54 protein-coding genes and 1 riboswitch (2 of these 55 running past the window's edge) are annotated in these 55539 nt (G+C 70.8%); of the genes, 18 read left to right on the top strand and 36 right to left on the bottom strand.

Annotation, left to right across the window (positions count from 1 at the left end; genetic code table 11):
- The 3 genes from ACZ67T_RS00495 to ACZ67T_RS00485 all read right to left on the bottom strand — a co-directional run.
- Positions 1-449 carry the 5' end (the start) of an APC family permease gene (locus ACZ67T_RS00495; protein WP_469980653.1) on the bottom strand. It extends 1600 nt beyond the left edge of the window, so 449 of the gene's 2049 nt are visible here — the first part of the coding sequence; its start codon is at positions 447-449; its stop codon lies beyond the left edge, outside the window.
- A gap of 153 nt (positions 450-602) precedes the next feature.
- Entirely contained in the window at positions 603-1001 is a 399-nt protein-coding gene (locus ACZ67T_RS00490; RefSeq protein ID WP_469980651.1) for a lytic transglycosylase domain-containing protein, read from the bottom strand.
- Positions 1002-1333: 332 nt separating this feature from the next.
- Positions 1334-1708: an ArsR/SmtB family transcription factor gene (locus tag ACZ67T_RS00485; RefSeq protein ID WP_469980649.1), complete on the bottom strand. Its 375-nt coding sequence runs from the start codon at positions 1706-1708 to the stop codon at positions 1334-1336.
- Here ACZ67T_RS00485 and ACZ67T_RS00480 point away from each other — a divergent pair.
- From ACZ67T_RS00480 to ACZ67T_RS00470, 3 genes are all read left to right on the top strand, one after another.
- Positions 1590-2396: an acyltransferase family protein gene (locus tag ACZ67T_RS00480; RefSeq protein WP_469980647.1), complete on the top strand. Its 807-nt coding sequence runs from the start codon at positions 1590-1592 to the stop codon at positions 2394-2396. The genes ACZ67T_RS00485 and ACZ67T_RS00480 overlap by 119 nt on opposite strands.
- A 169-nt stretch (positions 2397-2565) precedes the next feature.
- The gene (locus tag ACZ67T_RS00475; RefSeq protein WP_100591177.1) at positions 2566-3237 is read left to right on the top strand and encodes a potassium channel family protein; all 672 of its coding nucleotides are present in this window, start codon (positions 2566-2568) and stop codon (positions 3235-3237) included.
- Entirely contained in the window at positions 3237-3914 is a 678-nt protein-coding gene (locus tag ACZ67T_RS00470) for a potassium channel family protein (RefSeq protein ID WP_100591176.1), read from the top strand. Before ACZ67T_RS00475 ends, ACZ67T_RS00470 begins: the two co-directional genes overlap by 1 nt.
- 121 nt (positions 3915-4035) lie before the next feature.
- Here ACZ67T_RS00470 and ACZ67T_RS00465 read toward each other — a convergent pair whose 3' ends face one another.
- The 10 genes from ACZ67T_RS00465 to ACZ67T_RS00420 form a co-directional block, all read right to left on the bottom strand.
- Positions 4036-4788 carry a DUF3159 domain-containing protein gene (locus tag ACZ67T_RS00465; RefSeq protein ID WP_469980645.1) on the bottom strand — a complete coding sequence of 251 codons (753 nt, stop codon included), beginning with the start codon at positions 4786-4788 and terminating at the stop codon, positions 4036-4038.
- 3 nt (positions 4789-4791) lie between these two features.
- Positions 4792-5202, bottom strand: coding sequence for an OB-fold nucleic acid binding domain-containing protein (locus tag ACZ67T_RS00460; protein WP_469980643.1), 411 nt, complete (start codon positions 5200-5202; stop codon positions 4792-4794).
- A 41-nt stretch (positions 5203-5243) separates the two neighbouring features.
- On the bottom strand, positions 5244-5927 hold the full coding sequence (locus ACZ67T_RS00455; protein WP_100591173.1) for a response regulator: 684 nt from the start codon (positions 5925-5927) through the stop codon (positions 5244-5246).
- A complete protein-coding gene (locus ACZ67T_RS00450) occupies positions 5924-8479 on the bottom strand; it encodes an ATP-binding protein (protein WP_469980641.1) in 2556 nt (851 codons plus the stop codon). Before ACZ67T_RS00450 ends, ACZ67T_RS00455 begins: the two co-directional genes overlap by 4 nt.
- A gap of 138 nt (positions 8480-8617) precedes the next feature.
- Entirely contained in the window at positions 8618-9361 is a 744-nt protein-coding gene (locus ACZ67T_RS00445) for an ABC transporter ATP-binding protein (protein ID WP_469980640.1), read from the bottom strand.
- Positions 9362-9433: 72 nt separating this feature from the next.
- On the bottom strand, positions 9434-10660 hold the full coding sequence (locus tag ACZ67T_RS00440; protein ID WP_469980639.1) for an alginate lyase family protein: 1227 nt from the start codon (positions 10658-10660) through the stop codon (positions 9434-9436).
- 117 nt (positions 10661-10777) lie between these two features.
- Positions 10778-11197, bottom strand: coding sequence for a hypothetical protein (locus ACZ67T_RS00435; protein WP_469980637.1), 420 nt, complete (start codon positions 11195-11197; stop codon positions 10778-10780).
- A gap of 570 nt (positions 11198-11767) precedes the next feature.
- Positions 11768-12535 (bottom strand): DUF3710 domain-containing protein, encoded by a 768-nt coding sequence (locus ACZ67T_RS00430; RefSeq protein ID WP_469980635.1) that lies wholly within the window; start codon positions 12533-12535, stop codon positions 11768-11770.
- Between the two features lies 1 nt (position 12536).
- On the bottom strand, positions 12537-13064 hold the full coding sequence (gene dut, locus ACZ67T_RS00425; RefSeq protein ID WP_100591168.1) for a dUTP diphosphatase: 528 nt from the start codon (positions 13062-13064) through the stop codon (positions 12537-12539).
- Positions 13061-13645 carry a PaaI family thioesterase gene (locus ACZ67T_RS00420; protein WP_469980633.1) on the bottom strand — a complete coding sequence of 195 codons (585 nt, stop codon included), beginning with the start codon at positions 13643-13645 and terminating at the stop codon, positions 13061-13063. Before ACZ67T_RS00420 ends, dut begins: the two co-directional genes overlap by 4 nt.
- A 58-nt stretch (positions 13646-13703) precedes the next feature.
- Here ACZ67T_RS00420 and ACZ67T_RS00415 point away from each other — a divergent pair, with 58 nt between their 5' ends.
- A complete protein-coding gene (locus tag ACZ67T_RS00415) occupies positions 13704-14150 on the top strand; it encodes a DUF3093 domain-containing protein (protein ID WP_469980631.1) in 447 nt (148 codons plus the stop codon).
- A gap of 6 nt (positions 14151-14156) precedes the next feature.
- Here ACZ67T_RS00415 and ACZ67T_RS00410 read toward each other — a convergent pair whose 3' ends face one another.
- From ACZ67T_RS00410 to ACZ67T_RS00395, 4 genes are all read right to left on the bottom strand, one after another.
- The gene (locus ACZ67T_RS00410) at positions 14157-15122 is read right to left on the bottom strand and encodes a hypothetical protein (RefSeq protein ID WP_469980629.1); all 966 of its coding nucleotides are present in this window, start codon (positions 15120-15122) and stop codon (positions 14157-14159) included.
- 13 nt (positions 15123-15135) lie between these two features.
- Entirely contained in the window at positions 15136-15432 is a 297-nt protein-coding gene (locus ACZ67T_RS00405; protein ID WP_030357326.1) for a DUF4193 domain-containing protein, read from the bottom strand.
- A gap of 461 nt (positions 15433-15893) precedes the next feature.
- Positions 15894-17138, bottom strand: coding sequence for a sensor histidine kinase (locus tag ACZ67T_RS00400; RefSeq protein ID WP_469980628.1), 1245 nt, complete (start codon positions 17136-17138; stop codon positions 15894-15896).
- 6 nt (positions 17139-17144) lie between these two features.
- Positions 17145-17798: a response regulator transcription factor gene (locus ACZ67T_RS00395; protein ID WP_100591163.1), complete on the bottom strand. Its 654-nt coding sequence runs from the start codon at positions 17796-17798 to the stop codon at positions 17145-17147.
- Between the two features lie 322 nt (positions 17799-18120).
- On the opposite strand from ACZ67T_RS00395, the gene ACZ67T_RS00390 reads away from it, so the two are divergent.
- The gene (locus ACZ67T_RS00390; RefSeq protein WP_329569519.1) at positions 18121-18294 is read left to right on the top strand and encodes a hypothetical protein; all 174 of its coding nucleotides are present in this window, start codon (positions 18121-18123) and stop codon (positions 18292-18294) included.
- An 84-nt stretch (positions 18295-18378) separates the two neighbouring features.
- Here the strand turns inward: ACZ67T_RS00390 and ACZ67T_RS00385 are convergent, their stop codons facing one another.
- Together ACZ67T_RS00385 and ACZ67T_RS00380 are read right to left on the bottom strand one after the other, a co-directional pair.
- Entirely contained in the window at positions 18379-19176 is a 798-nt protein-coding gene (locus ACZ67T_RS00385; RefSeq protein WP_469980626.1) for an inositol monophosphatase family protein, read from the bottom strand.
- A 10-nt stretch (positions 19177-19186) separates the two neighbouring features.
- Complete coding sequence (locus ACZ67T_RS00380; RefSeq protein WP_469980624.1) at positions 19187-20323, bottom strand: ferrochelatase; 1137 nt, start codon at positions 20321-20323, stop codon at positions 19187-19189.
- Positions 20324-20429: 106 nt separating this feature from the next.
- Between ACZ67T_RS00380 and ACZ67T_RS00375 the strand changes: the two genes are divergently transcribed.
- Both ACZ67T_RS00375 and ACZ67T_RS00370 read left to right on the top strand, forming a co-directional pair.
- Entirely contained in the window at positions 20430-21701 is a 1272-nt protein-coding gene (locus ACZ67T_RS00375) for an MFS transporter (RefSeq protein WP_469980623.1), read from the top strand.
- The gene (locus ACZ67T_RS00370) at positions 21628-22989 is read left to right on the top strand and encodes a D-arabinono-1,4-lactone oxidase (RefSeq protein WP_469980621.1); all 1362 of its coding nucleotides are present in this window, start codon (positions 21628-21630) and stop codon (positions 22987-22989) included. The genes ACZ67T_RS00375 and ACZ67T_RS00370 overlap by 74 nt, the downstream gene beginning before the upstream one ends.
- A 6-nt stretch (positions 22990-22995) precedes the next feature.
- Here ACZ67T_RS00370 and ACZ67T_RS00365 read toward each other — a convergent pair whose 3' ends face one another.
- Positions 22996-24225: a hypothetical protein gene (locus ACZ67T_RS00365; RefSeq protein WP_469980620.1), complete on the bottom strand. Its 1230-nt coding sequence runs from the start codon at positions 24223-24225 to the stop codon at positions 22996-22998.
- A 463-nt stretch (positions 24226-24688) separates the two neighbouring features.
- Here ACZ67T_RS00365 and sepH point away from each other — a divergent pair, with 463 nt between their 5' ends.
- Complete coding sequence (gene sepH, locus ACZ67T_RS00360; protein WP_469980618.1) at positions 24689-25759, top strand: septation protein SepH; 1071 nt, start codon at positions 24689-24691, stop codon at positions 25757-25759.
- Positions 25760-25830: 71 nt separating this feature from the next.
- Here sepH and ACZ67T_RS00355 read toward each other — a convergent pair whose 3' ends face one another.
- The gene (locus ACZ67T_RS00355; RefSeq protein ID WP_469980616.1) at positions 25831-26685 is read right to left on the bottom strand and encodes a sulfurtransferase; all 855 of its coding nucleotides are present in this window, start codon (positions 26683-26685) and stop codon (positions 25831-25833) included.
- A 247-nt stretch (positions 26686-26932) separates the two neighbouring features.
- Here ACZ67T_RS00355 and ACZ67T_RS00350 point away from each other — a divergent pair, with 247 nt between their 5' ends.
- Positions 26933-27718: a VOC family protein gene (locus tag ACZ67T_RS00350; RefSeq protein ID WP_469980615.1), complete on the top strand. Its 786-nt coding sequence runs from the start codon at positions 26933-26935 to the stop codon at positions 27716-27718.
- Between the two features lie 27 nt (positions 27719-27745).
- On the opposite strand, the gene ACZ67T_RS00345 is transcribed toward ACZ67T_RS00350, so the two are convergent.
- The 4 genes from ACZ67T_RS00345 to ACZ67T_RS00330 all read right to left on the bottom strand — a co-directional run bounded on the left by ACZ67T_RS00345 (position 27746) and on the right by ACZ67T_RS00330 (position 33124).
- Positions 27746-28396 carry a thymidine kinase gene (locus ACZ67T_RS00345; protein WP_469980614.1) on the bottom strand — a complete coding sequence of 217 codons (651 nt, stop codon included), beginning with the start codon at positions 28394-28396 and terminating at the stop codon, positions 27746-27748.
- A gap of 37 nt (positions 28397-28433) precedes the next feature.
- On the bottom strand, positions 28434-29621 hold the full coding sequence (locus tag ACZ67T_RS00340) for an alkaline phosphatase family protein (RefSeq protein WP_469980612.1): 1188 nt from the start codon (positions 29619-29621) through the stop codon (positions 28434-28436).
- The gene (locus tag ACZ67T_RS00335; RefSeq protein ID WP_453777525.1) at positions 29621-30208 is read right to left on the bottom strand and encodes a DUF5998 family protein; all 588 of its coding nucleotides are present in this window, start codon (positions 30206-30208) and stop codon (positions 29621-29623) included. The genes ACZ67T_RS00340 and ACZ67T_RS00335 overlap by 1 nt, the downstream gene beginning before the upstream one ends.
- A gap of 93 nt (positions 30209-30301) precedes the next feature.
- A complete protein-coding gene (locus ACZ67T_RS00330; protein WP_469980611.1) occupies positions 30302-33124 on the bottom strand; it encodes a bifunctional acetate--CoA ligase family protein/GNAT family N-acetyltransferase in 2823 nt (940 codons plus the stop codon).
- Between the two features lie 177 nt (positions 33125-33301).
- Between ACZ67T_RS00330 and ACZ67T_RS00325 the strand changes: the two genes are divergently transcribed.
- Positions 33302-33583, top strand: a complete 282-nt coding sequence (locus ACZ67T_RS00325; protein WP_453777523.1) for an HPr family phosphocarrier protein — start codon at positions 33302-33304, stop codon at positions 33581-33583.
- Positions 33584-33776: 193 nt separating this feature from the next.
- On the opposite strand, the gene ACZ67T_RS00320 is transcribed toward ACZ67T_RS00325, so the two are convergent.
- From ACZ67T_RS00320 to ACZ67T_RS00305, 4 genes are all read right to left on the bottom strand, one after another.
- Positions 33777-34463 (bottom strand): GntR family transcriptional regulator, encoded by a 687-nt coding sequence (locus tag ACZ67T_RS00320; RefSeq protein WP_469980609.1) that lies wholly within the window; start codon positions 34461-34463, stop codon positions 33777-33779.
- A gap of 264 nt (positions 34464-34727) precedes the next feature.
- The gene (locus tag ACZ67T_RS00315; protein ID WP_469980607.1) at positions 34728-35513 is read right to left on the bottom strand and encodes a M23 family metallopeptidase; all 786 of its coding nucleotides are present in this window, start codon (positions 35511-35513) and stop codon (positions 34728-34730) included.
- A 13-nt stretch (positions 35514-35526) separates the two neighbouring features.
- Positions 35527-35681: riboswitch (cyclic di-AMP (ydaO/yuaA leader) on the bottom strand.
- 196 nt (positions 35682-35877) lie between these two features.
- Entirely contained in the window at positions 35878-37263 is a 1386-nt protein-coding gene (locus tag ACZ67T_RS00310) for a M16 family metallopeptidase (protein WP_469980605.1), read from the bottom strand.
- Positions 37260-38675 (bottom strand): M16 family metallopeptidase, encoded by a 1416-nt coding sequence (locus ACZ67T_RS00305; RefSeq protein ID WP_469980603.1) that lies wholly within the window; start codon positions 38673-38675, stop codon positions 37260-37262. The genes ACZ67T_RS00310 and ACZ67T_RS00305 overlap by 4 nt, the downstream gene beginning before the upstream one ends.
- Before the next feature lie 235 nt (positions 38676-38910).
- Here ACZ67T_RS00305 and ACZ67T_RS00300 point away from each other — a divergent pair, with 235 nt between their 5' ends.
- A complete protein-coding gene (locus ACZ67T_RS00300; protein WP_469980602.1) occupies positions 38911-41367 on the top strand; it encodes a DNA gyrase/topoisomerase IV subunit A in 2457 nt (818 codons plus the stop codon).
- On the opposite strand, the gene ACZ67T_RS00295 is transcribed toward ACZ67T_RS00300, so the two are convergent.
- Positions 41364-42479: a CobW family GTP-binding protein gene (locus tag ACZ67T_RS00295; RefSeq protein ID WP_469980601.1), complete on the bottom strand. Its 1116-nt coding sequence runs from the start codon at positions 42477-42479 to the stop codon at positions 41364-41366. The two genes, ACZ67T_RS00300 and ACZ67T_RS00295, sit on opposite strands and share 4 nt — an antisense overlap.
- A 331-nt stretch (positions 42480-42810) precedes the next feature.
- On the opposite strand from ACZ67T_RS00295, the gene ACZ67T_RS00290 reads away from it, so the two are divergent.
- Both ACZ67T_RS00290 and ACZ67T_RS00285 read left to right on the top strand, forming a co-directional pair.
- A complete protein-coding gene (locus ACZ67T_RS00290; RefSeq protein ID WP_469980599.1) occupies positions 42811-43359 on the top strand; it encodes a DUF6082 family protein in 549 nt (182 codons plus the stop codon).
- 196 nt (positions 43360-43555) lie between these two features.
- Complete coding sequence (locus ACZ67T_RS00285; protein ID WP_469981338.1) at positions 43556-43792, top strand: hypothetical protein; 237 nt, start codon at positions 43556-43558, stop codon at positions 43790-43792.
- 89 nt (positions 43793-43881) lie between these two features.
- Here ACZ67T_RS00285 and ACZ67T_RS00280 read toward each other — a convergent pair whose 3' ends face one another.
- Positions 43882-45048: a citrate synthase/methylcitrate synthase gene (locus ACZ67T_RS00280; RefSeq protein WP_469980597.1), complete on the bottom strand. Its 1167-nt coding sequence runs from the start codon at positions 45046-45048 to the stop codon at positions 43882-43884.
- A gap of 98 nt (positions 45049-45146) precedes the next feature.
- On the opposite strand from ACZ67T_RS00280, the gene ACZ67T_RS00275 reads away from it, so the two are divergent.
- From ACZ67T_RS00275 to ACZ67T_RS00260, 4 genes are all read left to right on the top strand, one after another.
- Complete coding sequence (locus tag ACZ67T_RS00275; RefSeq protein WP_469980596.1) at positions 45147-46427, top strand: citrate synthase; 1281 nt, start codon at positions 45147-45149, stop codon at positions 46425-46427.
- Between the two features lie 16 nt (positions 46428-46443).
- Positions 46444-47397 carry a sucrase ferredoxin gene (locus tag ACZ67T_RS00270; protein ID WP_469980594.1) on the top strand — a complete coding sequence of 318 codons (954 nt, stop codon included), beginning with the start codon at positions 46444-46446 and terminating at the stop codon, positions 47395-47397.
- 131 nt (positions 47398-47528) lie between these two features.
- Entirely contained in the window at positions 47529-49238 is a 1710-nt protein-coding gene (locus ACZ67T_RS00265; protein ID WP_469980592.1) for a sensor histidine kinase, read from the top strand.
- The gene (locus ACZ67T_RS00260) at positions 49235-49915 is read left to right on the top strand and encodes a response regulator (protein WP_469980590.1); all 681 of its coding nucleotides are present in this window, start codon (positions 49235-49237) and stop codon (positions 49913-49915) included. Before ACZ67T_RS00265 ends, ACZ67T_RS00260 begins: the two co-directional genes overlap by 4 nt.
- Positions 49916-49939: 24 nt before the next feature.
- On the opposite strand, the gene ACZ67T_RS00255 is transcribed toward ACZ67T_RS00260, so the two are convergent.
- From ACZ67T_RS00255 to ACZ67T_RS00245, 3 genes are all read right to left on the bottom strand, one after another.
- Positions 49940-50998, bottom strand: coding sequence for an ABC transporter substrate-binding protein (locus tag ACZ67T_RS00255; protein WP_469980588.1), 1059 nt, complete (start codon positions 50996-50998; stop codon positions 49940-49942).
- A 129-nt stretch (positions 50999-51127) separates the two neighbouring features.
- Positions 51128-51991 carry an ABC transporter permease gene (locus ACZ67T_RS00250; protein ID WP_469980586.1) on the bottom strand — a complete coding sequence of 288 codons (864 nt, stop codon included), beginning with the start codon at positions 51989-51991 and terminating at the stop codon, positions 51128-51130.
- Positions 51981-52796, bottom strand: coding sequence for an ABC transporter ATP-binding protein (locus ACZ67T_RS00245; RefSeq protein ID WP_469980584.1), 816 nt, complete (start codon positions 52794-52796; stop codon positions 51981-51983). The genes ACZ67T_RS00250 and ACZ67T_RS00245 overlap by 11 nt, the downstream gene beginning before the upstream one ends.
- A gap of 160 nt (positions 52797-52956) precedes the next feature.
- Between ACZ67T_RS00245 and ACZ67T_RS00240 the strand changes: the two genes are divergently transcribed.
- A complete protein-coding gene (locus ACZ67T_RS00240; RefSeq protein WP_469980582.1) occupies positions 52957-53649 on the top strand; it encodes a response regulator in 693 nt (230 codons plus the stop codon).
- 80 nt (positions 53650-53729) lie between these two features.
- On the opposite strand, the gene ACZ67T_RS00235 is transcribed toward ACZ67T_RS00240, so the two are convergent.
- Positions 53730-55322 carry a solute symporter family protein gene (locus tag ACZ67T_RS00235; RefSeq protein WP_469980580.1) on the bottom strand — a complete coding sequence of 531 codons (1593 nt, stop codon included), beginning with the start codon at positions 55320-55322 and terminating at the stop codon, positions 53730-53732.
- On the bottom strand, positions 55319-55539 hold the 3' end of the coding sequence (locus ACZ67T_RS00230) for a DUF485 domain-containing protein (RefSeq protein WP_469980578.1). 277 nt of this gene lie beyond the right edge of the window; 221 of the gene's 498 nt are visible here — the last part of the coding sequence; the start codon falls outside the window, past its right edge; its stop codon occupies positions 55319-55321. Before ACZ67T_RS00230 ends, ACZ67T_RS00235 begins: the two co-directional genes overlap by 4 nt.

Genomic DNA, 55539 nt, shown 5'->3' with positions numbered 1-55539 from the left:
CACAGGACCTTGTGCTCGACGACGAACGGGATCGCCGAGCCGAGGTTCTCGATGCCGGAGGCGATCGACACGGCGACGGTGAGGACGTAGTCGACGAGGAGGGCACTCGCCACGGTGAGGCCGGCCTTGGGGCCGAGGTTCGTGGTCGCGACCTCGTAGTCACCGCCACCGCTCGGGTACGCGTGGACGTTCTGGCGGTAGGAGGCGACCACCGTGAACATCAGCACCACGACCGCGACCGCGATCCAGGGGCTGAAGTGGTACGCCGACACGCCCGCGATGGACAGGACCAGCAGCACCTCTCCCGGCGCATAGGCCACGGAGGACAGCGGGTCGGAGGCGAAAACGGGGAGGGCGATGCGCTTCGGCAGGAGCGTTTCTCCGAGCCGGTCGCTGCGCAGAGCGCGCCCGATCAAGATCCGTTTGGGCACGTCGGTCAGTTTGGACACGCAGAGGATCGTAAGCGTTCGAACGGGGGGCCGCCCACCCACCACCCCCCAAGTGCACCGGAACCACACACCGGGCGCCTGACCGGGCAGTCCTGGCGGGGGCTCACGGCCTCAGTCGCCGCCGGTACGGGAGATGGATCGCCCCGCTTTGTCTCAGTTCGAACGCAGCCGGGCCAGATAGTCGGCGGCCTGGCTCCCGGGCTTCGCACCGCGCGCGAAGGCCTGCATGTTGCCCGCGCCCGTGTTGTAGCCGAGGGCGAGCAGCTCGTCCTTGTCGTACGGGCCCGAGGGGTGTGCCGGCAGTTGCCGCGCCAGGTCGTGGAGGTACCAGGCAGCCGCGCGCACGGCGAGGTCCCGGTCGTCGGGCAGCTCCTCCCACCGGCGCCCCGCGAAGGCCCGGCCCCGCTTGGTCTCGTCGAACGCGGCGCGGTGCATGTTGGCGATCCCGAAGGCGGCGCCCGGCTTGTAGCGCTGCCAGGCGCGCTCCAGGGCCGGGTCGTGCGGCTTGTACGCCTCGTTGTAGAGGATCGCCATGAGGAGTTGCGGGCTCACGCCGGCCTCGGCGGCGCGGGAGCGGACCTGCGGGGCGTAGGCCGCCGGGTCGTACTTGCCTGAGGTGCCTGAGGGGGTGGTGGGGCTGCTGAGGCTGGGCTTCGGGGTGTGGCTCGGAGTGGACGTGCGCGAGGGTTGGGCGGACGCATCCGGCTTCCCGCTGGTTCCCGTGGTCCCCCTGGCCCCACCGGTCCTGCCTGCCCCCGTATGCCCCGCACTCCCCGCATCCCCCGACCGTCCGCACGCCCAAGCCACGACCAGAACGAGCAGCACCGCACCCCAGAGCCAGGGCCTGCGCCTGGCCTGCCCGCCCTGTTCGGCCATCGCGCGGCCTAGGCCCCGGCCCCGCGGAGCCGGCGGGCCGGGGTCCGGTCGGCGCGTTCGGCGAGGCGGCCGATCAGCAGCCGCACCACGGCGACGATGTCCGGGTCGTCCACGAAGTAGACCTGGCGGCGGCCCTCGCGCCGGGACCGGACGAGCCCGGCGAGCTTCAGTTTGGTGAGGTGCTGGCTCACGGCCGGCAGCGCGCCGCCGACGCGTTCGGCGAGGCCTGTGACATCACTCTCACCCTGCGCGAGGGCCCACACGATGTGCAGCCGGGCCGAGGACGCGAGCAGTCCGAACGCGCCGGCCGCCTCCGCGATGACCTCGGCGGGCGGGTCGTCGAAGGCGGGCCGGTCATCGAAGTCGCGTACGCGCGTCACCACCGTCGTCGTCCTCTTCCACATCCGCTTCGGCTCACCGGGCCGAGGAGGACCCCAGTCTAGGTGGGGCACTGTGACGCCCGTAACGCCGCTGTGGCCCGGGTTTACGCGGAAGAGGAGGGGTGGTTGCGGTGCGGCTCGCCTCTTCGTGGTCGGCCTGGTCCTGAAGCCCGAGCACTTCCAGCTGGTGCGCCGGCGTGAGGTGCGGATCCTGTCCGTGCCGATCTTCGCGGCGGCCCTGGTGCTGGCCTACAGGGCCGCTCCGCGGATGACGTCGGCGTGGTTCTACCGACGCGACAGCGCGCAGGAACTCGGCGCCCCCGGCTGGTCGGGCGCCGTCATGACGCTCGCGATGTTCGGCTGCTCCGTCGTCCTCGTCGCGTGCTTCTTCGCCTGGGTCCCGCGCCGCAGGACGTGGTTCACCGCACTCGGCGCAGGCACCCTGTACGGCTATCTCCTGCACGGCTTCGTCGCCAAGGGCTCCCGCTTCTGGGACTGGTACGACCTGCGGTGGCTGCACACCCCGCTCGGCGAGATCACCGTCACGCTGGCAGCAGCCGCCCTCATCACCAGCCTGTGCACCCCGCCCGTGCAGCGCCTGTTCCGCTTCGCGATGGAGCCGGAGATGAAGTGGGCGTTCAGGCGGGACGCGGCCGGGATCGCGGGCAGGGGCAGCGCGCGGCGAAGCTGACCAAGCTTCCGGCTACGCGGATGCAGGCAACGGAGGCCATGCGGCTTAAGCTCGTCTCCTGGCAACGCGGCACGCGATTGCCTCTAGTTGCCCGGCAGACTGAGAGAGAAGAGTGAGCGAGATGTTTTCGCAGGTCATCGGGGCGACCAGGAGTGCGGGGTAGCGGCCGGTGCACATCGTCATCATGGGGTGCGGCCGGGTGGGTTCGGCCCTGGCCCAGACCCTTGAGCAACAGGGGCACACGGTCGCGGTCATCGACCAGGACCCCACGGCCTTCCGCCGCCTGGGTTCCGGCTTCGGCGGCCGCCGCGTCACCGGGGTCGGCTTCGACCAGGACACCCTGCGCGAGGCGGGGATCGAGGAGGCCGGCGCGTTCGCCGCGGTCTCCAGCGGTGACAACTCGAACATCATCGCCGCCCGCGTGGCCCGCGAGATGTTCGGCATCGAGAACGTCGCGGCCCGCATCTACGACCCGCGTCGCGCCGAGGTCTACCAGCGCCTCGGCATCCCGACCGTCGCGACCGTGCGGTGGACCGCGGACCAGATGCTGCGCAGGCTCCTGCCGTCCGGCGCCGAGCCGCTGTGGCGCGACCCCACCGGCGGCGTCCAGCTCGCCGAGGTACACGCCTCGGTGGCGTGGGTGGGCCACAAGATCAGCCGGCTCCAGGAGGAGACCGGCGTCCGGGTCGCGTTCGTCACCCGGCTCGGCGAGGCGATCCTGCCCACGTCGCAGACCGTCCTGCAGGAAGGCGATCTGGTGCACGTGATGATGCGCACCGACGACGTCGAGAAGGTCGAAGCGGCGTTCGCCGAGGGTCCCGAAGAGGAGGGCGGTCACTGATGAGGGTCGCCATTGCCGGAGCGGGCGCGGTGGGCCGTTCCATCGCCGGTGAGCTCCTGGAGAACGGGCACGAGGTCCTTCTCATCGACAAGGCGCCGACGGCCATCTCGGTCGAGCGCGTCCCGCAGGCGGAGTGGCTGCTCGCCGACGCCTGCGAGATCACGTCCCTGGACGAGGCGGCGCTCCAGCGCTGCAACGTGGTCATCGCGGCCACCGGCGACGACAAGGTCAACCTCGTCGTCTCGCTGCTCGCGAAGACCGAGTACGGGGTCCCGCGCGTCGTCGCCCGTGTGAACAACCCGAAGAACGAGTGGCTCTTCAACGAGTCGTGGGGCGTCGATGTCGCGGTCTCCACGCCGCGCCTGATGTCCGCACTCGTCGAGGAGGCGGTGAGCGTGGGCGATCTCGTCCGCCTGCTGCGCTTCAGCCACGGCGACGCGAACCTGGTGGAGCTGACGCTGCCGCCCGAGTCGGCCCTCGCCGGCACGCGCGTGGGCGACGTCCAGTGGCCCGAGGACACGTCCCTGGTGACGATCATCCGCGGGACCCGCGTTCTGGCCCCGTCCCAGGACGACTCCCTGGAGGCGGGCGACGAGCTGCTGTTCGTGGCGGCCCAGGCCCGCGAGGAACAGCTCGAGGACCTGCTGTCGGTGCGCCGCGAGGACGTCGCGGGCTGACGGTTTTCCGTAGCTACGAAGAGGGGCCCCGGAGTCGAAACTCCGGGGCCCCTCTTGTCGCTTCTAGGGGAGCGGGGAACTGCGCGACAAGCCCTCACTCACCCGCAGCCACCGACGCCGCTCAGACCTCACGGCGATGACGCGCAGGTCCCGACTCGTTGCGGGCAGCCTTCGCTTCCTTCTCGGCCTTCTCGGCCTTCTCCGCCGCCTCCATCTCCGCGAACACGTCGATGGGCGCGGGCGCCTTCGCCAGGAAGACCCAGGTCAGCCACACCGCGAGCAGGAACGGCGGGATCTTCAGGGCGATCAGGACCCAGCCGAACTTCGTGGTGTCGGCCCACCAGTACATCGGGAAGAGGATCGCGCACTTGGCGAGCAGGATCAGCCCCCAGGCCCAACTGGCCTTCGCGTAGGCCTTCTTGCGGCCGGGGTTGCGCGTGCGCCAGGAGAGGTTCTCCTTGAAGACCGGCCCGAGGATCAGGCCGATCAGCGGCACCCCGCACAGCGTGGTCACGATGTAGGCGAGGGCCAGGCCCAGCGTGTAGAGCATGCCGGGCAGGTAGAAGTCCTTGGCGTTGCCCGTCATCATCGCGAAGACGACGCCGAAGGCCACGCCGAAGACGCCGCTGAAGGCGTGCTTGACGGTGTCCTTCATGACCAGGCGGACCACGACCAGGATCAGGGACACCGCGAGGGCCGCGATGGCCGACATGTGCAGGTCCTTGTTGATCGTGAAGATGGTCACGAAGAGGAGACCGGGCACGACGGTCTCCACCATGCCCCGCACGCCGCCGAAGGCCTCGAAGAGGGCGGCCTCGGTCACCGCCTTCGAGTCGGAGTCCTGATCCGAGGTCGGCTTGTCGAGGGACGTCACCGGCTACTCCCGTCCGAGCGGTCTGAGTTCGTACTTCGGGTTGAAGAGCACCCTACGGCCCCGACTCATCGAGACCCGTCCGGAAGCGATCAGCTTGCGGCCCGGTTCGATGCCGACGATGGACCGGCGGCCGAGCCACACGACGTCCAGAGCCGCGGAGCCGTCGAACAGCTCCGCCTCCAGGGCCGGGACTCCGGCGCGTGGTCGGAGGGTGACCGTGCGCAAGGTACCAGTAACGGTGACTATCTGCCGGTCCAGGCAGTCCCCGATACGGGTACAGCCTGTGGTCTGCGAGTCCTCGCGCAGCTCCTCCGACTCCAGGTCCTCCTGGGAGGAGGACAGCCGGTCGAGCATGCGCCGGAAGCGGCCTGCCGGCTTCTCGGACGGCGTATCGGAACGAGGGACAGCACTCATAAATCAAGCGTACCGGGGGCCGGGGACAACGGATGAGCGGGTCAGCGCTCGAAGCGATACCCCATGCCCGGCTCGGTGATGAAGTGCCGCGGGTGGGAGGGGTCGGACTCCAGTTTGCGGCGGAGCTGGGCCATGTAGACGCGCAGATAGTTCGTCTCGGTGCCGTAGGAGGGGCCCCAGACCTCCTGGAGGAGCTGCTTCTGGCTGACGAGGCGGCCCGTGTTGCGGACCAGGACCTCCAGGAGGTGCCACTCGGTGGGGGTCAGGCGCACGTCGCGGCCGTCGCGGTTGACCTTCTTCGCGGCCAGGTCGACGGTGAAGTCGTCGGTCTCGACGATGCCCTCGTCCTCGCCGCCGCCGGTGGGCTCGGCCCGGCGGACCGCGGCGCGCAGCCGGGCCAGGAGCTCGTCCATGCCGAACGGCTTGGTGACGTAGTCGTCGGCGCCCGCGTCGAGCGCCTCGACCTTCTCGTCGGAGGAGTGCCGGGCGGAGAGCACCAGGATCGGTACGCGGGTCCAGCCGCGCAGGCCCCTGATCACCTCGACGCCGTCCATGTCGGGCAGGCCCAGGTCGAGCACGACCACGTCGGGGTGGAACGCGGCGGCGAGCTGGAGCGCGCCCGCGCCGTCGGCCGCGGCCTCCACCTCGTACTTGCGCGCCTTCAGGTTGATGACGAGGGCGCGCACGATCTGCGGCTCGTCGTCGACCACGAGCACCCGGGTCATGCGTACCTGCCTCTCTGAGCAATGGCTGAGCTGGTGGTGCCGGCCGGCCGGTGGCCCGGCGCGGCGGTGAGCGTGAGGACCATGGTCAGGCCTCCGCCGGGGGTGTCCTCCGCCGTGAGCGTGCCGTTCATCGCCTCGACGAAGCCGCGCGCGACGGCGAGGCCGAGGCCCACTCCGGCGCCGCGCGGTGCGTCACCGTAGCGCTGGAACGGGGCGAAGATCCGGTCCTTCGCGGTGTCGGGGACGCCCGGCCCGCGGTCCACGACGCGGACCTCCACGCGGTCGCCGAGCGTGCTGGCGGCGACGAGGACCGTCTCGTCCTCGGGGCTGTACTTGACGGCGTTCTCAACGATATTGGCGACGGCGCGCTCCAGGAGTCCCTTGTCCACGGTCACCATGGGCAGGCTCTCCGGAATGTCGAGGTCGACGCTGCCGTCGGGCACGCCCACCAGCGCCATCGGGACCACCTCATCGAGATCGATCTCGCGTATCAGCGGGGTGACGGTGCCGGTCTGGAGGCGGGACATGTCGAGGAGGTTGCCGACGAGATGGTCGAGGCGGTCGGCGCCCTCCTCGATGCCGGCGAGGAGTTCCGCCTGGTCCTCCTCGGACCAGGCGACGTCGTCGGAGCGCAGCGAGGAGACGGAGGCCTTGATGCCGGCGAGCGGGGTCCGCAGGTCGTGGCTGACGGCGGCGAGCAGGGCGGTGCGGATGCGGTTGCCCTCGGCGAGGGTGCGGGCCTGGTCCGCCTCGGACTGCAGGCGCTGACGGTCGAGGACGACGGCGGCCTGAGCCGCGAAGGCCGCGAGGACGCGGCGGTCCTCGGCGGGCAGCACGCGGCCGGACAGGGCGAGCGCCATGTGGTCGCCGACCGGCATGTCGACGTCCGCGTCCTCGGGCCGTTCCTGAGGGTGCGGGCCGACGCTGGCGGCGCAGGTCCACGGCTCCACGTCGTTCGCGCGCTCGAGGAGGGCCACGGAGTCCATGGCGAAGGTCTCGCGGACCCGGTCGAGCAGCGCGTCGAGGCTGTTCTCGCCGCGCAGGACGCTGCCGGCGAGGAAGGAGAGGATCTCGGACTCGGCCCGGAGCCTGGCGGCCTGGTGGGTGCGTCTTGCCGCCAGGTCGACGACGGAGGCGACCGACACGGCGACCCCTACGAAGATCACGATGGCGACGATGTTCTTGGGGTCGGCGACGGTGAACAGGTGCAGGGGTGGCGTGAAGTAGTAGTTCAGGAGGAGCGAGCCGACGGCGGCCGAGGCCAGGGCGGGCAGGAGGCCGCCGACGAGCGCGGCGGCCACTGTCACGGACAGGAAGAGGAGCATGTCGTTGGCGAGGCCGAGATCGGTGGCGACATGGGTGAGCGCGAGGGCCAGCAGGACGGGCCCGCCGACGCCGACGAGCCAGCCCCAGATGATCCGGGAGCGGCCGAGGCGGGCGCCGCGTGCGACGGGCAGGCCGCGGCCCTTGGCCACTTCCCCGTGCGTGACGATGTGCACGTCGAGGTCGGGGCCCGACTCCCGGGCGACGGTCATGCCGACGCCGGGACCGAAGATGTACTGCCATGTCTTGCGGCGCGAGGAGCCGAGGACGATCTGGGTCGCGTTGACACCGCGCGCGAACTCGAGGAGCGCGGCCGGTATGTCGTCGCCTATGACGTGGTGGAAGGTGCCGCCCAGGTCCTCGACGAGGGTGCGCTGGAGCGCCAGTTCCTTGGGGGACGCGGCGGTGAGGCCGTCGCTGCGGGCGATGTAGACGGCGAGGATCTCGCTGCCCGAGCCCTTGGCGGCCATCCGCGCCGCGCGCCTGACCAGGGTGCGGCCCTCGGGTCCGCCGGTCAGACCGACGACGATGCGCTCGCGGGCCTGCCAGGTGGAGCGGATGTTGTGTTCGCCGCGGTACTGCTGGAGGTACTCGTCGACGCGGTCGGCCACCCACAGGAGGGCCAGTTCGCGCAGGGCGGTGAGGTTGCCGGGGCGGAAGTAGTTGGAGAGGGACGCGTCGATGCGGTCGGGCTTGTAGATGTTGCCGTGGGCCATGCGGCGCCGCAGCGCTTCCGGCGACATGTCGACCAGTTCGATCTGGTCGGCGCGGCGCACGACCTCGTCGGGGACGGTCTCGCGCTGGCGCACGCCGGTGATCGACTCGACTACGTCGCCGAGTGACTCCAGGTGCTGGATGTTGACGGTGGACACGACGTCGATGCCGGCCGCGAGGAGTTCCTCGACGTCCTGCCAGCGCTTGGCGTTGCGCGAACCGGGCACGTTCGTGTGGGCGAGTTCGTCCACCAGGGCGACGTCGGGGCGGCGGGCCAGTACGGCGTCGACGTCCATCTCGGTGAAGACCGCACCGCGGTGGGTGAGCTCCTTGCGGGAGATCTGTTCGAGGCCGTGGAGCATCACCTCCGTACGGGGCCTGCCGTGGTGCTCGACGAAGCCGACGGCGCAGTCCGTGCCCCGCTCGATACGCCGGTGGCCCTCGGAGAGCATCGCGTAGGTCTTGCCGACGCCCGGTGCCGCACCGAGGTAGATCCGAAGCTTGCCGCGTCCCATGGCCCCATTGTCTTCCCGCTTCACGTGTTGTACGCAGCGTCGACCCTACGGCCACCAATTGCGGCAAATGGGGCGAGCGGGTCGCGGACGTGCGTCTTTGACGCAACTCTGATGCGCGCCGCGCCCGCGGGGTTGCGGTCAGCGCCCGCCGGGCGCCGTGATCTCCGTGATCTCTCCGTCGCGCAGTTCGAGCACCCGGTCGGCGAGGTCGAGCAGCGCCGCGTCGTGGGTGGCGACGAGCGCCGTGACGTGTTCGCTGCGGACGACGGCGCGCAGCAGCTCCATGACCGCGAGGCCGGTCTCGGCGTCGAGCTGGCCCGTGGGCTCGTCGGCGATGAGGAGTGCGGGCCGGTTGGCCAGCGCGCGGGCGATGGCGACGCGCTGCTGCTGACCGCCGGACAGCTCGCCGGGACGCTGCTTGGCGTGGCCGGCGAGGCCCACGAGGGCGAGGAGCAGCTCGACACGCTCCTCGCGTTCGCGCGGGTCGGCCTTGCGCAGCCGCATCGGCACCCCGACGTTCTCGGCGGCGGACAGGATCGGGATCAGTCCGAAGGACTGGAAGATGAAGCCGATGCGGTCCCTGCGCAGTTCCAGGAGCCCGTTCTCGCCGAGCCCGGAGAGGTCCTGTCCGTCGACGGTGATACGGCCGCCGTCGGGTTCGTCGAGCCCTCCGACGAGGTTCAGCAGGGTCGTCTTGCCGGATCCCGAGCGGCCCTTGAGAGCGACGAGTTCACCGCGCGGCACCTCGAAGGAGACACCGCGCAGGGCGTGCACGGCCGCGGCCCCGGTGCCGTAGGAGCGGTGCAGGTCCTCGATGACGACCATGGGGCCGGCGCCGTCCCTGTCGAGGACGGCCGCCCCCGCTTCCGTGCTCTCGCTCATGTGCGCTCCCCGTACGTTGTCCGGCCGGGCGCCAGTATGGTCACGCGGCGCCCGGCCGGGCAATGGCCGGGATCAGTTGGGGTTCTCGGCGTGGGTCAGGGTCTCCCAGGCGACGAACAGGTTGTTGGAGCCCGCCGGGCGGTTCTGCTCGGTGAGCTTCTGGGTGTTCGTCATGGCGTTGCCGAGGCGGGTGTGCATCGCGTTGTAGCCGACCTCGGTGACGGGGCCGAGCCCGCGCGTGACGGACCCGCCGCACAGCCAGCTCGGCGGCGCCTCGCCCAGCTCGTACTTGGCCTGGAAGCCGAGGGCCTGCTGGAGGCGCTGCCCGACGTCGGTGCCGTACAGGTCCTGGCCCTGGATACGGCTGGTCTCGGCGATGTGGGAGATGGCGGAGATGCCGTATCCGGTGTGCACGAAGTCGCGGCAGGTCTCCTGGGTGAGGCCGGTGACGAAGGTGGACTGCCCCTGCCAGTAGCTGACGATCTTGGCCTTGGTGTCGAGGTTCTGGCTCGGCACGGTCTTCGGCAGGTCGCCGTCGGAGGCGAGGTAGACGTAGGCGGCCGTGCGCGTACGGAACTTGGCCATGGCCTTGTCGTACGACGTCCTGTCCTCCAGGAAGACGGAGATGCCGACGGCGGCCTCCATCATCGACAGCTCCCAGTTGCCGTTGGAGTTCGATCCGTTGATGACCTTGGGGAGGTAGACGTCGCGCAGCATCGCCGCGAATCGGCCCTCGTTCGCCCAGCCGCCGGTGTACGTGTACTTGATGATCTCGGCGGCCTTGGGCCAGGAGGAGCCGGCCCAGCCGGTCTGGAGGGGCGCGTTGCTGTTGGTGTGCTCCTTGATGGTGGCCGACCAGGCGTCCATCAGCTCGATGGCCTTCTTCGCGTAGCGGTCGTCGCGCGTGATGTACCAGGCCAGCGCGTCGGTGTACGCGGCTATCGCGTCCTCGCGCTCGTCGGTGCAGCCGTAGTTGGGGTTGGAGTACGAGCCGCACTCGACGGTGGCGCGGGGCTTGGCGGTGCGCGTGAGGGAGGCGTACTTGCTCGCCAGCATCTGGTCGTACGCGCCCTTCCAGGGCTGGGCGCCCGCGTTGACCTTGTCGCGGGCGAAGTCCAGCTGCCCCTTGGAGACGGTGACGCCGGGGTGGGCGAAGGTGGCGGGCGCGGCGTCGGCGCGGTCGGCGCCGGGCCAGGCGAGGAGGGTGGCGACGAGTGCGGTGGTGGTCGTCGCGAGGGTGGCGAGGAGGGCGGTGCGTCGTCTGCGCCGGTGGCGAGCGGGGGCCGGTGTGTTCGGCATGTGGGGGGCCATCCGTTCTTCTATATGAACGTGAAGTACCTTTATGAACACGGGTGTTGGCCGGAGACCCTAGGTACGGACCAGCCCTCCGTCAAGAGGTGAAGAAAGAGCCGCAGCTCAGCTGTCGGTCCGGTCGTCGGGATCCGGCCATACGCCCACGTGGCCGGCCTCACCCGTGAGCCGAACCCGACCACGGAGCCCGTACCGCTCCACGTGGTCGCGCGGCAGCGGGAGCCGGCCCGTCCGGTCCAGAACCGTGAACTCCTCCCCCTCACCCTCGCGTTCGCGCAGCGCCTCCGTCGACGCGCGGCCGTCGCGGATGCGGACCGTGCGGCGCACCTGGCCGGACACGAGCGGATAGCGGGTGACGACGAGAGCGGTCACCCCCAGCTCCTCGTTGGCGCGGCGCTGGGCCGTGAACACGTCCTCCTCGCTCGCCGTGCCGAGCCCAGCGGTCGGCTCGTCGGCCGGCAGGACACGCGGCGCGTTCGCCGTGTCCACCGCGACCGCGACGCGCCGACGCTCGCCCCCGGACACGACGACGAGGCACCGGTCGCGTCAGTGCGCGATGCCCAGCACGTCGAGCAGGTCGCCGCCCCGCGCGGTCCACCTGTCGCGGGGCACGCGCGCGTATCTCATCAGCCGGGCGACGTCCTCCAGAGCCGTGAGGTGCGGCAGGAGGGTGCGCCGGGTCTACTGCCACACGAAGCCGACGGCGCGGCGGCGGTGGTCGAGGCGCTCCCTGCGGCCCATCGCGAGCAGGTCGTGCCCGGCGACTCCGGCGCGCTCGGCGGTAGGCAGGTCCGGGCCCGAAGCCGCATCCCGCCCTCGACAGCCTTCTCGGTGAGCGGGGCGAGCACCGTGGCCGCGAGCAGGACCACGAGCCCGGCGGCGCACGGAACCAGCCGTTGGCGCCCGCTCCCCCGCACCACGGCAGCAACCCGCCGTACGTCCACCGACCGGTCTCCCCGTGCGCGCGGCACATCAGGGGGTTGCGCGAAGGCCTCGCAATGGGCTGGACACCCTTCAACCGCCCGGCCGCGCAACGTCGATGGGCCGCGCACTCCCATGGAGTGCGCGGCCCATCGACGGCCGTACAGGTGCGGCTCAGCGCACCTCGGTGATCTCGGGGCCGCGCGCCAGCTGCCCCATGCCGCCCGCGAACCGGGAGCCTTCCTGCGGCTCCTGCTGCACGCCCTCGGCGACCATCTGCGCGTCGTCCGGCAGCTTCAGGACGATCGGGTCGCGCGGGGCCATCGGGCCCTCACCGCGGACCACGACGGTGTCCCGGAAGATCTGCTCGAGAAGCCCGGCGGCCTGCGGCTGCACCGCGCCCTGCCCGGAGATCACTCCGCGCAGGAACCAGCGGGGGCCGTCGACGCCCACGAACCGGACGACCTGGAAGCCGCCCGTGCCGTCCGGCAGCTGCACCGGCACCTGGGCCCGCAGCTCCCAGCCGAGCGGACCCTCGACCTCGTCGATCACGCCACCCTGCTGAGTGATGCCCGAGGCGATCTCCTCACGGACCTCGCCCCAGATGCCCTCCTTCTTGGGGGCGGCGAAGCCCTGGAGCTGCACGGCGCTGTCCTGAAGGACGACGGTGGCCGCGACGATCGCGTCGCCCGCGACCTCGACCCGCAGCTCCATGCCCTCGACTCCGGGTACGAAGAGCCCGCCCAGGTCCACGCGGCCCTCGCCGGGCTCACGGACCTCGGAGGCGTCCCAGGGGCCGTCGGGACGCGGCTCGGGCTCGAGCCGCACGCGCTGCGGCTCGCTCTCGTCCGCGTCGCTGTCGCCGGCTACGCCGTCGACGACCTGCTCGGCCTCGCCCGCCGCGTCATCGGCGGCGCCGTTCTTCTTGCGACGTCCGAACACGTCACTGTCCTTCCCGGTCGGATACGACCGATGCGTATCGATTCCCACCCTGATGCCCACCCGGGCCCGGCCCCACGGCGGCATGACCACCGGTGGACCCGAAGCCCCCCTCGGCCCGCGCCGAGTCGGGAAGCTCCGCCACCTCCTGGAAGCGCACCTTCTCGACCTGCTGGACGACCAGTTGGGCAATCCGGTCGAAGCGCTCGAACCGCACGCTGTCGCGCGGGTCGAGATTCACCACGATCACCTTGATCTCTCCACGGTACCCGGCATCCACCGTCCCTGGGGCATTCACCAGGGCGACACCGCAACGGGCCGCGAGGCCGGATCTCGGGTGCACGAAGGCGGCGTACCCCTCGGGCAGCGCGATCGACACCCCCGTGGGGAGTACGGCCCGCTCGCCCGGCGCGAGCTCGCACGCCTCGGTGGTCCGCAGATCCGCGCCCGCGTCACCCGGGTGTTCGTACGACGGCAGGGGTACGTCGGGGTCGACGCGCCTGATCAGCACGTCGAGAGGGGCTCGGGTCACGGGTTCACCTCGAAGGCACGGGTGCGCCGGACCTGGTCCGGGTCGCTCATGGCCGCCTGGATCTCCTCCGGGCGTCCGTTGTCGATGAAGTGGTCGACCTTCACCTCGATGAAGAGGGCCTCGGCGCGGACCGCGACGGGCCCGTCGGGGCCGCCGATCCGGCCGGTGGCGGTCGAGTAGATCTTGCGGCCGGCGACGGCGGTGACCTCGGCGTCCAGGTACAGCACGGTGTCCACGGGCACGGGCCGCACGAAGTCCGTCTCGAGCCGGCCGGTCACCGCGATGACACGCAGCAGCCAGTTCAGCGAGCCGAGCGTCTCGTCGAGGGCGGTGGCCAGGACTCCGCCGTGCGCGAGGCCGGGCGCGCCCTGGTGGGCGGGGCGCACCGTGAACTCGGCGGTGACGCGGACGCCGTCCTGCGCGCGCGCCGCCAGGTGCAGCCCGTGCGGCTGTTCGCCGCCGCAGCCGAAACAGTGTCCGTAGTGCGCGCCGAGGAGCTCGCCGGGTGCGGGGGCATCGGGGTGCCGCACGGGCGCTATGGCGTCGGCGGGGGGCGTCAGAGCTGCAGAAGTACCACTCACAGGCGCAGACCTTACCCGCGCGTCCTGGGAGAAAGCGCACCGTGCCAAGCTTGGCTGCATGGAGCTCTCCACCGCACCGTTCGAAGAACGCCTCACCGCCCCCCGCTCGTGGTGGCTCGTCTCACTCCTGCTCGGCGTCGCCTGCGCCCTGATCCTGCTGCCGTTCGGCACGCTGCCGCTGCTCGGAGGGCTCGTGGGCGGGACGGCCGCGGCAGCGGTGGTGACGAGTTCGTACGGCTCCGTGCGCATCCGTGTCGTGGCCGACTCGCTGGTCGCCGGGGACGCGAAGATCCCGCTGTCGGCGCTGGGTGACGCGGAGATCCTGGACGCCGAGGGGGCGCGCGCCTGGCGCACGTACAAGGCCGACCCGCGCGCCTTCATGCTGCTGCGCAGCTATGTGCCGACGGCCCTGCGCGTGGACGTCACCGACCCGCAGGACCCGACTCCGTACCTGTACCTGTCGACGCGGGACCCGAAGGGACTGGCCAAGGCGCTCGGCAAGTAGCGCCGGTCAGCTTCCGAGCTCCTTGGGCCCGGACGCGTCACCCGGGATCAGCGGGTGCGGGTCGCTGGGGCGCTCCAGGGGCGGCAGCTCCGGCAGGGCGTCCCAGGGGACCTGGATCTTGCGCAGGTCCTTGCGGATCCGCTGCGCGAGCTTCTTGGTGTCGCGGCGGTTCATGACCGCGCCGACCGCGGCGCCGACCATGAACGGCATCAGGTTCGGCAGGTTGCGCACCATGCGCTTCATGATCTGCTGGCGCAGCTCGCGCTTCATCTGGCCGCCGAGCGCCGCGTTGATCGTCGCGGGCTTCGTCACCTGGATGCCGCGCTCCTCGGTCCACGAGCCCAGATAGGCGGCACTGCGGTCCTTGAGGCCGCCGGGCGGACGCACGCCGTAGACCTCGTGCAGCTCGGCGACGAGCTTCATCTCGATGGCGGCGACGCCGGTGATCTCGGCCGCAAGCTCCGCGGGCATCGCGGGCGGTACGGGCATCATCGCGGCGGCGCCGATCCCCGCACCCACGGTGGAGGTGGCGTTGGCCGCGCCCGCGACGAGCTTGTCCGCGAGCTGTTCGGCGCTCAGGCCGGGGAACTGTCTGCGCAGGGTCGCCAGATCGCGCACCGGCACACGCGGCGCGTTCTCGATGATCCGGTCGGCGAGGTAGCCGATTCCTGCTTTGGCGGCGGTGCCGCTCTTGCGGACGCCGTCCCTGACGGCGGCCACACGGCGTCTGGTGACCTGTGCACGGCCACTGATGGACGCCTGGTCACCCCCGGCGGGCAGGACGGGCAGATCGCCGTATCCCGCCGCCGCGAGGTCGCCCGTCACTTCTTGATCGTCCGCGTCCTCGAGCGAGGCTGCTCCTGTGGGGGAAGAGCCTCGCTCGTCGTCACGCACGCCGTCGCCGGACGGGCCACCGTCCGCTTCCCGATCCTTCCGGGAGCGGCGCTTCCAGGGCGGGGTCGAGCCAGTCACGGCCGACCCTGCCTCAGTCGCAGTCGCGGCAGATCGGCTGGCCGTTCTTCTCCCGGGCCAGCTGGCTCCTGTGGTGCACCAGGAAGCAGCTCATGCAGGTGAACTCGTCCTGCTGCTTGGGCAGGACCCGGACGGCCAGCTCCTCGTTCGAGAGGTCGGCGCCGGGGAGCTCCAGGCCTTCGGCGGCCTCGAACTCGTCGACGTCGACCGACGAGGTCGACTTGTCGTTCCGTCGAGCCTTGAGCTCCTCGATGCTGTCCTCGTTGACGTCATCGTCGGTCTTGCGTGGGGTGTCGTAATCCGTTGCCATGTGTCGCTCTCCCCCTCTGGGTGTATGCGGTGTCTCCAGCGCACAACGCGCGGGAGGCCGGACTTTGTGCCCGACCTGAGGCGGAGATTTTGCCTCACATCAAGGTCTGTTACTCAATCGACACCCAACCGGATCCCTCGCGAGCGATCGGGTTGGATGGCGATCGGGACCGTACACGGTCCGAAGGTCGCACTTCACGGGCGCCACCCCGTGTACTTCCCGTGATCCGGACCCCTGAAAACCCGGATTTTCCCGGCTTTACGGGGGCTTTCACGATCACGGAGAGTAGATGGCCGGAAATTCGCCCTTGTGATCGATCACACACGGTCTCCCCGGGATCAGGTCCCGAAAATTCCGCTAAAAGCGAACTCGCCCGGCACGTCGGCGGAAGCATCTCAGATCGGTCGACGACCCGCATCTCGGAAGGCTCGAATCGGCGGGTGACTCGCGTCTCGGAGGCCTCAGATCGGCAGGGTGACCCGCATGACGAGCCCACCCCCTTCCCGCGGCTCCGCGATGATACGGCCCCCATGAGCGCGCGCCACCGAGCGGGCGATCGACAGACCGAGCCCCACTCCCTTGTCGCTCCCGGTGCGCTCGGTGCGCAGCCGCCGGAACGGCTCGAAGAGGTTGTCGATCTCGTACGCGGGCACCACGGGCCCCGTGTTGGACACCACGAGGACCGCCTGGCCGTGCTGGGCCTCGGTGGTGACCTCGACCCAGCCGCCCTCCGGGACGTTGTACCGGACGGCGTTCTGGACGAGGTTCAGGGCGATGCGCTCCAGGAGCACGCCATTGCCCTGGACGACGGCCTCCTTGCGCTCGCCGCGGATCTCGACGCCCTTCGCGTCGGCCTCCGAGCGGGTCTGGTCGATGGCCTGCGAGGCGACCTCGGCGAGGTCGACCGGCTTGCGCTCCACGATCTGGTTGTCGCTGCGGGCGAGCAGGAGCAGGCCCTCGACGAGCTGCTCGCTGCGCTCGTTCGTCGCCAGGAGCGTCTTGCCGAGCTGCTGGAGCTCCACCGGCGCTCCGGGGTCGGAGAGGTGGACCTCGAGCAGTGTGCGGTTGATCGCGAGCGGCGTGCGCAGCTCGTGCGACGCGTTGCCGACGAAGCGCTGCTGCGCGGTGAAGGCTCTCTCCAGGCGGTCGAGCATGTCGTCGAAGGTGTCGGACAGCTCTTTCAGCTCGTCGTCCGGGCCGTCCAGCTCGATGCGCCGCGACAGGTCCGTGCCGGCCACCCGGCGCGCGGTGCGCGTGATGCGGCCCAGCGGGGACAGGACACGGCCCGCCATCGCGTACCCGAAGGCGAACGCGATCACGGCGAGGCCGAGCAGGGCGAGGAGCGAGCGGCTGAGGAGATTGTCGAGTGCGTGCTGACGCATCTCGTTGACGCACTCGTTCAGCGCGGAGTTGAGCTGGGCCGTCGTGGGGTGGTCGGGCAGGCCCGAGAAGTTGCGGCAGGTCCCGCTGCTCACCGAGCCGTTCGTGACGGTGAACGGCAGGTCACTGCCGACGTTCAGGGCCTGCGCGGCGAGCAGATAGATGATCGACAGCAGCAGGATGCCGGCGATCAGGAACATGCCGCCGTACAGCAGGGTGAGGCGTATACGGATGGTGGGGCGCAGCCACGGGTAGGGCGGCTCGGCTTTTCTGGGGTCCCACGTGGGTTTCGGAGGCGCGGCCGGCGGCGCGGGTGACGAGGCCACAGGGGATCAGATCCGGTATCCGGAGCCGGGCACGGTCACGATGACGGCGGGCTCTCCGAGTTTGCGGCGCAGGGTCATGACGGTGACCCGTACGACGTTCGTGAAGGGGTCCGTGTTCTCGTCCCAGGCCTTCTCCAGGAGCTGCTCGGCCGAGACGACGGCGCCCTCGCTGCGCAGCAGCACCTCGAGGACGGCGAACTCCTTGGGCGCGAGCTGGATCTCCTTGCCGTCGCGCAGGACCTCGCGGCGGTTCGGGTCGAGCTTGATGCCCGCGCGCTCGAGGACGGGCGGCAGCGGCACGCTCGTACGGCGTCCGAGCGCCCGCACACGGGCCGTCAGCTCGCTGAACGCGAACGGCTTGGGCAGATAGTCGTCGGCACCGATCTCGAGGCCCTCGACGCGGTCGCTGACGTCGCCGGAGGCGGTCAGCATCAGGACGCGGGTCGGCATGCCGAGTTCGACGATCTTGCGGCAGACGTCGTCGCCGTGCACGAGCGGGAGGTCCCGGTCGAGGACGACCACGTCGTAGTCGTTCACGCCGATGCGCTCGAGGGCGGCCGCGCCGTCGTACACGACGTCGACGGCCATGGCCTCCCGGCGCAGTCCGGTGGCCACCGCATCGGCGAGCAGCTGCTCGTCCTCGACGACGAGTACGCGCACGTCGCTGTCCTTCCTGTGTGACCTGCGGGCAGGTTCTGAGCACCTGGGAGCAGGTCCGGGTCGTGGAGTGTGGCCTCCATCCTGCCCCTTTCGGCCATAAACCGGCTGTAAGGCGGTGGGCCGCCCCGGGAATGCGGATTTTCTCGCCGGCCGAGGTTTCTGCGGAAGTGAGCGCGGGGAGGACGGATTTACACCCGCGATCACGCTTTGTATGTGGCGTGCCACGACCCGCTTTCCGCAGGGCGGTGTGAGACGTGATCGCCCCTTCCGAGGGCACACCCCCGTGCCACCGACCCACGACCCAGGACGAGGGGGCGCAACCATGGACGCATTCACCGCAGGGCTTCTGCAGCGCATCAAGGCGACCGAGTCCGACCTGAGCCGGGCTCGCGAGACGGGCGACGAATTCCTCGTCGAGATCGAGCAGGACGAGCTGGACGACCTGCATCGGCTCGCCGCCGAACACGGCGTGGAGCTCGGCGTCTCGCACGTCTGACGCAGCACGGAAGGGCCCCGGCGCCTGGTCGATCCAGGCAGGCGCCGGGGCCCTTCTCCGTGCTCAGCGGGCTGGGGACGCCCTTCAGTCGTGCCAGGCCCCGAGCTCCTCGAGGCGGTTCTGGAGCTGCTCGAAGAGCCCGGGCGGCGCCGCGATCGTCAGTTCGCCGGACGGCACTTCGCCCGGACGGCCACCGGTGAGCGCGCCCGCCTCCCGCGCGATGAGGTCGCCGGCCGCGAGGTCCCAGGGGTTCAAACCGCGCTCGTAGTACGCGTCGAGGCGTCCGACGGCGACGTCGCAGAGGTCGATGGCGGCCGAACCGCCACGCCGGATGTCGCGCACGTGAGGCACCAACTCCCGGACGACATCGGCCTGGTGGGCCCGGCGGGCGGCGAGGTAGCCGAATCCCGTGCCGACCAGCGCCTGCTCGAAGGGGGGCGCCACGCGCGCGTGCGCCGGGCGGTCGTTCACGTACGCGCCCTGGCCGAGGACCGCGCGGTAGGTCTCTGCGCGCAGGGGCGCGGCGACGACCCCGACGAGGGTCTCGTCGCCCTGGCGCGCGGCGATGGACACCGACCATTCGGGGCGCCCGTACAGGTAGTTGACCGTTCCGTCGATGGGGTCGATCACCCAGGTGATCCCGCTGCTGCCCTCGGTGCTGGCGCCCTCCTCGCCCAGGACGCCGTCGTCCGGCCGGCGCTCGGCGAGGAAGCCCGTGATCAGCTTCTCGGAGGCGATGTCCATCTCCGTGACGACGTCCACGGCGCTGGTCTTGGTGGCGGCGACGCCGAGGTCGGCCGGGCGTCCGTCGCGCAGGAAGGTCCCGGCACGGGCGGCGGCCTCCAGGGCGACCTCGAGGAGTTCGGCCTTCAGGTCTGTCACGTCGGGGTCCTTACGCGTACGGGCTGTCGGCGCCCGCGGCCGCGGGCTTGGGGGCACGGGAGGGGCAGCAGCCCACCGGGCAGAGGTTGTGGCTCGCGCCGAGAGCGCCCAGGGCGCAGGGCGTGACGGCCCGGCCGCTCTCGGCGGCGGACCGTTCGAGGACGAGGTCGCGGACCGCGGCGGCGAAGCGGGGGTCCGCGCCGACCGTGGCGGAGCGGCGCACCGGGAGGCCGAGCTCGGCGGCCTTGGCCGTGGCCTCGGTGTCGAGGTCGTAGAGGACTTCCATGTGGTCGGAGACGAAGCCGATGGGCACCATCACGACGGCCGGCACGCCGGCGCCGTGCCGCTCCTCGAGGTGGTCGCAGATGTCGGGCTCCAGCCACGGGATGTGGGGGGCGCCGGAACGCGACTGGTAGACGAGCTGCCAGGGGTGCTCGATGCCGGTCTCCTCGCGGACCGCGCCGGCGATCACGCGCGCGACGTCCAGGTGCTCCCGCACGTAGGCGCCGCCGTCGCCGTGGTCACCGACGGGCCCGGAGACGTCGGCCGCCGCGGTCGGGATGGAGTGCGTCGTGAACGCGATGTGGGCGCCGTCCCGTACGTCGTCGGGGAGGTCGGCGAGCGACTTCAGGACACCGTCGATCATGGGACGCACGAAGCCGGGGTGGTTGAAATAGTGCCGCAGCTTGTCGACGCGGGGCACCTCGAGCCCCTCCGCTTCGAGGGCCGCGAGCGAGTCCGCGAGGTTCTCGCGGTACTGGCGGCAGCCCGAATACGACGCGTACGCGCTGGTCGCGAGGACGAGGATGCGCTCGTGGCCGTCGGTGACCATCTCGCGGAGGGTGTCCGTCAGATACGGCGCCCAGTTCCGGTTGCCCCAGTAGACGGGCAGGTCGAGGCCGTGGTCCGCGAAGTCCTTGCGGAGCGCGTCCAGGAGGGCGCGGTTCTGCTCGTTGATGGGGCTGACCCCGCCGAACAGGAAGTAGTGCTGCCCCACCTCCTTGAGCCGCTCCTTGGGGATTCCCCGGCCGCGCGTCACGTTCTCCAGGAACGGGACCACGTCGTCCGGGCCTTCGGGGCCTCCGAACGAGAGCAGCAGCAGGGCGTCGTAGCCGTCGAAGGGCGTGGGATCGAGCGCATCGGACATGTCTTTGATCCTGCCATCCGTCACTGACAGGCGGAAAACGGGCATGCCCGCAAGCCCTGGGACCCGTAAGCTGTCTTGGCCACCTACGCGCCTTACCGGAGTCGACTTGCCCAGCCCCTACCGCGCCATATTCGCCCTGCCCGGCACCAAGAGTTTCTCGGTCGCCGGGTTCCTTGGCCGGATGCCCCTGTCGATGATGGGCATCGGGATCGTCACGATGGTCTCCCAGCTGACCGGCCGATACGGGCTCGCGGGTGCCCTGTCCGCCACTGTGGCGCTCTCGGCGGCGGCCATCGGCCCGCAGATCTCACGCCTCGTCGACCGGCACGGACAGCGCCGTGTGCTGCGGCCCGCCGCCCTGGTCTCGCTGGTCGCGGCCGCCGCTCTGCTGCTGTGCGCGAAGTTCGAGGCACCGGACTGGACGCTGTTCGTCTCCAGCGCCCTGATCGGCTGTGTGCCGAGCGTCGGCTCGATGGTCCGGGCGCGCTGGGCGGCCCTCTACCGGGACACCCCTCAGCTGCACACCGCGTACTCCTTCGAGTCCGTCATCGACGAGGTGTGCTTCATCTTCGGGCCGATCATCTCGATCGGTCTGTCGACGGCATGGTTCCCGGAGTCGGGGCCCCTGCTCGCGGGCTGCTTCCTCGCCGCCGGGGTGTTCTGGCTGACCGCTCAGCGCGCGACCGAGCCCGTGCCGCACCCGCACGAACAGCACTCTGGGGGGTCCGCCCTGAGGTCGCGCGGTCTTCAGGTCCTGGTGGCCACGTTCGTCGCGACGGGCACGATCTTCGGTGCGGTGGACGTGGTGACCGTCGCGTTCGCCGAGGACGAGGGACACAAGGCGGCGGCCAGTCTCGTGCTGGCGGTGTATGCGGCGGGTTCCTGCGCCGCCGGAGCGGTCTTCGGGCTGCTGCACTTCAAGGGGGCGCCCGCGCGCAGGTGGCTGGTCGGTGTCTGCACGACCGCCGTGAGTATGATCCCCCTCCTACTGGTCGGGAACCTTCCGTTTCTGGCCGTGTCGCTTTTTGTCGCGGGTCTGTCCATCGCACCGACGATGATCACGACGATGGCCCTCGTCGAGCAGCACGTACCACGCGCGAAACTGACCGAGGGCATGACCTGGGTGAGCACCGGACTCGCGGTCGGTGTCGCGCTCGGCTCCTCCGCGGCCGGCTGGGTGATCGACGCCGCCGGCGCGAAGGCCGGGTACGGGGTTCCGGCCGTGGCCGGCGCCGTCGCGGTGGCGGTCGGGTTCCTGGGGTACCGCCGGCTGAAGCAGCCGGTGCCGCAGCGGGGAGGAACCAATGAGCACGGGGAACTCGGGCAGCGACACGACGAACGCCCGGCAGACCAGGACACGGAACGCACCGTGGCGTAACTGGGCGGGGAACGTCACCGCGCGGCCGGTCCGCGAGGTGACGCCCGCGTCGGTGGAGGAGCTGTCGGCGGCCGTCCGCGCGGCGGCCGATGACGGCCTCAAGGTGAAGGCCGTCGGTACGGGGCACTCGTTCACCGCGGCGGCGGCCACCGACGGTGTATTGATACGCCCGCAACTGTTGACCGGCATCCGCAACATCGACCGCGACGCCGGCACCGTCACGGTGGAGGCCGGCACCCCGCTCAAGAGACTCAACCTCGCTCTGGCTCGCGAGGGCCTGTCGCTCACGAACATGGGCGACATCATGGAGCAGACCGTCTCGGGTGCCACCAGCACGGGCACGCACGGCACGGGCCGCGAATCGGCGTCCATATCCGCGCAGATCAAGGGCCTCGAACTGGTCACCGCCGACGGCACGGTCCTCACCTGCTCGGAGAAGGGGCCCGCAGAGGAACGCGCGGTCTTCGCGGCCGCACGGATCGGACTCGGCGCCCTCGGCATCATCACGGCGATCACGTTCGCCGTGGAGCCGATCTTCCTGCTCACCGCACGCGAGGAGCCGATGACCTTCGACAGGGTCGCGAGCGACTTCGACGCGCTGTACGCGGAGAACGAGCACTTCGAGTTCTACTGGTTCCCGCACACGGGCAACTGCAACACCAAGCGCAACAACCGCAGCGCCGGCCCGGAAGCCCCTGTCAGCAGGTTCAGCAGCTTCCTCGAGGACGAGCTCCTGTCGAACGGCCTCTTCCAGGCGGTCAATTCACTCGGCCGCGCGGTCCCCTCGACGATCCCGTCGATCGCCAAGATCTCCAGCCGCGCGCTCTCCGCCCGCACCTACACGGACGTCCCTTACAAGGTCTTCACGTCGCCGCGCCGCGTCCGCTTCGTGGAGATGGAGTACGCCGTCCCGCGGGCGGCCCTCGTCGAGACGCTGCGCGAGCTGAAGACCATGGTCGAGCGCTCGAACCTGCGCATCAGCTTCCCGGTCGAGGTCCGCACGGCCCCCGCGGACGACATCACGCTCTCCACGGCGTCCGGCCGGGACAGCGCGTACATCGCCGTCCACATGTACAAAGGCACCCCGTACCAGGCCTACTTCACGGCGGCCGAGCGCATCTTCACCGCGCACGAGGGCCGACCGCACTGGGGAAAGGTGCACACACGCGACGCGGGCTACTTCTCGACGGCCTATCCGCGCTTCGGCGAGTTCACGCAGCTGCGCGACCGTCTCGACCCGGACCGCCTGTTCGCCAACGACTATCTGCGCCGCGTCATCGGCGACTGACCGCGCTCACTCCGCGGGCGTCCCGGTCTGCTGCTCCGGCACGTCGGCTCCGTCGCTGCTCTGCGAGGCACTCGGAGTGGGCGTCGGGGTCGGAGTGGGCGTGGACTTGTCCCCGCCGGTCCCGGAACCGCTGCCCGAGCCGTCGTCGTGACCGGTGTGGGAGTCCTCGCTCGCGCTGGGCGTGGGCGTGGGCTCCTCGGTGTCACCCTTGTTCGCCCCGCCACCGTCCTGCGGGGTGCCGCTCTGCGTCCCGGAGCTGCTGCTGTCCGTCGGCTCCTGCGAGGTGCTCGGCACGGGGGTGTGGTCGTTGCGGGACGGCTGGCCGCCTCCGCCGGTGAAGGCCTCACGGAGCGTGGTCCGCTGCCCGTCACCGCTGAAACTCTGCCCCGAGGCGAGCTCGTACGTCGTGATGCCGGCCATGGTCACTCCGAAGACCACGGCAGCGGCGACGAGAGGCCGCTTCCAGCTCCGCACACGCGCGCGATGCGTGGTCCCTGCGGTGAACTCGTCGCCCAAGTCACCCGGCGGAGGCGGCAGTTCCGGCCCACCGACCCCGGCCCCTCCCCTGTCCGCCGGAGCGGCACGCAGCACGCGCGTGGCGTCGTCCACGACACCGGGACCGGTTCCGACCCTCAGCAACTGGGTCTTCTCCGCGGCGGCACCACCGGCCGTCACAAGCTGCGTCCGATCCGGATCGCCGACATCCACCCTCAGGAGCCGCGTCCGATCCGGATCGCCTGCATCCGCCCTCAGGAGCTGGGTGCGCTCGTCGGCGTCCAGCGCGGGGAGGACAGTCGTCACATCGGCACCCCGTGCCGATGTGCCACCCATCCCCCACGACGTGGTCCTCGGCAGCACGTCCGTCCGCATCGCCGCCGTGGCCGCGGGCGGCGTCACGGAGGCGGGGGCCATGTCGGACCGGAAGGTCTCCGGCACCGGACGCCCGTCGTCCGTCACAGGGACCGGCCGGGCCTTCGGCATCGCCTGGCCCGCGGCGTCACGAATCTGCTCGCCCGTGCGCCGGAAGAAGTGCTGGAAGAGCGAGCCACCGCAAGTGGCCAGCGCGCTCACCACGCCCGCGCCCACGATCGTCCCGTACACACCGAGCCCGGCGGCCAGCTTGGCCGCCACCACGGCGGCCACGGCGCTGCCCGCCACCTGGGGCACACTCAGGTCGAGCCGCTTCCCCTTGGGCTTTTCTTGTGCATCCTGGGAGGTTTCCGGCTTCTCGCCCATCTCCGACCCTTGCCTGCCTTTCTCGACTTACTTCACGAGAAAGGGACGCATGAACGATAGTGATTAGTTCCGTTTCTGGGGATTCCGTGAAGCACGCCACGTCCATGAACCCCGAACGAGGGACCCCCCGCACCCAACTCCCGTCCCCCATGAGAACTTCGATGGCGTGCCGGTCCACCCGAGTGGCCCGAATGGAGTACCGTTGCGAGCCCTGGGTCCGGTCTCCCGTCAGGGTGCCCGGGGCCTTCCAGGACCGCCGGGAGGGGGTTCGTTGCACAGGGTGACGAGCTCGGTCACTTAGCGTTGCGAATAGGTAACCGTGCCATAACGGCGATCCAGGGCCCATGCCCGACACGCCGGGCAACTCGGCAAGGTTGTGGCAGGCTGCACCCGGGCAGGCCACACTCGACTAGCGGAAGCAGCGACGCACGTGACGTCGGCAGGCACCACCCGGGAGGTCCCCATGCCCGAACTGCGTGTCGTGGCCGTCTCTAACGACGGCACACGGCTGGTGCTGAAGGCTGCGGACAGCACGGAGTACACGCTTCCGATCGATGAGCGCCTCCGGGCCGCCGTGCGCGGCGACCGTCCGCGCCTCGGCCAGATCGAGATCGAGGTGGAGAGCCATCTCCGCCCCCGCGACATTCAGGCGCGTATACGTGCCGGTGCCTCCGCCGAGGAGGTGGCCCAGCTCGCCGGCATCCCCGTCGACCGCGTCCGCCGCTTCGAGGGCCCTGTCCTCGCGGAGCGCGCCTTCATGGCCGAGCGGGCCAGGAAGACCCCCGTACGCCGTCCCGGCGAGAACGCGGGCCCCCAGCTCGGCGAGGCGGTGCAGGAGCGTCTGCTGCTGCGCGGCGCCGACAAGGAGACCGTCCAGTGGGACTCGTGGCGCCGCGACGACGGCACCTGGGAGGTCCTGCTCGTCTATCTGGTCGCGGGTGAGCCGCACTCGGCGAGCTGGACGTACGACCCGCCCCGGCGGCTCGTCCAGGCCGTCGACGACGAGGCGCGCTCGCTCATCGGCGAGACCGACGACATCGCCGCGCCGGAACCCAGCTTTCCGTTCGTGCCGCGCATCGCGAGGCTGCCCCGCGACCGCCCGCTCGACCGGGCCCTCGACCGGCAGTTGGAGCGCCCCACGCTGCCGGCCCCCGCACCGGAGATCACCGAGGAGAACCCGGCGACCGTCTCCGCCGCCGAGCGTGACTCGCTGACCAGCCTCCTGGAAGCCGTACCCAGCTACCGCGGCGACATCGTGGTCCCCGAGCGCCCCACCGTGCCCGCGCCCGAGCCCGTCACGGACGAGCCGGAGCCCGCCGAGGCGGAGGAGCCCCCGGCGCCCGCCGCGTCCGCGGGAGCGGGTTCCGCCTACGCGGACGTCCTCATGCCGCGCAGCGTCGCGGGGCACCGGGACCGACTCACCGGCACCACCGACCGTCAGGCCGAGGCCGACGGGGTCCGTCCCGGACGGCGCGCGGCCGTGCCGAGCTGGGACGAGATCGTCTTCGGCACGCGCCGCAAGAAGCAGGACTAGTCGCAAGACGGTACGCAGAAGAGGCCCGCGCCCATCGGCGCGGGCCTCTCGCGTACGTACCCGCCGAAGCCCTACTGAGGCTCGGGGCCGGTCGCCACGGGGCGTGCCGCGTCCGAGGACCACTCGGACCACGAACCGACGTACAGCGCCGCGTCGATGCCCGCCACCGCGAGGGCGAGCACCTCGTGGGCGCCCGAGACGCCGGAGCCGCAGTACACGCCGACCTCGCCCGAATCCCCGGACGCGCCAAGGGACTTGAAGCGGTGGGCGAGCACGTCGGCCGGCAGGAAACGGCCGTCCTGGGCCACGTTCTCCGACGTCGGAGCGGACACCGCGCCCGGGATGTGACCGCCGACGCGGTCGATCGGCTCCACGTCGCCCCGGTAGCGCTCGGCGGCGCGGGCGTCGAGCAGGATCCCCGAGCGCGCCAGCGCGGCCGCGCCGTCGGCGTCCAGGAGCGCCACTGCGCCCGGCGCGGGCTCGAACGTGCCCGGCACGGGCGACGGCACCGCGGTCTCCAGCGGGCCCTCCCACGCACCGAGGCCGCCGTCGAGAACTCGCACGGACGGGTGGCCCGTCCAGCGCAGCATCCACCAGGTGCGCGCCGCGGCCCAGCCCTGCCCGCCGTCGTACACGACCACGTCCCGATCGGCCGACACGCCGGCCCGCCGCATCACGGCGCCGAAGGACGCCACATCCGGGAGGGGGTGCCGACCGGCCGCTCCGGCCGGTCCCGCGAGGTCGGCGTCGAGGTCTACGTAGACCGCGCCGGGGATGTGTCCGTCCTCGTATGCGGCCCGTCCGTCGAAGGCCGGGGCGCCCGTCGCCTTGGCCACGCTCAGCTGCCAGCGGATGTCGAGGATGACCGGCGGGGCCGCGCCCGTCGACTCGCTCGCGAGTTCGGTTGCGGAGATGATGGCATTCATGGGGGCCATCCTTGCTCATGCTCTGGCCCGAGCGCCGTCGGTCGGCTAGCGTGCACGATCGACTACCGAGCGTTGACGTACCGGACATCGCGAGGCCGTGGCGCGGCAGTGGATGCGGACATCTCACCGGGCATCCTCGTGCGATCCGGCCGTGGCGGCGCGGCCGATGGGCATCGCGCGGCACGGAGTGCCACCATCGGCTCGGGCGCGTCGCGACACGTGATTTTGTTCCGAGGAGAGAGTAACGATGACCGAGGCAGCAGCCAGGCGCGCGCCGGGCACCCCGTGCTGGGTGAGTCTCATGGTGCACGGCATGGCGGCGACCCAGGAGTTCTACGCGGCGTTGTTCGGCTGGGAGTTCCGGCCGGGACCACAGCAGCTCGGCCCCTACGTGCGGGCCCTGCTCGACGGTCACGAGGTGGCCGGGATCGGGCAGATGCCGCCCGACCGCCATCTGCCCGTCGCCTGGACCCCGTACCTCGCCTCGGACGACGTGGACGCCACGGCCGAGAGCATCCGCCACTGCGGCGGCACCGTCGGAGTCGGCCCGCTCGACGCCGGGGAGGCGGGCCGGATGGCCATCGCGTCGGACCCGGCGGGCGCCGTGTTCGGCATCTGGCAGGCGTCGGCACATCTGGGGATGGCGCTCACCGGGGTGCCGGGGGCGCCGGCGTGGAACGAGCTGGTGACCCAGGAGACGGCGAGCGTCGCCAAGTTCTACGAGGTGACCTTCGGCTACGAGGAAGAGGCCGTCGTCTCCGCCGACTTCGACTATCTGACGCTGCGCCTCGCCGGCAGTCCGGTGGCATCGGTGCACGGCGTGGGCCAGGCGCTCCCCCGTGACCGGGGCGCGCACTGGATGACGTACTTCGAGGTGGCGGACGTCGACGAGTCGGTGTCCCTGGTCGAGGAGCTCGGCGGCCACGTCCTGAAGCCCGCGCGCGACGGCTCCCAGGGCCGCCTGGCGACGGTCGCGGACCCGGAGGGCGCGGTGTTCACCCTCGTACGGTCGGCGCCGCGCGAGGAGGACTAGGGCCTCCTGACGGGCGCCTGCGACAGCTCAGGCCGAGGCGACCGGCAGGACTTCGGGAGACAGGGCGGCCGCGCGTGCCGTGGCGCTCGTCATCCGCTTGCGGTGGTGGCGTCGGCACAGGACCTCGTAGCCGACCTCGTCGTCGCTCCGGTCGACGTCGCCGACGACGACCTGGGCGCCCTCGACGACCATCCGGCCGCCGACCGTGCGGGCGTTGTGCGTGGCGCGGGCGCCGCACCAGCACAGCGCCTCGACCTGGAGGACCTCGACGCGGTCGGCGAGTTCGACCAGGCGCTGGGAGCCGGGGAACAGCTTGGACCGGAAGTCGGTCGTGATGCCGAAGGCGTAGACATCGAGCCCGAGGTCGTCGACGACGCGGGCGAGCTGGTCGATCTGGTCGGGCGCGAGGAACTGCGCCTCGTCCGCGATGACATAGTCCACGCGGCCGCCCTGGGACAACTGGTCGACCACGTACGCGTACACGTCGAGCTCGTCGGCGACCTCGACGGCGTCGGTGACGAGGCCGAGGCGCGAGGAGAGCTTGCCCTCGCCCGCCCGGTCGTCGCGCGTGAGGATCATGCCCTTGAGGCCGCGTGCCGAGCGGTTGTGCTCTATCTGGAGAGCCAGGGTGCTCTTTCCGCAGTCCATGGTTCCGGAGAAGAACACGAGCTCGGGCATGGGGAGTTGGGGGCCTTTCCGCGGTGGTGGGGGACGATCAGGAGCGTACTTCGAGCAGCGGTACGAGCTGCTCGGCGGGGGTCATCGAGCCGTGGTTGCCGACCATGGCCGACTCCTTGGGCTCCCGCTCGGAGGCGATGATCACCACGTCGTCGTGGGCGGCCGCGATGACGTCGCCCAGGCGCGCGTAGACCCGCTCGTCGATGTGCGGGCCGAACCAGCCGGCCTCGATCGCCTCGTCCCGGCTCGCGATCCAGAACTGCTCGCCGAGCACCTCGCGCCAGACGGTCAGGACGTCCGCCTCGGCGCCCGGCACCGCGTAGACGTGGCGGGCGCGGCCCTCGCCGCCGAGGAGGGCGACGCCTGCGCGCAGCTCCCAGTCCTCGTCGAAGTCGATGCGGGACTGCTCGTCGAACGGGATGTCGATCATGCCGTGGTCGGCCGTGATGTAGAGGGCGCTGCGCGGCGGGAGCTGCTCGGCGAGGCGCTGGGCGAGGCGGTCGACGTACATGAGCTGGCCGCGCCACGGGTCGGAGTCGACGCCGAAGCGGTGGCCCTTGCCGTCGACCTCGCTGTAGTACGTGTACACCAACGACCGGTCGCCCGCCGCCAGTTGCTCGGCCGCCAGGTCCATGCGGTCCTCGCCGGACAGTCGCCCGCGGAAGGTGCCGCCGCTGAGGGCGATCTTCGTGAGGGGGGTCGACTCGAACGCGGGGGCGGAGACCTGCGCGGTGTGCACTCCGGCGTCGTGGGCGCGCTGGAAGATCGTCGGGTACGGCTGCCAGACGTGCGGCTGGGTCCAGGGGATCCAGCGGAGCTGGTTCATCAGCTCGCCGGTGTCCGGGTTGCGGACCGTGTAGCCGGGCAGGCCGTGCGCGCCGGGCGGCAGGCCCGTGCCGACGGAGGCGAGCGAGGTCGCGGTGGTCGCCGGGTAGCCCGCGGTGATCGGGCGGCCCGTGCCGCCGCGCGAGGACTCGAGGAGCGAGGTCAGGAACGGCGCCTCGTCGGGGTGGGCCTCGAGCTGCTGCCAGCCGAGCCCGTCGATCAGGAACACGCACGCGCGGTCGGTGGGCGCGAGCTCGGGTATCGCCGGAGCGCAGTCGGGGACGCCCAGGTGGGAGCCGAGGGTGGGCAGCAGGTCGGCGAGGGAGCCGGCGCCGTACTCGGGCACGGGGGCGGACCGGACGGCGAGGGGTTCCACGTCGTCCCAGCTGGGCATGGCCATCAGCGCGCGGTCGCCGCGGTGGCCTCGGACAGGGACTGGGCGAAGGCGAGGGTCTGCCGGACGGTGTCGGGGCCGTCCCCGGTCTCGCTGACGCGCAGGCTCAGGTCGTCGGCCGTCGAGCTGCCCGTGTACCCGTGGTCCGCCTCGCAATTGGGGTCGCCGCAGGCCGCGGGCTCCAGGTCGATGCGGGCGACGGCGCCCCAGCCGATGGTCAGGACGACCTCGCGGGGCAGGGTGCCCGGAACGTACTTCTCCGGGTTGGCGACGACGCGGCTGAGCACGACCGACGAGATCCGGTCGAGCTTCACGGACTCGGTGGACGTCGTGGCGTACGGCGTCGGCGACGTGTTGTCGGCGGCCTGCTCGTCGGTGTGGCTGACGATGAAGCGGGTGCCGGTGAGGACGAGCACGGTGACGTGCCTGCGGACCTCGTTCGAGTCGAAGGTGGTCTCCTGGTGGACCAGGTACGACCCGATGGGTTCGCCGCCGACCGCGGCCTCCACCGCCTCGGCCACGAGGGCCGGGTAGTAGCCGCTGCGCTCGATCGCCGCTCGAAGCCCTTGGGTCGTCGTACTGGTCTTGGCCATGAGACCCATCCTAAAGCCCGGCGAGGGGCTCGCGGTGCGCCTGTGGACAGGAGCGGAAAACACCCGTATGTGGGGCTCGTCTCACCGGTCCGCTCAGTACGCGGGCAGGGTGCGCGGGCCGAGGTCGTCGCGGACCGGCGGCGGGGCGAGCCGTATCGAGGCGCCGAGGACCGACAGGCCGCTCTGGGCGACGACCACGGGCTCCAGGGAGACGGCGACGACCTCGGGGTGGTCGTCCACGAGCCGCGAGACCCGTTGCAGCACCTCTTCGAGCGCGGCCGTGTCGACGGGCGCGGAGCCGCGCCAGCCGAAGAGCAGGGGCGCGGTCTTGATGCCCCTGACGATCGACTGGGCGTCCCGGTCGGTGACCGGAATCAACCGGTGCGCGGTGTCGCCGAGCAGCTCGGAGGCGGCGCCCGCGAGCCCGAAGGAGAGCACCGCGCCTGCGGCCGGATCGATGACCGCGCGGACGACGGTGTCGACACCGCGAGGGGCCATGGCCTGGACGACGGGCCGCAGCTCCTCGGGCTTGCCGAGCGAGGCGGACAGCTCTTCGTAGGCGCGGCGCAGCTCCTCCTCGTTCGGCAGGTCGAGACGTACTCCTCCGAGGTCGGCGCGGTGACGCAGGTGCGGGGCGGTCGTCTTGAGGGCGACGGGGTAGCCGAGGGTGCGCGCGGCGGCGGCCGCCTCGTCGGGTCCGGGTGCGGGCAGGGTCTGCCGTACGTCGATGCCGTAGCGGGCGAGGAGGGTGCGGGCGTCCTGCGGGGCGAGCTCGGTGCCGCGCGGGTCCTCGTCCTTCGCGAGGAGCGCGGTGATGAGCTCGGCGGCGCCCGTCTCGTCGATGTCCTCGTACTCGGGGACCTTGCCGGGCTCCGCCGCGTCGCGCCGCCACTGGGCGTACTTGACGGCTTCGGAGAGGGCGCGGACGGCGCGCTCGGCGGCGGGGTAGGCGGGGATGAGCGCGGGCGTGGGCGCGGGCTCGTCCGCGGGCGGGCGTCCGGCCGGGGGGCCGCCGGGGGTCCTGGCGAGCGCGCGGGGGCCGGTGCTGGAGGCCGCGGAGAGCGCCTCGGCGAGTCCGCCGAGCTCGACGTGCACGACCAGGACCGGCTTGGTGGGGGTGCCGGCGGCGGCCGAGCTGAGTGCCTCGGCGAGCGCCGCGTCCTCGGCGGTCGACTCCCCCACCGCGGGCATGGCCGTGACGACGACCGCGTCGCACTTGTCGTCCGCGAGCGCCTCGGTGAGCGCCGCGTGGAAGTCCTCGGCGGACGCCGCGGTCGTCAGGTCCCGCGGCGGCTTCGGCCGCAGGCCCTCGGCGAGGCAGACGTCGTACGTGAGGAGGCCGAGCGACTCCGAGTTCCCGAGGATCGCCACGCGGGGGCCCTGCGGGAGAGGCTGGCGGGCCAGCAGGAGGCCGGTGTCGACGAGTTCGGTGATGGTCTCCACGCGGATGACACCCGCCTGGCGCAGCAGAGCGGAGACGGTGGCGTAGGGCAGGCGCGTGGCGCGGACGGCGTGGCCGAGGGGCGCGATGCCGCTGTGCCGGGCGCCCTGCACCACGACGAGGGGCTTCGCGGCGGCCGTGCGGCGGGCGAGGCGGGTGAACTTGCGCGGGTTGCCGATGGTTTCGAGGTACATCAGGGCGACGTCCGTGTCCGGGTCGTCGTACCAGTACTGGAGTACGTCGTTCCCCGACACGTCCGCGCGGTTGCCGGCGGAGACGAACGTGGACACACCCGTCACTCCGGTCACGCCGCCGCCGCGCCGCTGGAGGCGGGCGAGCAGCGCGATGCCGATGGCTCCGGACTGGGCGAACAGCCCCATCCGGCCCGCGCGCGGCATCTCGGGCGCGAGCGACGCGTTGAGCCGCACCTCGGGCGAGGTGTTGATGACGCCGAAGGCGTTCGGCCCGATCAGGCGCATGCCGTACGAGCGGGCCTGGCGCACCAGTTCGCGCTGGCGGGCGCGGCCCTCGCTGCCGGACTCGGCGTATCCGGCGGAGACCACGACGATCCCCTGCACACCGCGCTCGCCGCATTCGGCGACGACTTCGGGGACCTGCTCCGCGGGGACCGCGACGACGGCGAGGTCGACGGGCTCGGCGGCGTCGATGTCGTGGACGGAGCGGTGGGCGGGGACGCCGTCCAGGTCGCGCAGATCGTCGGGGAACTCCCTGTTCACGGCGTGGAGGCGACCGGTGAAGCCGGCGTCGCGGAGGTTGTCGAGGACGCTGCGGCCGACTCCGCCGGGCGTGCGGCCCACCCCGACGACGGCGACGGAGCCGGGGGCGAGGAGCCGGTGCACCGAGCGGGCCTCGGCGCGCTGCTCGCGGGCGCGCTGCACGGCGAGCGAGGCCTCGGTGGGTTCGAGGTCGAACTCCAGGCGGACGACGCCGTCCTCGAAGTGGCGCTTCTGGGTGTATCCGGCGTCCGTGAACACCTTGATCATCTTGGTGTTGGCGGGCAGCACCTCGGCGGCGAAGCGGCGGATCCCGCGCTCGCGGGCGACGGCGGCGATGTGCTCCAGGAGAGCGGAGGCGACGCCCCGGCCCTGGTGGGCGTCCTGCACGAGGAAGGCGACCTCGGCCTCGTCGGCGGGGGCAGAGGCGGGCATTCCCTGGGCGTTGATGCGGTCGTAGCGGACGGTCGCGATGAACTCGCCGCCCACCGTGGCCGCGAGGCCCACCCGGTCCACGTAGTCGTGATGGGTGAAGCGGTGGACGTCCTTGGCGGACAAGCGCGGGTACGGCGCGAAGAAGCGGTAGTACTTCGACTCGTCGGAAACCTGCTCGTAGTAGCTCGTGAGCCGCTCGGCGTCGTCGATGGTGATGGGCCTGATGCGCGCGGTGCCGCCGTCGCGCAGCACCACGTCTGCTTCCCAGTGGGCGGGGTATGCGTGCCGGTCCGACGGGGTCTGCATGGGGCCAGCGTACGGCGCGGCGGTGACGGTCGTACGGGTCGCGGCGCGAGCGGGCCGAAGGCACGCTATGAGGGCCGACGGGCGTGTGCGGGCGATACGTAGGACCCACATCGGGCACGTCCACCGATGTGGGAGACTGGTCTAGACAACCGTGAGAATCCTGAAGGGCAGCATCACATGGCTGAGCGCCGCGTCAACGTCGGCTGGGCCGAGGGCCTCCACGCCCGCCCCGCCTCCATCTTCGTCCGCGCGGCCACGGCGGCCGGTGTCCCCGTGACGATCGCCAAGATCGACGGCACCCCCGTCAACGCCGCCTCCATGCTCGCGGTGCTCGGCCTCGGCGCCGGCGGCGGCGAGGAGATCGTCCTGGCCTCCGACGTCGAGGGTGCGGACATCGCGCTCGACCGTCTGGCCAAGCTGGTCGCCGAGGGGCTCGAGGAGCTTCCCGAGACCGTCTAGCACGGGCCCCGGTACCGGGTCTCTCGATGTCTCGGGCGCCATCTCCTGCTCACGGAAGATCGCGCCGAATAAAGGGTCTGTTCGGATTTTCCGAGCAGACCCTTTTGCTTTCTGCGGCCCTGTTCCCAGAATTCTGGGCAGCGGAAATAGAGCCCTTGGAAATGAGCCGCCCTCTTTGTATACGGCGCCTCGGTTAATGCTGAAGACCCACTGTGTTGACGGGATGTTGCGAAGTCCTCACACGGCCACCCGGACGGGGGGCGCGCAAGCGGTGAGCGGCCGCGGCGCGCTCCGTGTGCTGCGCCGTGAGCGCCCGCGCGCGCTCCACGTCACCGCGCGCCACGGCGTCAACGATCGCCCCGTGCTCGGCCCAGGAGTCGGCGGGCCGCGCGGGCTGCTCCACGGTGTACATCCACGCGATCTTGTGGCGGAGCTGCGTGAGCATCGTGGTCAGCCCCGGGCTGCCGGACGCCTGCGCCAGCGTCTCGTGGAACCAGCCGCCCAGCGAGCGCAGATCCTCGCTCTGACCTCGCCTGGAGCGCTCCTGGCCGAGCCTGACCAGGCCCCGCAGGACCTTCAGGTGCGCCTCGGTGCGGCGCTGCGCGGCGCGGGCCGCCGCAAGCGGTTCGAGGAGCATGCGGATCTCCAGCTGGTCCGCCGCCTCCTGCGCGGAGGGTTCGGCGACGCAGGCACCCGCGTGCCTGCGGGTGACGACGAAGCCCTCGGCCTCCAGGGTGCGCAACGCCTCGCGCACGGGGACGCGCGAGACGCCGTAGCGGCGGGCGAGCACCTCCTCGGTGAGTCTGCCGCCGCGCTCGTAGACACCGGAGACGATGTCGTCGCGGATCGCCGTGCATACCGAGTGCGCCGGAATGCGCATGCCCCGACCTCCGCCTTAATCCCCGCGAAACGCGGTCGATAGTCACCCGTACAGCGCGATGGACGTCTGTTCAGCTCGCCTGTCCAGCGACTCTATTCCAGCGGGCGCGAATTTCCGACGGCAGGCCGTAATCCATGGATATTTTTTGGACACCGGCGTCAGGAACAAGCGGGCCGCGAACAAGCGGTTCCGGGGAACGACGAATGCCCCGGCTCGGTGAGCCGGGGCATTCGGTGCGTCTTCGCGGGGGGTACGCGGCGAAGGTCAGACGTTCACGCCGTGGGAGCGCAGGTACGCGACGGGGTCGATGTCCGAGCCGTACTCGGGGCTCGTGCGCGCCTCGAAGTGGAGGTGCGGGCCCGTGACGTTGCCGGTCGCTCCGGAGAGGCCTATCTGCTGCCCCGGGGTGACCGTCTGACCGACGGAGACACCGATGGACGACAGGTGGCCGTACTGCGTGTATGTACCGTCGTTCATCTTGATGACGATGTTGTTGCCGTAGGCGCCGCCCCAGCCGGCCTCCACGACCGTGCCCGCGCCCACCGCGTGGACCGAGGTGCCGCTGGCGGCGTGGAAGTCGATGCCGGTGTGGCTGCCGGAGGACCACAGACCACTGCTGGCCTTGTACGCGGTCGACACGTACGAGCCGGTGACGGGCATGACGAAGGCGTTCAGGCGCTTGCGCTCGGCCGCACGGGCGGCACGCTCCTTGGCCTCGCGCTCGGCCTTGGCCTTGGCGGCCGCCTTGCGCCGGTCCTCCTCGGCCTTCTTCTTGGCCGCGGCCTCCGCCTTCTCCTTCGCGGCGGCCTCGTCGGCGGCCTGCTGCTGGGCAGCGGCCTGCTCGTCGATCTTCTGCGCGAGGGAGTCACCGATGGAGATGGCCCTGCTCAGGCCGGTCTGCTCGAGCGACGCGTCGGCGGCGAGGGCGGGGGCGGCGAGGCCTCCGATGACACCGGTCGTCGTGAGCGCGGCGACGCCGGCGACCTGCGCGGTGGTGCGCGTGAGACGGCTCGGGCGACGGTGCTTCCCGGTGGCACGGGTGAACGCCATGGGGTGGCTGATCCTTTCCTTCCTTCTCGCCTACCGGGTTAGCTGACGGGTTCGGAGCAGGAAGGTCTCCTACGGGCCCCTTCAGGGAAGGGCGTCCGATTCACCCCAGGGACGGTGGGTCCCCGGCTCCCCCGGCTCGCGCCTTGGGGGACTCGGCGATGACTGTCCGGTGCCACGGGCGCGGCGTACATCTGGCGGACAGCCGGACCGACGCTAAGCGGGGCAACTTTCAATCAACAAACCGAACCGGGCTTTTGTAGCGCATGCCACAGGGCAGACAGGCAACCACTGGTTCAATTCGGACAAACAGGGGCCCCGATGGTCATCTCGCCCACCGGGGCCCCTCGTTGCACACCGGTCACGGTCAGCCCGTGACGACGGTCACCTCTCCGATGCCGAGGGCCCTGACGGGCTCCTCGATCTGCGCGGCGTCACCGACGAGCACCGTCACCAGACGGTCCATCGGGAAGGCGTTCACGACGGCCGCGGTGGCCTCCACCGTGCCCGTCGCGGCGAGCCGCCGGTACACCTCCGCCTGGAAGTCGTCCGGCAGGTGCTGCTCGACCTGGTCGGCGAGCGTCCCCGCGACGGCCGCGGCGGTCTCGAACTTGAGCGGGGCGACGCCCACCAAGTTCTGTACGGCCACGTCCCGTTCGGCGTCGGTGAGGCCCTCCGCCGCGAGCGTGCGCAGCACCTTCCAGAGATCGTCGAGCGCTGGACCCGTGTTCGGCGTGTCCACGGAGCCGCTGATGGCGAGCATCGCGGCGCCCGTCCCGTCCGGCGCCGAGCGCAACACCTGGGCGAACGAGCGCACGCCGTAGGTGTATCCCTTCTCCTCGCGCAGGACGCGGTCCAGTCGGGAGGTGAGGGTGCCGCCGAGGCAGTACGTGCCGAGCACCTGCGCCGGCCACACCCGATCGTGCTTGTCCGCGCCGATCCGGCCGATCAGGAGCTGTGTCTGCACCGCGCCCGGCCGGTCGACGATGACGACCCTGCCGGTGTCGTCGGCCGTCACGGGCGGTACGGGGCGCGGCTCGGCCGTGTTCCCCGTCCAGGCGCCCAGCGTGTCCGCGAGGAGGGCGTCGAGGTCGATGCCCGCCAAGTCGCCCACGACGACCGCGGTGGCCGTGGCGGGACGCACGTACCGGTCGTAGAAGTCACGTACGGCCGCCGCGTCGATGGCCGTGACGGTCTCCTCGGTGCCCTGGCGCGGGCGGGACATGCGCGCGGTGGCCGGGAAGAGCTGCTTCGAGAGTTCCTTGGCGGCGCGGCGGCCCGGGTTCGCCGTCTCGTGCGGGATCTCGTCGAGGCGGTTGCGCACCAGGCGTTCGATCTCGCTGTCCGCGAACGCGGGCGCCCTGAGGGCGTCGGCGAGCAGGCCGAGCGCCTTCGGCAGGCGGGAGACGGGCACCTCCAGGGAGACCCGTACACCGGGGTGGTCGGCGTGCGCGTCGAGCGTCGCGCCGCAGCGCTCCAGCTCGGCGGCGAACTCCTCGGCGGGCAGCTTGTCGGTGCCCTCGGAGAAGGCCCTCGCCATGATGGTGGCGACGCCGTCGAGCCCGGCGGGCTCGGCCTCCAGGGGCGCTTCGAGGTTGATCTCCACCGCGACGACCTGCTGGCCCGGGCGGTGGCAGCGCAGCACCGTCAGGCCGTTGTCGAGGGTGCCGCGCTCGGGCGCGGGGAAGGCCCACGGCCTGGCCGTGCCGGCCTGGGGCTGCGGGTGGAAGTCCATGGTCGCGAGCTCGGTCACTTGCCGGCCTCCTTGTCTGCGGTCTCGACGGCGTCTGCGGTCTCGCCGACGGTCTCGTCCGCGGCTTCGTCCGCCTGGGACGCTTCGGCGGTCTCGTCGGCCTCTTCAGAGGCCGTGGGCTCGTAAACGAGCACCGCGCGGTTGTCGGGACGCAGGTGGGCCTCGGCCACCTCCTGGACCTCCTCGGCGGTGACGTCGAGGACGCGCTGGACGGCGGTCAGGGCGAGCTGCGGGTCGCCGAACAGGACGGCGAACCTGCACAGTTCGTCGGCGCGGCCCGAGACCGTGCCGAGCCGATCGAGCCACTCGCGCTCCAACTGGGCCTGGGCGCGCTCCATTTCCTCCGGGGTGGGCCCGTCGGCGGCGAACCGCGCGAGCTCCTCGTCGACGGCCTCCTCGATGACCGGGACCTCGACGTCGGCGGACGTCTTCACGTCCAGCCAGCCCACGGAGGGCGCCCCCGCGAGCCGCAGAAGACCGAACCCGGCGGCGACGGCGGTCTGGTCGCGCCGTACGAGACGGTTGTAGATCCGGGACGACTCACCGCCGCCGAGGACCGTCAGGGCCAGGTCGGCCGCGTCGCACGCGCGCGTACCGTCCTGCGGCAGCCGGTAGGCGGCCATCAGCGCGCGCGCCGGGACCTCCTCCTCGATGACCTCGCGCACGCCCGCACCGATCAGGTCGGACAGGGCGCCGTCGCGCGGGGGCTGCTTGCCCTCGTGGCGCGGGATGGAGCCGAAGTACTTCTCGACCCAGGCCAGCGTCTGCTCGGGGTCGATGTCCCCGACGACCGAGAGCACGGCGTTGTTCGGGGCGTAGTACGTACGGAAGAAGTTCCGCGCGTCCTCCAGGGTGGCCGCGTCCAGGTCGGCCATGGAGCCGATGGGCGTGTGGTGGTACGGGTGGCCCTCCGGGTAGACGAGGGCGGTCAACTTCTCGAACGCGGTCCCGTACGGAACGTTGTCGTAGCGCTGGCGGCGCTCGTTCTTGACGACGTCGCGCTGGTTCTCCATCGACTCCTCGTCGAGCGCGGCGAGGAGGGAGCCCATCCGGTCGGCCTCCAGCCAGAGCGCGAGCTCCAGCTGGTGGGCCGGCATGGTCTCGAAGTAGTTGGTGCGCTCGAAACTCGTCGTCCCGTTCAGCGAGCCGCCGGCGCCCTGCACCAGCTCGAAGTGCCCGTTCCCGTGGACCTGCTTCGAGCCCTGGAACATCAGGTGCTCGAAGAGATGAGCCAGGCCCGTGCGGCCCTTGACCTCGTGGCGCGAGCCGACGTCGTACCAGAGGCAGACGGCTGCGACCGGGGTCAGGTGGTCCTCGGAAAGCACCACGCGCAGGCCGTTGGCGAGGCGGTGCTCGGTCGCTGTCAGGCCGCCGGAGCCGGCCTCGGCGGTGGCCGTGTGACCCATGGGCATGTACGTCCCTTCGATCGCTGAACTATCGCGGAAACTGCAGATGTGCTGCCAGTTCTGCCACTGTATGCAAGCGTTCTGACGCCTGGCGAAGTTCCCGCACTGGGTACGCCCAGAGCGAGCACCGAACGCCCTATGGACGGGTCGCGGTCGGCGTTGTCAGTGGGGCGGTCCACAATGGTGCGCGTCAGATTCTCGTACATGCCCCGGCAGCATCTGTGAAGGAGCCGCAGCAGCGATGGCCCGCCGCAGCACGAAGACCCCGCCTCCCGACGACTTCGAGGAGCGGATCCTCGACATCGACGTTGTCGACGAAATGCAGGGCTCCTTCCTCGAGTACGCGTACTCGGTGATCTACTCCCGGGCCCTGCCGGACGCCCGTGACGGCATGAAGCCCGTGCACCGGCGCATCGTTTACCAGATGAACGAGATGGGCCTGCGCCCCGACCGCGGCTACGTGAAGTGTGCCCGCGTCGTCGGCGAGGTCATGGGTAAGTTGCACCCGCACGGAGACGCGTCGATCTACGACGCCCTGGTGCGGCTCGCCCAGCCGTTCTCGATGCGCCTCCCTCTGGTCGACGGCCACGGGAACTTCGGCTCCCTGGGGAACGACGATCCGCCGGCCGCCATGCGGTACACCGAGTGCCGGATGGCCCCGGCGACGTCGCTGATGACGGAGTCGATCGACGAGAACACGGTCGACTTCGGGCCGAACTACGACGGCCAGGAGCAGGAGCCCGCCGTCCTGCCGGCCGCCTATCCGAACCTCCTGGTCAACGGCGCGTCCGGCATCGCCGTCGGTATGGCGACGAACATGCCGCCGCACAACCTCGGCGAGGTCATCGCCGCCGCGCGCCACCTGATCAGGCACCCGGGCGCCGACCTCGAGACGCTCATGAAGTTCGTCCCGGGCCCCGACCTGCCGACGGGCGGCCGGATCGTCGGTCTGTCCGGCATCAAGGACGCCTACGAGTCGGGCCGCGGCACCTTCAAGATCCGCGCCACGGTCTCCGTGGAGGACGTGACGGCGCGCCGCAAGGGCCTCGTCGTCACCGAACTGCCCTTCGCGGTGGGCCCCGAGAAGGTCATCTCGAAGATCAAAGACCTGGTCGGCTCGAAGAAGCTCCAGGGCATCGCGGACGTCAAGGACCTCACCGACCGCCAGCACGGCCTGCGCCTGGTCATCGAGATCAAGAACGGCTTCGTGCCGGAGGCCGTCCTCGAGCAGCTCTACAAGCTGACGCCGATGGAGGAGTCCTTCGGTATCAACAATGTGGCGCTGGTCGACGGCCAGCCCCTGACCCTCGGCCTCAAGGAGCTCCTGGAGGTCTATCTCGACCACCGCTTCGAGGTCGTGCGCCGCCGCAGCGAGTTCCGCCGTACGAAGAAGCAGGACCGGCTGCACCTGGTCGAGGGCCTCCTCGTCGCCCTGGTGGACATCGACGAGGTCATCCGCCTCATCCGCTCCAGCGACAACTCCGCACAGGCGAAGGAGCGCCTGATGGAGCGCTTCTCGCTGAGCGAGATCCAGACGCAGTACATCCTGGACACGCCGCTGCGCCGCCTCACCAGGTTCGACCGCATCGAGCTGGAGACGGAGCGCGACCGGCTCAACGGCGAGATCGACGAGCTGACCGGGATCCTCGACTCCGACGCCGAGCTGCGCAAGCTCGTCTCGGCCGAACTGGCGGCGGTGGCCAAGAAGTTCGGCACCGAGCGCCGCACCGTCCTCCTGGAGTCGGCGGGCACGACGGTCGCCGCTGTGCCCCTGCAGGTCGCCGACGACCCGTGCCGCGTGCTCCTGTCGTCCACGGGCCTCCTCGCGCGCACGGCGAACGCCGAACCGTTCGGGGGCGACGAGGACGACAGGCGCACCAAGCACGACGTGATCGTCTCCGCGGTGCCGGCGACGGCACGCGGCGAGATCGGGGCGATCACGTCCGCGGGGCGCCTGCTGCGGCTCAACGTCATCGACGTGCCGCAGCTCCCGGAGACGGCCTCGGCGCCGAACCTCTCCGGGGGCGCGCCTGTCACGGAGTTCCTGTCGTCCCTGGAGGCGGACGAGAAGGTGGTCTGTCTGACCACCCTCGACGAGTCCTCCCCCGGCCTCGCGATCGGCACCGAGCAGGGCGTGGTCAAGCGCGTCGTGCCCGACTACCCGGCCAACAAGGACGAGTTGGAGGTCATCGGCCTGAAGGACGGTGACCGCATCGTCGGCGCCGTGGAGCTGCGCACCGGCGAGGAGGACCTCGTCTTCATCACGGACGACGCGCAGCTGCTCCGCTACCAGGCCTCGCAGGTACGTCCGCAGGGCCGGGCCGCGGGCGGCATGGCGGGCATCAAGCTGACCGACGGCGCCAAGGTGATCTCGTTCACCGCCGTCGATCCGGCTGTCGACGCGATCGTCTTCACGGTGGCCGGGTCGCGCGGCACGCTCGACGACTCCGTCCAGACGACCGCGAAGCTCACTCCGTTCGACCAGTACCCGCGCAAGGGGCGCGCCACGGGCGGCGTGCGCTGTCAGCGCTTCCTGAAGGGCGAGGACTGCCTGAGCCTGGGCTGGGCGGGCCCGACACCGGCCCGCGCGGCGCAGAAGAACGGCACCCCGGCCGAGCTGCCCGAGGTCGACCCGCGCCGCGACGGCTCGGGCGTCTCGCTCGCGAAGACGGTCTCAGTGGTGGCGGGACCGGTCTAGCCCGCGTCGCTCTCCGCGTCGCTCGGCTCCTGTACGTATCTCAGGACGCCCCACATGCTGTGCTCGTCGGCATAGGTGTGCGGGGCGTCCTGGGCGCAGGCGGTCAGTTCCTTGCTCAGCCGCGGGGCGTCGATCCCGGCGCCGATGAGGACGAGCCGGCTGAGGCGCGGCTCCCCTGGAGCCCAGGGCTCCGGCGAGAACCGCAGGAACCGCCCGACGGCGTGCACGGTGTACTTGTTGCGCGCGTCGGCCGCACCGAAGTCGACGTACCCCTTGATGCGATAGAGCCCTTCGGGCCTGATGTCGAGGAAAGCCATCAGCCGACCGGGATCGAGCGGCACTTCGGACTCGACGGAGACGCTGTCGTAGGCGGAGTGCAGATGTCCGTCGTGCTGCTCGTCGCCGTCGGGACCGTCTCCGTCGTGCCGGTGGAGGTCGTCGAACGACAGCTGGCCGATCCGCTCGCGCGTCGGCCGGCAGTCGAAGAGGAACTCGGGGTCCACGCGCGCGTACGTCGCGGGAACGACTGCCGCGCCTCCCGCCAGCCCGCGTACGCGCTCCAGGACGCGTCGGTGCTCTGCCTCCGGGATCCGGTCGGCCTTGTTGACCACCACGAGGTCGGCGATGGCCAGATGCCGGTCGAGCTCGGGGTGCTGTTCCCGCGTCGCGTCGAACTCGACGGCGTCGACGACCTCGACCAGACCGCCGTACACGATCCGCGGATTCTCGCTGGCGAGCACCATGCGCACGAGCTCCTGCGGCTCGGCGAGCCCGCTCGCCTCGATCACGATCACATCAATGCCATCGACGCCATCGATGCCATTGCGGGCCGGCGGCCGGGTGAGCCGGTCCAGGTACTCGTCGAGCTCGCTCGCGTCGACGGCGCAGCACAGGCACCCGTTGCCGAGGGAGACGGTGGAGTCGCCGAGCTGCCCGGCGACGGCCATGGCGTCGATCTCGATGGAGCCGAAGTCGTTGACGACGGCGCCGATCCGCGTGCCGCCGCCGTGGTGCAGCAGATGGTTCAGCAGGGTGGTCTTGCCGGAGCCCAGGAACCCGGCGAGGACGACGACCGGGATCTGCTGCGCAAGCTCCTGCCTCGGCTGACTCAACGCGCGACCTCTCTCACGCCGACGCGCACGCCGGTCTCATACCGACGCGCATACCGGCGTTCTTACGACGAATGAATACCGCCCCAGGATACGAGCGCGTAGAATCACCGCGAAGTGAACGATTGTTAGCGTCGCGGGCTGGGCACACGACAGGCATGGCACCCGGACGAGCGACCCGTGCTTCCCTCCGCGTGCCTCCTCTCCGCCCCCCGCCGACCAGAGCCGCTCGGCACCCTGGGGGGCGGTAAGCGCGCCGCCCACCGCTCGCCGGTCCTTTCCCGTCGCCCCGCACCCGACGACCGGCGGACGGTCGCCCGATTCGGGGGTTGACATGGCCACACAGAGTTCTGAGGTACGACGCTGCAGCGCCGCGGCGACAGTGGGTGTCACCTGCGCGGCAGGCTTGGTTGCCGCTGCAGTTGCATTGCATCACCAGACCAAATCGGCACGGACAGCCCGGGCCGAACTCTCCGAACGCTATCGTCAAGCAACGTTGGCTCATCAACAACGGATGCACTTCGACCTGCTGAGCAAAGCGATGGACGATCCAGACCTGGCTGCAGTGCTCGACACATACGACCCTCCTGTGTCGCCACGGGTCCAGCGTCAGTTCCTGTTCGCCAATGCCCTGTACGTGAATACGCTCAATCTCTGGCGAACAGGCGTCATGGAGTGGGAGGAACTTCACGGCCATCTACGTCTTATCGCCCAGAACTCCATATTCAGGGACTACTGGAGCGCCACACGCCCACACCGAGCCAGCTTGCTCGACGGTTCGGACGAAGCCAGGCTGGGCCAAATGGTGGATCGGCTTCTGCAAGATCTCGAGGATTCAGAATCCGACGAATGGTGGGTCATAGGCGAACCGCCAACAGAGTAAGGGCAGTTCAGGGGGGTGGAACGCTCCCGAACATCCCGGCGGGGCCAGCGTCTCACTGGTCAGGTAGTTGACGTCCCGCTTGTTAGGCAAGGGGACGTGCCTCTACCGTGAGGCGCGCGTTGCCCCGATTCCCTGCGTTCAAACGTTTAAATGGGGGTGCGTCTCCATGTCCAGCCCCCAGAACGGACCCGCCGCCTTGAAGATCGTCCGCCGCATCGGCGACTCCCCCCAGCAGCGAGGGAGCACCTCAGGCCAGTCTTGCCCGGATGTCTTCGAGTTGAGCGACGGGAACTTCGCGGTGATCGGCACCGAAGCCACCGCACAGCTCGATGAGCAGCTTCCACCCGACGCCTCCCGCGCCGATTACGAACGCATCGTGATCGTGAGCCGGGATACGTTGGTGCGCGCAAAGAGAGACATCCCCGACGCATAGACGCCCGCCGTCCGTGGCCCTGGGCACCCCCCAGGCGACGGGCGCCATTCACGGTAACCGCGGCGGCGCTGATCGCCGCGGCTCCCCCATCAAGCCACCCTAGGCACCGGCACCGGAGCCGCCGGTCCCACATACCGCGCCGCCGGGCGGATGATCTTTGAGTCCCTCGCCTGCTCAAGGATGTTGGCACTCCACCCCACCACCCGTGCGGCGGCGAACGTGGGGGTGAACATCGTGCGCGGCAACCCGCACAGCTCCATGACCACGCCCGCGTAGAACTCCACGTTCGTGTGAAGTTCCCGCCCGGGCTTCAGCTCCGCGAGGATCGACTCCACGTGGCGCTCGACCTCGACGGCGAACTCCACCATCGGCCCGCCGAACCCCTCGGCGATGCCCCGCAGCATCCGCGAGCGCGGGTCCTCCGTGCGGTAGACGGGGTGACCGAAGCCCATGATCCGGTCACCCGCGAGGACCCGCTCGCGGATCCACCCGTCGATCCGGTCCGGCGTGCCGATCGCGTCGAGCGTGTCGAGTGCGCGGCTCGGGGCACCGCCGTGCAGCGGCCCGGAGAGCGCCCCCACGGCGCCGACGAGACAGGCCGCGACATCGGCACCGGTCGATGTGATGACCCTCGCCGTGAACGTTGATGCATTGAATCCGTGATCAATGGTGGAGATCAGGTACTGCTCGATGGCACGGGCGTGAGCGGGCTCCGGCTCCGAACCCGTGAGCATGTAGAGGTAGTTGGCCGCGTACGACAGGTCGTCGCGCGGCTCGACCGGTTCGAGCCCGTCGCCCAGCCGGTGCAGCGCCGTGAGCAGCGTCGGCACGACCGCCGCGGCGGCCAGTGCGTCGTCGCGCCTTCGCCCGTCGTCGATGTCGTACACGGGGCGGAAGCCCTGCGAGGCACCGAAGAGCGACAGAGCGCTGCGCAGCCCGGCGAGCGGGCCGGAGAGCGCTCCGGCGCGGGCGATCACGGGCAGCGCGGCCCGCACGTCGTCGGGCAGCCTGCGCAGAGCGGCAGTACGCGTGGCGAAGGCCGCGGACTGCGCCGCGTCAGGCAGCTCTCCGTGGATCATCAGGTGCCATACGTCCTCGAAGCTGCGGGTCTGCGCGAGCTCGACGGCCGAGTACTGGCGGTAGTGGTAAACGCCCTCACGCCCTCTGACGTCACCCAATTCGGTGTCGGTGACGACGACGCCCGCGAGTCCCCGCGGTACGTCGACAGGGGCGGCCGTGGTCCCGTTGATCGGCATGTTTCCTCCCTGGACTTGATTCGACTGTCCATGCTTGACTCAATGTCTGTCAATATTGATTGAATCAATACAAGCGATGCGGATATACGGTGGCGCGCATGACGGATCACGAACCCGCACCCGCGCGGGAAGCCCGGCGGCTCAGCACCAAGGAGACGGCCGAACTGCTGGGCGTGAAGCTCGAGACCGTGTACGCGTACGTGAGCCGCGGCCAGCTCAGCAGCCGCCGCGCGGCGCCGGGCTCGCGCGGCAGCACGTTCGACGCGGCCGAGGTGGAGGCGCTCGCGCAGCGCAACAAGCGGGAACCCACGGCCGGTTCGGCCCCTGGCGAGCTCTCGGTGCGCACCCGCATCACGTTGATCGACGAGGACCGCTACTACTTCCGCGGGGTCGACGCGGCCGAACTCGCCGCGCACCACAGCTACGAAGAGGTCGCCGAGTGGCTGTGGACCGGGGTGCTGCGGCCGGGGGTCCGGTTCACCGCTCCTCGGCAGTCGCTCGCAGCGGCCCGGCGTGCCGTGGGGGCCCTGCCGGAACACAGCAGCCCCGTCGACCGTCTGCGGGTCGCCACGGTCGCCGCCGCCGTCGCCGATCCGCTGCGCTTCGACCTCTCCGAAGAGGCCGTACTCGGCACGGCCCGCACTCTCATCCCGACACTGGTAGCCGCCCTGCCGCCCGTACGGCACACGCACCGCGACGGCGGACCGCTCGCACAGCGCCTGTGGGGTCGCCTCTCCGGACGCGAACCCGACGATCCGTCACTGCACGTACTCGACACGGCACTTGGGCTCCTCGTCGACCACGACCTCGCCGCGTCGACGCTCGCCGTCCGGGTCGCCGCGTCGGCGCGCGCGCACGCGTACGCGGCGGTGTCCGCGGGCCTGGGCGTCCTGGAGGGGCCGCTCCACGGCGCCGCCAGCGGACTCGCGCACCGCATGCTCCTCGAAGTCCTCGACCGCGGCAGCGCGGCCCCCGTGGTGGCGGACGAGCTGCGTGCCGGGCGCCGCGTCCCGGGCCTCGGACACCGCCTGTACAAGGGCGAGGACCCGCGCGCCGAGGCCCTGTTCGCCCTCCTGGAAGAGATCCCGCAGGTCCACCCGGCGCTCGCCGCGGCTCGTGACGTCGTGACGACGACCGCCCGCCACACCGACCTCCACGCCAATGTGGACCTCGCTCTCGCGGTCTTCACCGTCTCGTGCGGCATGCCCGCCGAGGCCGGCGAGACCGTGTTCGCGGTGGCCCGGACGGCGGGCTGGATCGCGCACGCCCTGGAGGAGTACGGCGAGCGCCCGCTGCGGATGCGGCCGAGCGGACAGTACGTGGGACTGCGCCCGCCTCAGCCGCTGCCCGCGCCCGACGCCCCACCGCCGGCCGAGTGAGGTTAGGCTCCCCTACGTGAGTACGTGTACGACCGCCTCGCAGGATCTGACCGAACCTCTCGCGGGGACCGCCGCCACCGCGAGTACCTGGCTGCTGATCGAGCAGCCGGGCCCCTGGGGCGTGAAGGCGCTGACGTCCAGCCATCTGGACCCGGAGCTCGGCAGGGCCCTGGAGGCGGCCACGGAGGGGACCGGCGTACGCGTAGCCCTCATCAGGCGCCCGGGCCGGCACGCGGACTTCCACGCCACCATGAGGCGCCATGTGTACGTGGCCCACACCATCCCGGGAAACACTTGGCTGCGCGGCACCACGACCGAGTCCCCGCAGAACTTGCTCGCACTCGACTTCGCCGCCCTCGGAGCGGGTGATCACCGCGGCTTCGGTGCGCCGCACGAGGGCGCGCCGCTCGCCCTCGTCTGCACCAACGGCAAGCGCGACCGCTGCTGCGCCCTGCTGGGACGGCCTCTGGCCGCCGACCTCGCCGCGTCCGGACAGGACGGCATCTGGGAGGTCACCCACCTCGGCGGCCACCGCTTCTCCCCCACGCTCCTCGTCCTGCCCTACGGGTACGCGTACGGTCGTGCCGACGCCTCGCACGTCAGGGACACCCTCGACGCGGTACGGGCCGGCCGGATCACCACCGAGGGGTGCCGCGGCAACTCCGCGTGGGAGCGGCCCGGGCAGGCCGCCGAGCTCGCCGTGCGCACGTCTGCGGGAATCGATGACGCAGGAGTGCTGAGTGTCGTCGGCACCAAGGACGTGGTGCATGGACCCGTGGCTCCGCTCTGGGAGGTGACCGTCGCCCACGCCGACGGCCGCCGCTGGAACGTCACGGTCGCGCAGAGCGCTTCGCAGCCGCCCCGCCCCGAAAGCTGCGGTGCCGCGCTGGGCACTCCGGCGCGCATGGACGTACTCGCGGTGGACGAGACCGCGCCCGTCGTCACCGGCCCGCTCAGCGCGAGCGGCTGACCCGGCGGGGCGCGCCCCGCAACGGCGCACTCGCGGCACCCCCAGCACCGCGAACGAGGCGCGTCCCAGGTCGCGAGATACCCGCCACATCCGCTACGGCGTAGCCCGCTCGCCCCCTTACCGTTCTTCGTATGAGCCCCACTCCCCCCACGCGCCGGCTGCGCTTCGGCCTGCCGCGGCGCGTCTTCGCGCAGGTGCTGCTGATGCAGGTGGCGATCGCCGCCGGGGTGGCCGTGCTCGCGACGGGGCTCTTCCTCGCGCCGCTCAGCGACCAGCTCGACGACCAGGCGATGCGCCGCGCCCTCGCCATCGCGCAGACCACCGCGGCCCAGCCGAGCATCGCCGATTACCTGCGTCATTCACGTCCCACGGTCGGCGGTCCCGTCCAGCGGGAGGCCGAGCGGATCCGCCGCGCCAGTGGCGCCGAGTACGTAGTGATCATGAACAAGGAAGGCGTCCGCTGGTCCCACACGGATCCGGGCGAGGTCGGCAGGATCGTCTCCACGGACCCCAGCGAGGCGCTCGCGGGCCACGAGGTCATGGAGATCGACAGCGGCACCCTGGGCCGCTCCGCGCGCGGGAAGGTTCCCCTGCGCGACGCACAGGGCGACATCGTCGGGGCCGTCTCCGTGGGCATCGAGTACGACAGCGTCAGGGCGCGGCTCATCCATGCCATTCCGGGTCTGTTCGCATACGCGGGCGGCGCCCTCGCGGTGGGCGCGCTGGCCGCCTACCTCATCTCGCGCCGGGTCCAGCGGCAGACCCGTGACCTGGCGTTCTCTGATATTTCGGGGCTGCTGTCGGAGCGCGAGGCCATGTTGCACGGCATTCGCGAAGGCGTCGTCGCGCTGGACCGCAGCGGCCGGATCCGGCTGCTCAACGACGAGGCGCACCGGCTCCTCGGCATCGGCGACGAGGTGATCGGGCAGTCGCTCGACGACGCCCTGGGCCCGGGTCGTACGACCGATGTGCTGGCGGGCCGGGCCACGGGCACGGATCTCGTGACCGTCCGCGGACAGCGCGTCCTGATCGCCAACCGCATGCCCACGGACGACGGCGGCGCCGTCGCCACCCTCCGGGACCGCACCGAGCTGGAGCAGCTGGGCCGCGAGCTCGACTCGACGCGCGGCCTGATCGACGCCCTGCGCGCCCAGGACCACGAGCACGCCAACCGCATGCACACGCTGCTCGGCCTGCTCGAACTGGAGATGTTCGACGACGCCGTCGAGTTCGTCGGCGAGGTGGTGGGCGACCACAGGGCGACCGCGGAACAGGTCACCGAGAAGGTGCACGATCCGCTGCTCGCGGCGCTCCTGGTCGGCAAGGCGACGGTGGCCGCGGAGCGCGGAGTCGCCCTGTGGATCTCCGACAGGACACTCCTCCCCGACCGGTTGATCGACCCGCGGGGACTCGTCACGATCGTCGGGAATCTGGTCGACAACGCGGTGGACGCGGTCGCGGGCACCCCCCACGCGCGCGTGGAGGTCGATGTACGGGCGACCGACGACCACACGGTGGAGCTGCGGGTACGCGACACGGGACCCGGCATCCCCTCCGCCCGACGGGAGTTGATCTTCACGGAGGGGTGGTCCACCAAGAAGCTGCCCTCCCACGGGAAGCGCGGCATCGGCCTGCCCCTCGTGCGCCGGCTCGCGGAGCGGCAGGGCGGCAGCGTGCACGTCGGCGAACCGGACGGCGGGGGCGCCGAGTTCACCGTCGTCCTGCCCGAGGCGCTCACGGACCCGGGCCTCGCGCAGGATGCCACCGGAACACCCACGACCATCACGGCCGACACCATGGCCGATGCCATGGCCACCCCCACGAAGGAGGACCCGCGATGATCGAAGTGCTGGTCGTGGACGACGACATCCGCGTCGCGCGCGTGAACGCGGCCTACGTGCAGAAGGTGGCGGGGTTCCGCGTGGTGGCCGAGGCACACAGCTCGGCCGAGGCCCTGCGCGAGGTGGAGGCCCGGCCGCAGATCGACCTGATCCTCATGGACCACTACCTGCCGGACGAGACGGGTCTGGCGACCGTTCAGGAGATCCGGCGCCGCGGCCACCAGACCGACGTGATCATGGTGACGGCGGCGCGTGACGTCTCCACGGTGCAGGCCGCCATGCGGCTCGGGGCGCTGCAGTACCTGGTCAAGCCGTTCGCGTTCGCGGGTCTGCGAGCCAAGCTGGAGGCGTACGCGGGGCTGCGCCGCACCCTGGACGGCGGCGGCGAAGCCGAACAGGCCCAGGTCGACCGGATCTTCGGCGCTCTCTCGGCCGACACCGAGCCGGACCTCCCGAAGGGGCACTCCCTGAGCACGGCGGAGCTCGTCCGCAGGGCTCTGGTGGAAGCGGAGGGCCCGCTCTCCGCGCAGGAGGTCGGTGACCGTACGGGGCTGAGCCGGCAGACGGCCCAGCGCTACCTGAAGCTCCTGGAACGCACCGGTCGGGCCGGCCTGACCCTCAAGTACGGCGATGCGGGCCGCCCGGAACACCGTTATGTCTGGGCGACCCGCACCTGAGCCACGTCCATCGAGTTGGCGTGGTCAGCCGGCGGCCTTGTCCACGAACTCGGTGGTGTAGGTCTTGCTCAGGTCGACCTTGGCGTTCTTGATGTTCGGGTTGAACGCCTTGAGCACACTCTCAACAGTCTCGGGACCGTTCTTGGGCATCACGCCGTCCGTCGTGAACATCGGCAGTGTGGCCTTGATCGCCTCGGCGTACAGCTTCTTGTCGCCCTGGGAGTAGTCGGCCGGCATCTTGGCCGCGATCTCGTCGGCGCTGTGCGTGGACATCCACTTGAGCGTCTTCACGAAGGCGTTGGCGAGCTTCTGGACCGTCGGCTTGTGGCTGTTGACCCAGTCGGTCTGCATGTAGAGGCTCGACGACGGGTACGGGCCGCCGAGCGCCTCCTGGGAGCCCTCCGGGGTCCGCATGTCGACAAGGACCTTGCCGAGCTTCTTGTCCAGGATCGTGGCGACGGTGGGGTCCGTCGTCATGCCGCCGTCGATGGCGCCCTTCTGGAGCGCGGAGACGAACGTCGGGCCGGCGCCGACGGCCACGGGCGAGAACTGGCTCGGCTGGACGCCGTTCTTGACCGCCAGGTACTTCGTGAGGAAGTCCGTCGAGGAGCCGAGACCCGTGATGCCGAGCTTCTTGCCCTTGAAGTCCTTGGGCGAGGAGATGGCCCCGGACGCCTTGTTGGAGACGATCTCCACCTCTCCGGGGGCACGTGAGAACTGCACCACTGACTCGACGGCCTTGCCCTTCACCTGCAGGTCGAGGGTGTGGTCGTAGAAGCCGACGGCTCCCTGGACCTGGCCGGAGACGAGCGCCGTCTCGGCCTGGACACCCGCGGGCTCACTCAGAAGTTGGACATTCAAACCCTCACTCTTGAAGTAGCCGAGCCGGTCCGTGAGCATCGCCGGCATGTAGATGACCTTGTCCAGGCCACCGACCATGATCTTGACGTGCTCACCCTTGGCGTCCGCCTTCTTGCCGGAGCCGGTGCTCGTACTGGCGGCGTCGTTGGCGCACGCCGTGAGCGAGGAGAGGGCGAGCAGGCCGGTCGCTGCGAGGGCACAGAGCCGCGTGGTGTTGCGCATGGTGGTTCACGTCCTTGTGAAGAGACTGAAGAAGGGGGAGAGGGTGGAAAAGGCGGAGGGCGCAGAGGGCGCGGAGGGCGCGGAGAGCGGTACGGGGAAGCGCTCGTGACTCGCGCCGAGCGGCGGTGGTCAGCTGTCCGAATCCGCGGGCTTCCAGCGGAAGATGCGGCGCTCGGCAAAGGTGAGCAGCCCCTCGGCCAGCAGGGCCACGACGGCGAGGATGACCATCGCCGCGTACACACCGGCCGCGTTGAAGGTGCCCTGCGACTGCGCGACGAGCAGGCCGACGCCCTTGGTCGCGCCGATGTACTCGCCGACGATGGCGCCGATCAGCGCGAAGCCGAAGCTCACATGGAGGCTGGTGAAGATCCATGACGTGGCGGACGGGATGACGACCTGAAGCGTCACCCGGCGGTCGCTGGCGCCGAGGATGCGCGCATTGGCGACCAGGTTCCGGTCGACCTCACGGGCTCCCTGGAAGGCGTTGAAGAACACCGGGAAGAACACCAGGACGACGGCGGAGGCGACCTTGGAGGCCGGGCCGAGGCCGAACCAGATCACGAAGATCGGGGCGAGCACGATCCTCGGGATGGAGTTGAGGACCTTGATGTACGGGCCGAGGATGTCGGCGAGGAAGGTGATGCGCCCGAGCGCGATGCCGAAGACGACACCGGCGATCACGCCGATGATCCAGCCGACGAGCGCTTCGTAGAGCGTGTACCAGACCTGTTCGCCCAGCGAGCCGAGCGCCGTGCCGTGGGTGGTCCACGTCCAGATCTGATCCCAGATCTTCGACGGCATCGAGAAGTTGAACGGGTCGATGATCGCGGCGCGCGCGACCACCTCCCAGAGGCCGAGGACGGCGACGAGGAGCAGGACCCGGGCGCTGCCGATCAGCACCTTGCGCCGGCGGGCGGCGCGGGCCTTGGTGACGGCGCGTCCCGGCTCGGCGGTTTTGGTGGCGGGCACGACGGTTGCGGCTTCAGGCGACATCGGCGGCACCTCTCTCGCGCGTGATGCGGACCTCTTCGCCCAGGGACTCCCAGATCTCGCGGTAGATCTCGATGAACTCGGGCAGCAGGCGCACCGACTCGACCTTCCTGGGGCGCGGCAGGGCGATGTCGAAGACCTGCTTCACGGTGGCCGGGCCCGCGGTCATGACGACGACCTTGTCGGCCAGCGCGATGGACTCCTCCAGGTCGTGGGTGACGAAGACGACCGAGGCGCCCGTCCCCTCCCACAGTTCAAGGAGCTCGTCCGACATCAGGGCCCTGGTCTGGACGTCGAGCGCCGAGAACGGCTCGTCCATGAGCAGGATCTCGGGGTCGTTGACGAACGTGGCGGCGAGCGCGACGCGCTTGCGCTGGCCTCCGGAGAGCTGGTGCGGGTAGCGGTCCTCGAAGGAGGCGAGGCCGACGCGGGCCAGCCACTCGCGGGCCTTGGCCTTCGCCTCGGCCTTCGGTACGCCGCGGAAGCGCGGACCGGCCATGACGTTGGACAGCACCGTTCGCCAGGGGAACGTCGCATCCTGCTGGAACACGAACCCGACCTTGTCGCCGACTCGCTCGACGGGTTCGCCGGCCACCAGGACCTCGCCGTCGGTGGGCTCCTCCAGGCCGCTGACGAGGGTGAGGGTGGTCGACTTGCCGCAGCCCGTGGGGCCGACGACGGCCACGAACTCGCCGCGTCCGACGGTGAGATCGAGCTCCCTGACCGCGGTGTGCAGGCCGCCCGAAGGTGTCCTGAAGGTTTTGCTCGCGCCCCGCAGTTCGATGGCGGGGCCGGTGTCTGTGCTCATGGCCGGAAGGTAGATGTGACCTGGGACACCGCATCAGTCTTCTGGGCGCAAGGTGTACTTCTGCTTGCAAGAGGCTGTTGTGCTCGTTTTGCTCGCGCTACAACAGCTGAGCCGAAACACGCGCTTAACAGCTCGCCTGGGCTTGAGGGAGAGAGGCCCGATGATTGACGTCCTGGTCGTGGACGACGACTTCCGTGTCGCCGAGATCAACGCGAAGTACGTGGGAAAGGTTCCCGGCTTCCGGGTGGTGGCCCGTGCCCACAACGCCGCGCAGGCACTGGCCGCCGTGGAGCGCCAGCGCATCGACCTCGTGCTGCTGGACCACTACCTGCCCGACATGACGGGCCTCGAACTCGCCCACCGGATGCGGGAGAACGGCCACGACACCGACGTCATCATGATCACGGCGTCGAGCGACGTCCTGACGGTGCAGGCGGCGATGCGCCAGGGAGCCCTGCACTACCTGGTGAAGCCGTTCACGTTCGCCGCGCTGCGCTCGCGGCTCGACTCGTACGCGGCGCTGCGCCGCACCGTGGACCGGGTCAGCGGCCGCGGCGCTGCGGGCCAGGAGCAGGTCGACCGGATCTTCGGTGCGCTACGGACGCTGCCTGTGCCCGTGTCGCCCGGCCTGCCGAGCGGTCAGTCGGAGCCGACCACGGATCTGATCCGCGATGTGCTGCACCGCGCCGACCATCCGCTGTCCGCCCACGAGGTGGCGGCGGAGACCGGCCTGAGCCGCTCCACGGCGCAGCGGTACCTGCGCCACATGGAACAGTCGGGGCGGCTCCACCTCTCGCTCAAGTACGGGGACACCGGGCGTCCGGAGCATCGCTATGTGTGGGTGGCGCCGTGAAGTGGCCTGCGGTGGCCTGACCTGACCTGAGCGCTCTGGGGCAGCCGCGCTGGGCCGGTCACACCTGTGGGGCGCGGTCCTCAGACGGCTCCCGCCCCGGTCAGCGCACGCACCTCCGTCTCCGCGTGCTTGGCCACGTCCGGTGGCTCATGCGAGGTGACCGTGCCGAGCCAGCCCGCCAGGAAACCGAGGGGGATGGAGATGAGGCCGGGGTTCTCCAGTGGGAAGTACTGGAAGTCCACGCCGGGGAACAGCGAGGTCTCGCTGCCGGACACGACCGGTGACAGGACCACCAGGACGAGGGCGGGCACGAGCCCTCCGTATACGGACCACACGGCGCCGCGCGTGGTGAAGTTCCGCCAGAACAGGGAGTAGAGCAGTACGGGCAGGTTCGCGGAGGCCGCCACGGCGAAGGCGAGGCCCACGAGGAACGCCACATTGAGGTCGCGGGCGAGCAGTCCCAGGGCGATCGCGACCACGCCGATCCCGGCGGCGGCGACGCGGGCCACGGCGACCTCGCTGCGCGGCTTGGCGCGGGGGTGGCGCAGGGACGCGTACAGATCGTGGGCCACGGAAGCCGAGGAGGCGAGCGTGATCCCGGCGACGACGGCGAGGATCGTCGCGAAGGCGACGGCCGCGACGACAGCGAACAGAACCGTTCCACCTGTGGAGTCCGGGCCGCCGCCCAGGTCGAGCGCGAGCAGCGGAACCGCCGTGTTCCCCGCCGCGTTCGAACCCCGCACGGCCTCGGATCCCACGATCGCCGCCGCACCGAAGCCGAGCACGATGGTCATCAGGTAGAAGCTGCCGATGAGACCGATGGACCAGATGACCGAGCGGCGCGCGGCCCGTGCCGTCGGAACGGTGTAGAAGCGCGACAGGATGTGCGGCAGTCCGGCCGTGCCGAGCACGAGCGCAAGGCCCAGGCTGATGAAGTCGAGCCTCGCGGTCCAGTCGCCGCCGTACTTCAGTCCGGGCGCGAGGAACGCGGCTCCGTGCCCGCTGCGCTGCGCCGCCGTACGCAGCAGCTGGTCGAAGTCCCCGTGGAAACGCACCAGGACGAGCACGGTCAGGGTGATCGCCCCGCCCATGAGCAGGACCGCCTTGACGATCTGGATCCAGGTGGTGGCCCGCATCCCTCCGAGCGACACATAGATGACCATGAGCCCGCCGACGCCGACGACGGTCCACGCCTGTACGGCTCCGCCGGTGCTGCCGAGCAGCAGCGCGACCAGGCTGCCCGCACCCACCATCTGCGCCACCAGATAGAGAACGGACACCGTCACCGAGGAAGTTCCCGCCGCGATCCGCACAGGGCGCTCTCGCATCCGGGCGGCGATGACGTCGGCGAGAGTGAACCGCCCGCAGTTGCGCACGAGTTCGGCCACCAGCAGCAGCACGACGAGCCAGGCCACGAGGAACCCGACCGAGTAGAGCAGGCCGTCGTAGCCGAAGAGCGCGATCAGGCCGGAGATCCCGAGGAAGGAGGCGGCCGACATGTAGTCGCCCGCGATGGCGAAACCGTTCTCCATGGGCGAGAACAGCCGGCCGCCCACGTAGAACTCCTCCGCCGATCCGTGCCTGTTGCGGCTCACCCAGGTGGTGATCGCCAGCGTGACGGCGACGAACACACTGAACAGCAGCAGCGCCAGTGTCTGATGGTTCCCGGTCACCGCTGGCCGCCCTCGATCACTCGGGTCATCTCCTGGGTGTCCCAGCGCAGTTCGAGCGCCGCGCGGTCCCTTCGCAACCGTGCGTGGCGCGAGTACAGCCACGTCAGAAGGAAGGTGCTGAGGAACTGCCCGAGTCCCGCCAGCATCGCCACATTCACCGCTCCCGCGACGGGCCGGCCCATCAGACCGGGGGCGGTCGTCGCCGCCAGGATGTACG

The sequence above is a fragment of the Streptomyces sp. NPDC107517 genome, from assembly GCF_055582645.1.
The sequence above is the reverse complement of the archived record's forward strand: the minus strand, read 5'-3'. Positions and strand labels throughout refer to the sequence as shown.

What these genes read in the sequence shown, in the direction of transcription:
- ACZ67T_RS00320 (WP_469980609.1), bottom strand. Translation starts at nt 34,463, where the DNA reads ATGCGCATTCCGGCGCACTCGGTATGCACGGCGATCCGCGACGACATC.
- ACZ67T_RS00265 (WP_469980592.1), top strand. Translation starts at nt 47,529, where the DNA reads ATGAGCCCCACTCCCCCCACGCGCCGGCTGCGCTTCGGCCTGCCGCGG.
- ACZ67T_RS00350 (WP_469980615.1), top strand. Translation starts at nt 26,933, where the DNA reads ATGACCGAGGCAGCAGCCAGGCGCGCGCCGGGCACCCCGTGCTGGGTG.
- ACZ67T_RS00260 (WP_469980590.1), top strand. Translation starts at nt 49,235, where the DNA reads ATGATCGAAGTGCTGGTCGTGGACGACGACATCCGCGTCGCGCGCGTG.
- ACZ67T_RS00355 (WP_469980616.1), bottom strand. Translation starts at nt 26,685, where the DNA reads ATGAATGCCATCATCTCCGCAACCGAACTCGCGAGCGAGTCGACGGGC.
- ACZ67T_RS00335 (WP_453777525.1), bottom strand. Translation starts at nt 30,208, where the DNA reads ATGGCCAAGACCAGTACGACGACCCAAGGGCTTCGAGCGGCGATCGAG.
- ACZ67T_RS00470 (WP_100591176.1), top strand. Translation starts at nt 3,237, where the DNA reads ATGAGGGTCGCCATTGCCGGAGCGGGCGCGGTGGGCCGTTCCATCGCC.
- ACZ67T_RS00445 (WP_469980640.1), bottom strand. Translation starts at nt 9,361, where the DNA reads ATGAGCGAGAGCACGGAAGCGGGGGCGGCCGTCCTCGACAGGGACGGC.
- ACZ67T_RS00455 (WP_100591173.1), bottom strand. Translation starts at nt 5,927, where the DNA reads ATGACCCGGGTGCTCGTGGTCGACGACGAGCCGCAGATCGTGCGCGCC.
- ACZ67T_RS00315 (WP_469980607.1), bottom strand. Translation starts at nt 35,513, where the DNA reads ATGGCGTTCACCCGTGCCACCGGGAAGCACCGTCGCCCGAGCCGTCTC.
- ACZ67T_RS00255 (WP_469980588.1), bottom strand. Translation starts at nt 50,998, where the DNA reads ATGCGCAACACCACGCGGCTCTGTGCCCTCGCAGCGACCGGCCTGCTC.
- ACZ67T_RS00275 (WP_469980596.1), top strand. Translation starts at nt 45,147, where the DNA reads ATGACGGATCACGAACCCGCACCCGCGCGGGAAGCCCGGCGGCTCAGC.
- ACZ67T_RS00250 (WP_469980586.1), bottom strand. Translation starts at nt 51,991, where the DNA reads ATGTCGCCTGAAGCCGCAACCGTCGTGCCCGCCACCAAAACCGCCGAG.
- ACZ67T_RS00380 (WP_469980624.1), bottom strand. Translation starts at nt 20,323, where the DNA reads ATGTCCGATGCGCTCGATCCCACGCCCTTCGACGGCTACGACGCCCTG.
- ACZ67T_RS00480 (WP_469980647.1), top strand. Translation starts at nt 1,590, where the DNA reads ATGTGCAGCCGGGCCGAGGACGCGAGCAGTCCGAACGCGCCGGCCGCC.
- ACZ67T_RS00460 (WP_469980643.1), bottom strand. Translation starts at nt 5,202, where the DNA reads ATGAGTGCTGTCCCTCGTTCCGATACGCCGTCCGAGAAGCCGGCAGGC.
- ACZ67T_RS00300 (WP_469980602.1), top strand. Translation starts at nt 38,911, where the DNA reads ATGGCCCGCCGCAGCACGAAGACCCCGCCTCCCGACGACTTCGAGGAG.
- sepH (WP_469980618.1), top strand. Translation starts at nt 24,689, where the DNA reads ATGCCCGAACTGCGTGTCGTGGCCGTCTCTAACGACGGCACACGGCTG.
- ACZ67T_RS00325 (WP_453777523.1), top strand. Translation starts at nt 33,302, where the DNA reads ATGGCTGAGCGCCGCGTCAACGTCGGCTGGGCCGAGGGCCTCCACGCC.
- ACZ67T_RS00365 (WP_469980620.1), bottom strand. Translation starts at nt 24,225, where the DNA reads ATGGGCGAGAAGCCGGAAACCTCCCAGGATGCACAAGAAAAGCCCAAG.
- ACZ67T_RS00245 (WP_469980584.1), bottom strand. Translation starts at nt 52,796, where the DNA reads ATGAGCACAGACACCGGCCCCGCCATCGAACTGCGGGGCGCGAGCAAA.
- ACZ67T_RS00405 (WP_030357326.1), bottom strand. Translation starts at nt 15,432, where the DNA reads ATGGCAACGGATTACGACACCCCACGCAAGACCGACGATGACGTCAAC.
- ACZ67T_RS00440 (WP_469980639.1), bottom strand. Translation starts at nt 10,660, where the DNA reads ATGCCGAACACACCGGCCCCCGCTCGCCACCGGCGCAGACGACGCACC.
- ACZ67T_RS00370 (WP_469980621.1), top strand. Translation starts at nt 21,628, where the DNA reads ATGAGCACGGGGAACTCGGGCAGCGACACGACGAACGCCCGGCAGACC.
- ACZ67T_RS00290 (WP_469980599.1), top strand. Translation starts at nt 42,811, where the DNA reads ATGGCCACACAGAGTTCTGAGGTACGACGCTGCAGCGCCGCGGCGACA.
- ACZ67T_RS00415 (WP_469980631.1), top strand. Translation starts at nt 13,704, where the DNA reads ATGGAGCTCTCCACCGCACCGTTCGAAGAACGCCTCACCGCCCCCCGC.
- ACZ67T_RS00240 (WP_469980582.1), top strand. Translation starts at nt 52,957, where the DNA reads ATGATTGACGTCCTGGTCGTGGACGACGACTTCCGTGTCGCCGAGATC.
- ACZ67T_RS00330 (WP_469980611.1), bottom strand. Translation starts at nt 33,124, where the DNA reads ATGCAGACCCCGTCGGACCGGCACGCATACCCCGCCCACTGGGAAGCA.
- ACZ67T_RS00345 (WP_469980614.1), bottom strand. Translation starts at nt 28,396, where the DNA reads ATGCCCGAGCTCGTGTTCTTCTCCGGAACCATGGACTGCGGAAAGAGC.
- ACZ67T_RS00280 (WP_469980597.1), bottom strand. Translation starts at nt 45,048, where the DNA reads ATGCCGATCAACGGGACCACGGCCGCCCCTGTCGACGTACCGCGGGGA.
- ACZ67T_RS00305 (WP_469980603.1), bottom strand. Translation starts at nt 38,675, where the DNA reads ATGCCCATGGGTCACACGGCCACCGCCGAGGCCGGCTCCGGCGGCCTG.
- ACZ67T_RS00450 (WP_469980641.1), bottom strand. Translation starts at nt 8,479, where the DNA reads ATGGGACGCGGCAAGCTTCGGATCTACCTCGGTGCGGCACCGGGCGTC.
- ACZ67T_RS00340 (WP_469980612.1), bottom strand. Translation starts at nt 29,621, where the DNA reads ATGGCCATGCCCAGCTGGGACGACGTGGAACCCCTCGCCGTCCGGTCC.
- ACZ67T_RS00390 (WP_329569519.1), top strand. Translation starts at nt 18,121, where the DNA reads ATGGACGCATTCACCGCAGGGCTTCTGCAGCGCATCAAGGCGACCGAG.